Origin of the sequence: Lysinibacillus sp. NPDC093190, from assembly GCF_050280425.1 — a bacterium.
Classification (GTDB): Bacteria; Bacillota; Bacilli; order Bacillales_A; family Planococcaceae; genus Lysinibacillus.
On the sequence record NZ_JBNNVG010000008.1, the window covers coordinates 57,672 to 115,342 of the forward strand.

At 37.0% G+C, this 57,671-nt stretch carries 48 protein-coding genes and 1 pseudogene (2 of these 49 cut by a window edge); 7 read left to right on the plus strand and 42 right to left on the minus strand.

Features of this window, described 5'->3' with window-relative positions:
* The 8 genes from ACQKOF_RS08680 to ACQKOF_RS08715 form a co-directional block, all read right to left on the minus strand.
* On the minus strand, positions 1-1,019 hold the 5' portion of the coding sequence (locus tag ACQKOF_RS08680) for a Nif3-like dinuclear metal center hexameric protein (protein WP_427555540.1). It extends 103 nt beyond the left edge of the window; 1,019 of the gene's 1,122 nt are visible here — the first part of the coding sequence; its start codon is at positions 1,017-1,019; its stop codon lies off the left edge, out of view.
* Between the two features lies 1 nt (position 1,020).
* A complete protein-coding gene (locus ACQKOF_RS08685; RefSeq protein WP_427555542.1) occupies positions 1,021-1,713 on the minus strand; it encodes a tRNA (adenine(22)-N(1))-methyltransferase in 693 nt (230 codons plus the stop codon).
* 181 nt (positions 1,714-1,894) lie between these two features.
* A complete protein-coding gene (locus tag ACQKOF_RS08690) occupies positions 1,895-2,242 on the minus strand; it encodes a c-type cytochrome (RefSeq protein WP_427555545.1) in 348 nt (115 codons plus the stop codon).
* 461 nt (positions 2,243-2,703) lie between these two features.
* Entirely contained in the window at positions 2,704-3,267 is a 564-nt protein-coding gene (locus tag ACQKOF_RS08695; protein ID WP_427555547.1) for a hypothetical protein, read from the minus strand.
* 250 nt (positions 3,268-3,517) lie between these two features.
* Positions 3,518-4,645 (minus strand): RNA polymerase sigma factor RpoD, encoded by a 1,128-nt coding sequence (rpoD, locus tag ACQKOF_RS08700; protein ID WP_053484645.1) that lies wholly within the window; start codon positions 4,643-4,645, stop codon positions 3,518-3,520.
* A 32-nt stretch (positions 4,646-4,677) separates the two neighbouring features.
* Positions 4,678-6,510, minus strand: a complete 1,833-nt coding sequence (gene dnaG, locus ACQKOF_RS08705) for a DNA primase (protein WP_427555549.1) — start codon at positions 6,508-6,510, stop codon at positions 4,678-4,680.
* Between the two features lie 207 nt (positions 6,511-6,717).
* Positions 6,718-7,530 (minus strand): pyruvate, water dikinase regulatory protein, encoded by an 813-nt coding sequence (locus ACQKOF_RS08710; RefSeq protein WP_427555551.1) that lies wholly within the window; start codon positions 7,528-7,530, stop codon positions 6,718-6,720.
* 19 nt (positions 7,531-7,549) lie between these two features.
* Complete coding sequence (locus ACQKOF_RS08715) at positions 7,550-8,182, minus strand: helix-turn-helix transcriptional regulator (RefSeq protein WP_427555553.1); 633 nt, start codon at positions 8,180-8,182, stop codon at positions 7,550-7,552.
* Positions 8,183-8,641: 459 nt separating this feature from the next.
* Here ACQKOF_RS08715 and ACQKOF_RS08720 point away from each other — a divergent pair, with 459 nt between their 5' ends.
* Positions 8,642-10,027: a glycine--tRNA ligase gene (locus ACQKOF_RS08720; protein ID WP_427555556.1), complete on the plus strand. Its 1,386-nt coding sequence runs from the start codon at positions 8,642-8,644 to the stop codon at positions 10,025-10,027.
* Positions 10,028-10,076: 49 nt separating this feature from the next.
* Here ACQKOF_RS08720 and ACQKOF_RS08725 read toward each other — a convergent pair whose 3' ends face one another.
* Positions 10,077-11,822 (minus strand): HD-GYP domain-containing protein, encoded by a 1,746-nt coding sequence (locus ACQKOF_RS08725; RefSeq protein ID WP_427555559.1) that lies wholly within the window; start codon positions 11,820-11,822, stop codon positions 10,077-10,079.
* Positions 11,823-13,226: 1,404 nt separating this feature from the next.
* Here ACQKOF_RS08725 and ACQKOF_RS08730 point away from each other — a divergent pair.
* Positions 13,227-14,645 (plus strand): S-layer homology domain-containing protein, encoded by a 1,419-nt coding sequence (locus tag ACQKOF_RS08730; RefSeq protein ID WP_427555562.1) that lies wholly within the window; start codon positions 13,227-13,229, stop codon positions 14,643-14,645.
* Positions 14,646-14,672: 27 nt separating this feature from the next.
* Here the strand turns inward: ACQKOF_RS08730 and recO are convergent, their stop codons facing one another.
* From recO to rpsU, 13 genes are all read right to left on the minus strand, one after another.
* Entirely contained in the window at positions 14,673-15,467 is a 795-nt protein-coding gene (recO, locus tag ACQKOF_RS08735; RefSeq protein ID WP_427555565.1) for a DNA repair protein RecO, read from the minus strand.
* A gap of 489 nt (positions 15,468-15,956) precedes the next feature.
* Entirely contained in the window at positions 15,957-16,874 is a 918-nt protein-coding gene (era, locus tag ACQKOF_RS08740) for a GTPase Era (RefSeq protein ID WP_370042126.1), read from the minus strand.
* Complete coding sequence (locus ACQKOF_RS08745; protein ID WP_142509859.1) at positions 16,861-17,274, minus strand: cytidine deaminase; 414 nt, start codon at positions 17,272-17,274, stop codon at positions 16,861-16,863. The genes era and ACQKOF_RS08745 overlap by 14 nt, the downstream gene beginning before the upstream one ends.
* Before the next feature lie 102 nt (positions 17,275-17,376).
* Positions 17,377-17,727: a diacylglycerol kinase family protein gene (locus ACQKOF_RS08750; protein WP_132356822.1), complete on the minus strand. Its 351-nt coding sequence runs from the start codon at positions 17,725-17,727 to the stop codon at positions 17,377-17,379.
* The gene (gene ybeY, locus ACQKOF_RS08755; RefSeq protein ID WP_370042121.1) at positions 17,728-18,201 is read right to left on the minus strand and encodes an rRNA maturation RNase YbeY; all 474 of its coding nucleotides are present in this window, start codon (positions 18,199-18,201) and stop codon (positions 17,728-17,730) included.
* An 8-nt stretch (positions 18,202-18,209) separates the two neighbouring features.
* Positions 18,210-20,330, minus strand: coding sequence for an HD family phosphohydrolase (locus ACQKOF_RS08760; RefSeq protein ID WP_427555568.1), 2,121 nt, complete (start codon positions 20,328-20,330; stop codon positions 18,210-18,212).
* Positions 20,331-20,621: 291 nt separating this feature from the next.
* Positions 20,622-21,578, minus strand: coding sequence for a PhoH family protein (locus ACQKOF_RS08765; RefSeq protein WP_053484657.1), 957 nt, complete (start codon positions 21,576-21,578; stop codon positions 20,622-20,624).
* 2 nt (positions 21,579-21,580) lie between these two features.
* Positions 21,581-22,699, minus strand: a complete 1,119-nt coding sequence (locus ACQKOF_RS08770; protein WP_427555572.1) for a sporulation protein YqfD — start codon at positions 22,697-22,699, stop codon at positions 21,581-21,583.
* The gene (locus tag ACQKOF_RS08775) at positions 22,689-22,949 is read right to left on the minus strand and encodes a hypothetical protein (protein ID WP_285400199.1); all 261 of its coding nucleotides are present in this window, start codon (positions 22,947-22,949) and stop codon (positions 22,689-22,691) included. Before ACQKOF_RS08775 ends, ACQKOF_RS08770 begins: the two co-directional genes overlap by 11 nt.
* Positions 22,950-23,004: 55 nt before the next feature.
* Positions 23,005-23,493, minus strand: coding sequence for a hypothetical protein (locus ACQKOF_RS08780; protein WP_427555575.1), 489 nt, complete (start codon positions 23,491-23,493; stop codon positions 23,005-23,007).
* 27 nt (positions 23,494-23,520) lie between these two features.
* Positions 23,521-24,525, minus strand: a complete 1,005-nt coding sequence (gene floA, locus ACQKOF_RS08785) for a flotillin-like protein FloA (RefSeq protein WP_427555577.1) — start codon at positions 24,523-24,525, stop codon at positions 23,521-23,523.
* 3 nt (positions 24,526-24,528) lie between these two features.
* Positions 24,529-25,857: an NfeD family protein gene (locus tag ACQKOF_RS08790; protein WP_427555580.1), complete on the minus strand. Its 1,329-nt coding sequence runs from the start codon at positions 25,855-25,857 to the stop codon at positions 24,529-24,531.
* Between the two features lie 333 nt (positions 25,858-26,190).
* Positions 26,191-26,364 (minus strand): 30S ribosomal protein S21, encoded by a 174-nt coding sequence (rpsU, locus tag ACQKOF_RS08795; RefSeq protein WP_004227078.1) that lies wholly within the window; start codon positions 26,362-26,364, stop codon positions 26,191-26,193.
* Between the two features lie 221 nt (positions 26,365-26,585).
* Between rpsU and ACQKOF_RS08800 the strand changes: the two genes are divergently transcribed.
* On the plus strand, positions 26,586-27,923 hold the full coding sequence (locus tag ACQKOF_RS08800; protein ID WP_427555582.1) for a TrkH family potassium uptake protein: 1,338 nt from the start codon (positions 26,586-26,588) through the stop codon (positions 27,921-27,923).
* A gap of 240 nt (positions 27,924-28,163) precedes the next feature.
* The gene (locus ACQKOF_RS08805; RefSeq protein WP_427555585.1) at positions 28,164-28,820 is read left to right on the plus strand and encodes a potassium channel family protein; all 657 of its coding nucleotides are present in this window, start codon (positions 28,164-28,166) and stop codon (positions 28,818-28,820) included.
* Between the two features lie 640 nt (positions 28,821-29,460).
* On the opposite strand, the gene ACQKOF_RS08810 is transcribed toward ACQKOF_RS08805, so the two are convergent.
* From ACQKOF_RS08810 to ACQKOF_RS08900, 19 genes are all read right to left on the minus strand, one after another.
* The gene (locus ACQKOF_RS08810) at positions 29,461-30,030 is read right to left on the minus strand and encodes a manganese catalase family protein (RefSeq protein WP_370042103.1); all 570 of its coding nucleotides are present in this window, start codon (positions 30,028-30,030) and stop codon (positions 29,461-29,463) included.
* Positions 30,031-30,139: 109 nt separating this feature from the next.
* The gene (locus ACQKOF_RS08815; RefSeq protein WP_134018446.1) at positions 30,140-30,403 is read right to left on the minus strand and encodes a spore coat protein CotJB; all 264 of its coding nucleotides are present in this window, start codon (positions 30,401-30,403) and stop codon (positions 30,140-30,142) included.
* Positions 30,396-30,623: a spore coat associated protein CotJA gene (locus ACQKOF_RS08820; protein WP_427555589.1), complete on the minus strand. Its 228-nt coding sequence runs from the start codon at positions 30,621-30,623 to the stop codon at positions 30,396-30,398. Before ACQKOF_RS08820 ends, ACQKOF_RS08815 begins: the two co-directional genes overlap by 8 nt.
* Positions 30,624-30,897: 274 nt before the next feature.
* Positions 30,898-31,383: a DedA family protein gene (locus ACQKOF_RS08825; protein ID WP_370042099.1), complete on the minus strand. Its 486-nt coding sequence runs from the start codon at positions 31,381-31,383 to the stop codon at positions 30,898-30,900.
* A gap of 723 nt (positions 31,384-32,106) precedes the next feature.
* A complete protein-coding gene (gene deoC, locus ACQKOF_RS08830) occupies positions 32,107-32,778 on the minus strand; it encodes a deoxyribose-phosphate aldolase (protein ID WP_427555591.1) in 672 nt (223 codons plus the stop codon).
* Positions 32,779-33,120: 342 nt separating this feature from the next.
* A complete protein-coding gene (mtaB, locus tag ACQKOF_RS08835; protein WP_427555594.1) occupies positions 33,121-34,470 on the minus strand; it encodes a tRNA (N(6)-L-threonylcarbamoyladenosine(37)-C(2))-methylthiotransferase MtaB in 1,350 nt (449 codons plus the stop codon).
* Positions 34,471-34,942: 472 nt separating this feature from the next.
* Complete coding sequence (locus tag ACQKOF_RS08840) at positions 34,943-35,728, minus strand: CsxC family protein (RefSeq protein ID WP_427555597.1); 786 nt, start codon at positions 35,726-35,728, stop codon at positions 34,943-34,945.
* A 136-nt stretch (positions 35,729-35,864) separates the two neighbouring features.
* Positions 35,865-37,604 carry a BC_2427 family protein gene (locus tag ACQKOF_RS08845; protein WP_427555600.1) on the minus strand — a complete coding sequence of 580 codons (1,740 nt, stop codon included), beginning with the start codon at positions 37,602-37,604 and terminating at the stop codon, positions 35,865-35,867.
* Between the two features lie 522 nt (positions 37,605-38,126).
* Entirely contained in the window at positions 38,127-38,942 is an 816-nt protein-coding gene (locus tag ACQKOF_RS08850; protein ID WP_427555603.1) for a CsxC family protein, read from the minus strand.
* A gap of 804 nt (positions 38,943-39,746) precedes the next feature.
* Entirely contained in the window at positions 39,747-40,484 is a 738-nt protein-coding gene (locus tag ACQKOF_RS08855) for a 16S rRNA (uracil(1498)-N(3))-methyltransferase (RefSeq protein WP_427555605.1), read from the minus strand.
* Positions 40,485-40,566: 82 nt separating this feature from the next.
* A complete protein-coding gene (gene prmA, locus ACQKOF_RS08860; protein ID WP_427555607.1) occupies positions 40,567-41,508 on the minus strand; it encodes a 50S ribosomal protein L11 methyltransferase in 942 nt (313 codons plus the stop codon).
* A 21-nt stretch (positions 41,509-41,529) separates the two neighbouring features.
* The gene (gene dnaJ / locus ACQKOF_RS08865; protein WP_427555609.1) at positions 41,530-42,648 is read right to left on the minus strand and encodes a molecular chaperone DnaJ; all 1,119 of its coding nucleotides are present in this window, start codon (positions 42,646-42,648) and stop codon (positions 41,530-41,532) included.
* 229 nt (positions 42,649-42,877) lie between these two features.
* On the minus strand, positions 42,878-44,716 hold the full coding sequence (gene dnaK, locus ACQKOF_RS08870) for a molecular chaperone DnaK (RefSeq protein WP_427555611.1): 1,839 nt from the start codon (positions 44,714-44,716) through the stop codon (positions 42,878-42,880).
* A gap of 72 nt (positions 44,717-44,788) precedes the next feature.
* Positions 44,789-45,361, minus strand: coding sequence for a nucleotide exchange factor GrpE (grpE, locus tag ACQKOF_RS08875; RefSeq protein WP_427555613.1), 573 nt, complete (start codon positions 45,359-45,361; stop codon positions 44,789-44,791).
* 17 nt (positions 45,362-45,378) lie between these two features.
* Complete coding sequence (gene hrcA / locus ACQKOF_RS08880) at positions 45,379-46,407, minus strand: heat-inducible transcriptional repressor HrcA (RefSeq protein WP_427555616.1); 1,029 nt, start codon at positions 46,405-46,407, stop codon at positions 45,379-45,381.
* Between the two features lie 89 nt (positions 46,408-46,496).
* Positions 46,497-47,642: a radical SAM family heme chaperone HemW gene (hemW, locus tag ACQKOF_RS08885; RefSeq protein WP_427555618.1), complete on the minus strand. Its 1,146-nt coding sequence runs from the start codon at positions 47,640-47,642 to the stop codon at positions 46,497-46,499.
* Between the two features lie 248 nt (positions 47,643-47,890).
* On the minus strand, positions 47,891-49,051 hold the full coding sequence (chrA, locus tag ACQKOF_RS08890; RefSeq protein ID WP_427555620.1) for a chromate efflux transporter: 1,161 nt from the start codon (positions 49,049-49,051) through the stop codon (positions 47,891-47,893).
* A gap of 105 nt (positions 49,052-49,156) precedes the next feature.
* Positions 49,157-50,002 carry a DUF4179 domain-containing protein gene (locus ACQKOF_RS08895; RefSeq protein WP_427555623.1) on the minus strand — a complete coding sequence of 282 codons (846 nt, stop codon included), beginning with the start codon at positions 50,000-50,002 and terminating at the stop codon, positions 49,157-49,159.
* Between the two features lie 414 nt (positions 50,003-50,416).
* Positions 50,417-51,607, minus strand: a complete 1,191-nt coding sequence (locus ACQKOF_RS08900) for a DHH family phosphoesterase (protein WP_427555625.1) — start codon at positions 51,605-51,607, stop codon at positions 50,417-50,419.
* Between the two features lie 173 nt (positions 51,608-51,780).
* On the opposite strand from ACQKOF_RS08900, the pseudogene ACQKOF_RS08905 reads away from it, so the two are divergent.
* The 3 genes and pseudogenes from ACQKOF_RS08905 (at position 51,781) to ACQKOF_RS08915 (ending at position 56,520) form a co-directional block, all read left to right on the plus strand.
* Positions 51,781-52,065 (plus strand): annotated as a pseudogene (locus tag ACQKOF_RS08905) (polysaccharide deacetylase family protein).
* A gap of 1,130 nt (positions 52,066-53,195) precedes the next feature.
* Positions 53,196-54,845, plus strand: a complete 1,650-nt coding sequence (locus ACQKOF_RS08910) for a pyridoxal phosphate-dependent decarboxylase family protein (protein ID WP_427555627.1) — start codon at positions 53,196-53,198, stop codon at positions 54,843-54,845.
* Positions 54,823-56,520, plus strand: coding sequence for a methyl-accepting chemotaxis protein (locus ACQKOF_RS08915; RefSeq protein ID WP_427555630.1), 1,698 nt, complete (start codon positions 54,823-54,825; stop codon positions 56,518-56,520). Before ACQKOF_RS08910 ends, ACQKOF_RS08915 begins: the two co-directional genes overlap by 23 nt.
* A 461-nt stretch (positions 56,521-56,981) precedes the next feature.
* Here ACQKOF_RS08915 and ACQKOF_RS08920 read toward each other — a convergent pair whose 3' ends face one another.
* Positions 56,982-57,671, minus strand: partial view of an SDR family NAD(P)-dependent oxidoreductase gene (locus ACQKOF_RS08920; protein WP_427555632.1) — the 3' portion only. The gene runs 264 nt beyond the window's last position; only the last 690 of its 954 coding nucleotides appear in the window; the start codon falls outside the window, past its right edge — the gene reads right to left on this strand; its stop codon occupies positions 56,982-56,984.

Genomic DNA, 57,671 nt, shown 5'->3' on the forward strand with positions numbered 1-57,671 from the left:
ATCATCACTTTCTCCACATGATGACCTGGATCTACGATTTGTAGACCAATTGCTTGAGCGTCCTGGGCAGTATGGAAATACATATCTCCCGTTAAAAATACATCTGCCCCAGCACGTTTCGCAGAATAGATATATTTATTGCCGTCGCCACCGACAAGCGCAACTTTTTTCACCTTCGACTGTAAATCCCCAACAACGCGGACAGCAGGTACGTCTAGCTGCCCCTTTACAAATTGTGTAAATTCATGAAGAGTCATTTCTTGTGGTAAATAACCAATTCGGCCTAAGCCCATTACATTCGTTTGCTGGTCTAGGCGAATGATATCATAGGCAGGTTCTTCATATGGATGCGCGTTTAACATTGCCTTTAATACACGATTTTTTATGGATTCTGGAAATACTACTTCTACCTTCACTTCTTCTTCAACATGTAATTCACCAATAGAACCTACATGTGGATTTGCACCTTCTAGTGGACGGAAACGCCCTTCTCCCAATGTAGTATAGCTACACGCTTCATAATCTCCAATACGACCTGCTCCTGCCTTTGCTAATGCCTCACGTAAATCATTGGCATTTGCAGTCGGTATAAAAACTGCCAGCTTCAACATATTTTCAGCATATGTTTCTTCTAAAATAGAACGGTTTTCAAGCTGTAGAGCATCTGCTAGTAAATCGTTGACACCACCTTCAGCCACGTCTAGATTCGTATGTGCTGCATAAACGGCAATATCATTTTTTATAAGCTTTTCATATAAACGCCCAGCCGGATTGTCAGTACGAATATTCGAAAGTCGTCTGAAAATCGGTGGATGATGCGCTATTATTAGCTCGCATCCTTGAGCAATAGCCTCGTCTGCTACTGCTTCATTAACATCTAATGTGACTAATACTTTACTTACAGGTTTATTTAATGTGCCGATCGCAAGACCAATTGGGTCATTTTCCATACAGGCTAGTTTTTTAGGCGACCATGATTCGAACAATTGTATAATTTCCTGACCGTTAACTGTTTTCATCTCACAGAACCCCTTCCACTAAATTGAGTAGAGCTACTAACTCTGCACGTTTTCCTTCAATTTCAGGTGTTTGATCTGCCCCTTCAATGGACTTTAATACACGCTGCCAATTTTCTTTTTCACGTGACCATTTTTTTATAAATGATGGTGATTTTCGTTGCATTAATTTCGGACCAAATAAAATTTCCGGTTCCGTTAACGTCATTGTGCTTCTTTGCAATACAAGAATTTCATAAATTTTTTCGTCTTCCTCTAAAATCTCTTCGTCCTGGATTGCCCAATTATGTGCTAATGCCCATTCGCGAATCACTTTAGCATGAATATTTGGTTGCAAAATAAGCCTTGTTACCCCTTGCAATTTATCTGGATGCTTCTCCAAAATGGAGACAATAAGAGGTCCGCCCATCCCAGCAATAGTAACTGTATCTACGTGATCAGCTTCTTCCACTGCCGCTAAGCCATTCGCAAGTCGTACTGTAATTTTTTCTGTTAAGCCTTCTTTTTTCACTTGTCCAACTGCTGATTCAAATGGTCCTTTCACAACTTCCCCCGCTATCGCATAAGAAGCAATACCTTTATGAATTAAGTAGCATGGTAAATATGCATGGTCACTGCCAATATCAGCTATAACCGCACCAGAGGGTACATATTTTGCTACTGTTTCTAATCGTTTTGATAATTTTTGTGCATTCATTTTTTTTACCGCCTGTCTTAAATAGTGTCCATTCTTAGTATGGATGATGTCGTGAAAAAAAACAAATGGAGTTGACTCAAATTTTTGAGCAACTCCCTTTTTTATTAACTAAAATGAAGATAAATAAATTGTAGCTGTACCGATTACGATTAAACGCTTTCAGTACAGCTACTTTTTTAGACTATTTTAGAGTTGAAATGTACTTAGCGATCGCTTTTGCTTCCGCTTCGTTTTTCATACCAGGCGTCATTGGAGTTCCTGGGATTCCGTTTGTTAAAACATCTACGATACGAGCTTCATCTAAGCCGTGTAGATTTGGACCAACAGAACCAGTTAAGTCAGCAGCGTGACAGCCAATACAAGATTGTACTAATGCAGAGTCATCAGTAGCTTCTGTTTTTTCGCCACCACCCTCTTTTTCAGCAGCGATTTCTTTTTTGTTTTCTGAACCTGTTAAAGACAAAAAGAAAATAAGACCAATACCAAATGCTAAAATTAAGATGTAAGGAACGACTGGATTGTTTTTCATATGTTTCCCCTCCTCATTTTAAATCTACTTCTATGATAATATAGAATCAGTCAACATCTAACATTGTACTCCATTAACCATAAAACGAAAAGCCTATTCGCTAAGTTTTCCTTTGTTTGTAACAAATTCGACATTTCTGTAACTATTGGATAAAATATGTCTTGAAATCCCCATTACTTGGACTATCTATCACCTTTTAGCATTTAAACTTAACTTTCTTACATGCTGTTATCTTTCCTCTTTTACACATTCATATACCAAGAAAGTCAAAATATCTTTTTTAATAGGTATTATTGAAATAATTCATTCACGATTATAGTCTTCACCAATAGAGCATTTACAGGAAGTTAATGTGGGATAAATTACAGACACAATTTCGATACAAAAAAAGAATCCGTTAGCTATTTGAAAGCAAACAGATTCTTGTCTTTGTTAGCGAAACTAAAATACAAAGTGATTTCTTATAATAAGTTTATGATATAATAGCTGATCAGTGCTAGTAAACCTAGGACACCTGAGACCGTGAAATAAAGTAGCTTCATTTTTAAACCTGACCAAAGCCAAACCCCACAGTTTGCTGCAATCAAGCAAAACAATGCAATATTATTCCCATTAAAATATGTAGTGTAAATTCGAATAGACATACTAAACAATAGAATAGCACCTAACAGATGGAAAACGGGGGCTAATAAATCATTTTTTCGTGCCATTCGAAACGCCGTCCGAAATAATATCACAGCAGCTATTCCAACGACAACCGTTAAAATGATCATTAAGGATGATATTGTAAAATAAATAGATAACAGCGTAATCATAGCAATACATATACCTGCGATTACAAGTAGAAGCCTTCTCTTTTCTGAAGGCAATATAGCCTGTTTATGATGTACTGGTTCTAACTCCTCTACATCTATCCCCTCTGCATATAGAGCCGCTAAAAAGTCACAGTAATGCTCTGGTAATAGCTTATTCTGCTTCCAAAACAAAATCTCATTCAAGATTATTTTTTTTCGAGGATTTGTCATAGTTTTTGCTCCAAACATTGCTTTATAATGGTTGTTATTACAATTTTATCTCAAAATATTCAAAAACACATCTGTATAAAGTAGCAAAAATATGAACATCGCCTCATTCTAAAACACAATATAAACATTTCCGAAACAATATTTTCTTTTGATAGACTTTGCTTACACGAGTATTCTCCTGATTCAATAGTAGCATAACAAAGGGCTACCCAATTAGCATCACTAATTAGATAGCCCTAAACTGTTTATTTTATTCTAAGAAGTCTTTTAAACGTTTGCTACGAGAAGGGTGACGTAGCTTTCTAAGCGCCTTAGCTTCAATTTGGCGAATACGTTCACGTGTTACACCAAATACTTTCCCTACCTCTTCTAATGTACGTGTGCGACCATCATCTAAACCGAAACGTAAGCGAAGGACATTTTCTTCACGGTCAGTTAATGTGTCTAACACATCCTCTAATTGCTCTTTTAACAATTCATAAGCTGCATGGTCAGATGGAGATTGAGCTTCAGAATCCTCAATAAAGTCTCCTAAATGTGAATCATCTTCTTCTCCAATTGGTGTTTCAAGAGATACTGGTTCTTGTGCAATTTTTAAAATTTCACGTACTTTTTCAGGTGTTAAATCCATTTCTTCCCCAATTTCTTCAGGAGATGGCTCGCGACCTAAGTCTTGTAGTAATTGGCGTTGTACACGAATTAATTTATTAATTGTTTCTACCATATGCACTGGAATACGAATTGTACGTGCTTGGTCTGCAATTGCACGTGTAATCGCTTGGCGAATCCACCATGTTGCATAAGTGGAGAATTTAAAGCCTTTACGGTAGTCAAATTTCTCAACAGCCTTGATAAGCCCCATATTCCCCTCTTGAATTAAATCAAGGAATAGCATTCCACGGCCAACATATCGCTTTGCAATCGATACAACAAGACGTAAGTTCGCTTCTGCTAGGCGTTTACGAGCTTCTTCGTCACCTTGCTCAATACGTTCCGCTAATGCGATTTCTTGCTCGGCAGAAAGTAAATCAACTCGACCAATTTCTTTTAAATACATACGTACAGGGTCATTTATTTTAACACCCGGTGGTACACTCAAATCATTTAAATCAAAAGTCTCTTCGCTTGCTTCTTCTTTCATTAAGCTTTCTTCTTCAAACTCTTCTTTTCCAATGATTTGAATGTCTTTAGCCTTTTCAAGATCCTCAGCAAAGTGGAAAATCTCTTCGTTCTCCAATTCATAAGGCGCTAGTTTCTCTGAAATTTCTTTCATTGAAATTTCACCTTCTGTTTTTGCTTTTTCTTGTAGTATTTTTTTTGCTTCATCTAATGTAATTTCTACTTCTACCTCTTTTGAACGTTCTGACTTGTCCGCCATAAACCTTCCTCCTTCTAAACAACCGAATCGGATTAAATCGCCGATAACGATTTTCTTAAATGAATAATCTGTTGGGCGATTTCAAGTGCACGCGCATACTCATGCATCTTCTCCGCTTCCTTTGACTCATGCATCTTTTGTTGAATTTCTTGCTCAATTCTATATTTTTGCAGCTGACGTATTGAGTCTGTGACCTCTGCCTCTGCTTGGTCCGGATCCCGTTCCGCTAAAGCCGCTTCCATTACAATCTTACGTAATTCAGAGTCATCCAAAATCTCAACAAAACGCTGATAATCAGGATGACCATATTCTTCATAAAATCCTACTAAGCGAACAAAAACTGCCATATAGGCATCTCGTGCAAACGGATCTTTTTGCTCACTACGTAATACCTTGTCCACTACATCTATATTATGAAGCATATGAGCCAGTAATAAACGTTCGGCACGTTCAGCTGCGTCCATAGGCTTGTGTTGCTGAGTGACCGGCATCGAAGGCGTTGGAACAGGCATTTCTACTTTTGCAGAACGCACCTGATTTGCCTCTAGCTTTCGGAATTGAGCATAAATCGCTTCTTCCGAGATATTTGTTTCATTCGATAGCTGTCTTATATACAGATCTCGTTCGACAGGTGATGATCTACCTACCAGTTGTTCAAGAACTTCTTGTATATATTGAAGCGTATCATTTTCAAACTGAAAGTTCTTATTTCGTCTAGCATGCATCATCATAAAAGCAATATACGCATGAGGGTTTTCCAAAATTTGTTCTTTAAATGCTTGTCCACCTAAACTACGAATGTATTCATCGGGATCTAGCTTATCTGGTAACACCGCAATATTGACTTTCATACGTTCCGTTTGAAGTAACTGTGCTGCTCTTTTTGCCGCATCAAAACCAGCATTATCACCGTCATAGCAAATCGTAATCTGCTCTACTAAGCGCTTTAGCTTTGTGATATGCTGATTCGTAAGCGAGGTGCCCATTGTTGCTACAGCATTCGTTACGCCAACAGAGGTTGCTGCTAAAACATCCATAAATCCTTCCATCAATACTACTTGACGATTTTTTCTAATTGAGGTTCGTGCTTTATCTAGGTTATATAGCACTTCACTCTTTTGAAAAATTGGTGTTTCTGGACTATTTAAATATTTTGCCTCTTCACCAGTCGATGCAAGGATTCGTCCTGAAAATGCTATAATCTTACCGTTCTCATCACGAATAGGAAACATAATACGCCCTCTAAAACGATCAAAATAGCGTTCTTCCCCTTCACGCTTGATAACTAAACCACTTTCCGCGATTTCTTGTAAGTTATAACCTTTTCTTTCAAGCAATATCGTTAATGCATCAAAGCTAGGAAGAGACCATCCAATGCTATTAGATTCTATAAGTTCCCTTGTAAATCCTCTTTCTAGCAAATAATTTAAAGGTTCTTCACCATCTTCAGTATTTAACAGTAAATGATGAAAAAAATCTGCTGCAAAAGCGTGTGCTTCTTTCATCCTTTCTTCCGCTTTAGATACCTTTTTCGCTACTTCAGGTAAACTTGGCCCTACATCTAAATGTATGCCAACACGTTCACCAAGTTTCACGACTGCTTCAGGAAAAGAAATACCCTCTATATCCATCACAAAAGTAACGGCATTACCGCCTGCACCACAACCAAAGCAATGAAAAATTTGTTTGTCTGATGACACAGAAAAAGATGGCGTTTGTTCTCCATGAAAAGGACAGAGGCCAAACCAATTTCGCCCACGCTTTGTAAGCTGCATGTATTCGCTTATGACATCAACAATTTCCGATTGTGTGCGAATCTGTTCAATCACTTCTTCAGGAATCTTCCCTGCCAAATCCATCACCATCTTTAAATTACGTTATAAAACACAATTCGCTATCCGATTTAAAAATCCTTTATTTCTCGACAAAAAAATAGGATTTTTCTCTTAATAAATATTTTTACCACAATTTTATTATTATAAAACAAAAATTAGTTTTTATCTATACTATTTTCACAACCGACTCAAAAAAACCGCCTCTTACAACCGAGGTGGTTTATCATCGTTCGTTTCTTATTTACATTTCAAGATATGCTCAATAATGACGTTCGCTGTTTCCTCAACAGCTTTGTTTGTCACATCAATAACCTTACAACCGATTTTAGCGACAATTTTTTCAAAATGCTGGATTTCTTCGAATATTCGATTATGCTGCGCATAGATAGCATCATCATTCAATCCAAGAGATATTAATCTCTCTTTTCTAATTGAGTTTAATTTATCAGGAGAAATAATTAAACCAAAACATTTTTTCGGATCAATTTTTAATAGTTCTTCTGGTGGCTCCACTTCCGGCACTAAAGGTACATTCGCTACCTTATAGCGTTTATGTGCTAAATATTGTGATAACGGTGTTTTAGAGGTACGTGAAACACCGACTAGCACAATATCAGCCTGTAATAGACCACGTGGATCTCTACCATCATCATATTTTACTGCAAATTCAATAGCTTCAATTTTTTTAAAATAATCATCATCTAGCTGGTGAACAATCCCTGGTGCTTCTAAAGGAAACTCTTCCACAAAAGTTGCCATTGTTTTTAAAGCAGGCCCTAAAATATCGACAGCATATATCTTTTCTTGCTCACACAGTTCCTGTAAGATCGATCGCATTTCCTGGCGAACAAGCGTATACACAATAAATGCCTTTTGTTTCGCTGCAAGGCTTACAATTTTCCGAATGAGCTCCTCTGATTGTATATGAGGAAAACGACGAATTACCGTGTTTTCCAAACCAGGTCGAAACTGGCTAATAACTGCTTTCGCTACTTGATCACCAGTTTCACCAACTGAATCAGATACAACAAAAACCCGTAGTCTTTTCATGTTGCTCTCCTTCAAATATTTAGACATTCTGTGCTAGTGATAAGAAAGCTCGTGTAATCGTCGTTTTTGTAAGACGACCAACGATTTTTAATCCACCTTCTTGTGGCTCTACTACTGGTAGCGAATCAACTTCTCGTTCAATTAGTTTATTCGCTGCGACAACTAAAGAATCTGGTCTCTCACAGTACGAAATATTTGGCATACGTGTCATAATTATATGTACAGGAATTTTGTTTAAATCCTGCGTACCAATACTTGTACGTAGTAAATCCTTACGAGAAAGTACCCCTGTCAAAAATTCATTCTTATCTACGACAAAGAGTGTTCCAACATCCTCTGAAAACATGAAGCAAATTGCATCATAAACAGTCATTGTTTCCGGTACAACAACTGGTCCTGAATGAAAATCTTTCACCTTTAAATTGTTAATACTATCCATCAATGTAACGGATGCTTTTTTACCTGAATAGAAATAGCCAACACGAGGTCTAGCATCTAAAAAGCCCGCCATTGTGAGTATTGCTAAATCTGGTCTTAAAGTTGCCCTTGTCAGATTAAGACGTTCTGCAATATGTTCGCCTGTAATTGGGCCGTTTTCTTTCACAATTTGTAAAATCTCTTCCTGACGTTTATTGAGTTCGATTGGACTCACCGCCTCAAATCTAATAGTGTTATACTTATGCTCAATTATTATATACTATTTTAATAATTATTGCGAAGAAAAGAACTACATGCTACAATATTGACACATACGCTTGCTCTAGATGTATTTTCGAGCGATTTGCGTTATACAGGCGATGATGGGAAAAAAGTATCTGTTCCATATTAAAGCGAGTAGAAGATGGTGAAAGTCTACATAACAACAGAGAAAAGGCACTCCTTGAGCTAACTTTTTGAAAAGAGGTTTTAAACAACACGTTTAAAACAATCAGGGTGGAACCGCGGGTTATAGCACTCGTCCCTGGGCATTCATTGTGCCCGGAGACGGGTGCTATTTTTAATTTAGTCCTTACTAAATTAAAAAATATCTCTAGTGAATTTATCATTTGTATAAATTCGCTAAAACAAAATCAATGTTCACTCTGTGAAAACTATGAAGGAGGCTATTTTTATGGCTAACAAATCAATGGAAACAATTGTATCATTAGCGAAGCATCGCGGCTTTGTCTTCCCTGGATCTGAAATCTATGGAGGCTTAGCAAACACTTGGGATTACGGTCCACTAGGTGTTGAATTAAAAAACAATGTTAAAAAAGCATGGTGGCAAAAATTTGTCCAAGAATCAGAGCACAATGTTGGGATAGATGCTGCAATTTTAATGAACCCAAAAGCTTGGGTTGCTTCTGGTCACGTTGGTAACTTTAATGACCCAATGATTGATTGTAAGGCATGTAAAGCGCGCCATCGTGCAGATAAAATCATCGAGGACGCTGCGCTAGCAAAAGGCGATGAAATCATTGTCGATGGTATGACATTTGATCAAATGAAAGAAACGATGATTAAGTATGACGTAGTGTGCCCTGATTGTGGTAAAGCTGATTTTACAGATATTCGTCAATTTAATTTAATGTTTAAAACATTCCAAGGTGTAACAGAATCTTCTACTAACGAAATATATTTACGCCCAGAAACAGCACAAGGTATTTTCGTAAACTTTAAAAACGTACAACGTTCTATGCGTAAACGTACACCATTCGGTATTGCACAAATCGGTAAATCATTCCGTAACGAAATTACTCCAGGTAACTTCACTTTCCGTACACGTGAATTTGAACAAATGGAACTAGAATTTTTCTGTAAGCCAGGCGAGGACCTTGAATGGCATGCATACTGGAAAGAATTTTGTAAAAATTGGTTATTAAATTTAGGCATGAAAGAAGAGTCTATGCGTCTTCGTGATCATGAAGATGACGAATTGTCTCACTACTCAAATGCTACAACTGATATCGAGTTTAAATTCCCATTCGGTTGGGGCGAGCTATGGGGCGTAGCGGATCGCACAGATTTCGATTTAAAACAGCATATGGAGCATTCTGGTGAAGATTTCACTTACATCGATCCAGTATCAAACGAACGTTATATTCCATATTGTATCGAACCTTCTTTAGGTGCAGACCGTGTAACATTAGCATTCCTTTGCGATGCTTATGACGAGGAAGAGCTTGAAGGCGATGATAAGCGTACAGTTTTACGCTTCCACCCTGCTCTAGCGCCATTTAAAGCAGCAGTCCTACCACTTTCTAAAAAGCTTTCTGATGAAGCTACAAATGTTTGGGCAGAGCTTCGCAAAGCATTCCCAGTTGACTTTGACGAGTCTCAATCAATCGGTAAACGTTACCGTCGTCAAGATGAAATTGGTACACCATTCTGTATCACATACGACTTTGACTCAAAAGAGGATGGTCAGGTTACAGTGCGTCATCGCGATTCAATGTCTCAAGTTCGTATGCCAATTACAGATGTTAAAGCATACATTGAAAAACATCTTCAATTCTAACTTTATAAGTATATAAAGAGGGAGTCGCATATTAAGCGACTCCCTCTTGTCATGTCTTTAATGTTGAAAACAAGTGCTCTTGCATCTTCTCCTCAAATGAAAACCTTTTCATATTCATACCGACTAAGCTAATAAGTAATTCTTCAATATCTACAAGCGAATAAAAAAGGAACGTTCCTTCTCGCATTGGGCGAACTCTCTTATCGACAGTTAGGTCATCCTCAATAAAGTAAGCTATATTTACGTTACAATGTTCCATTAATTGTGTAATGCGCTGGTCATCATCTGGATTAATAAAAAACGGCACAATTTTGTCAATATACAAAATACTTTGCACAAGTTTTATGAAGAAATTTTCACGGAGTGAAGTTTCCACAACTAATATAGTCGTTTGTTCATGTTGATAATCCATATACAATACATTTAATTGCTCTTCTAATAATTTCTTTAGAATATTTATAGAGTTCCTATATTTTGTCATATCCGTTTGAATTTCTCTCGTTAATAAACGCAGAATTCGAAAGGCAGGTAAAAATATTTTTAAAACAATTTCTTTAGGATGTAAATGATCTATTAATTTATTAAAGTAGACTCTTAAGCTGTTTTCATCACAGCGAATTAATTGTTCTATAAATAAGTTAAAAATTTCTTCAAAGCTGTTAGCACGATAATCGATCATTTTCGAAATTTTCACACTATAATTCAAAGGTAAAATCATAGACTTTTGTTCATCCAACAGCTTAACTTTAGGTAACGTTGGGAATAAATCATAGACAAGTTCTACTTGTGCACTTTGATTATCAGATAATTGAACGACTGAGTTGACAGGATAAATCCCTAAGCACTCTACAAATTTGTGCATAAATTTCTCGTTATATAAATGTCGATCACGATATAAAACAGCTAATGCATCTGTTGCAGCATATCCCGAATGATATACTCGCTTTGATGTCATTGCTGAATAAACATCAATAATTTGCAGTAATTGAACTCCTTCACACATATCATCCTCACAAAGCTGATTCGGATAACCTTGACCGGCAAAGCGCTCATGATGATCACGTGCAAAATAGGCAATATCATCTTCCCCATTTTCTATGAGCAGTTCATAACCTTTAGTCGCGTGAGTTTTAACAATGTCAAACTCATCTTCCGATAATTTCCGTTTCAAATTTAAAATTTCTTGTGGAATAAATACCTTCCCAATATCGTGGAACAAATAGCCTCTTGCTAGCGTTTCAATATCCGTTAAACCTAAATAACGTGCAAAAATTGTACCTAAAACGAAAACATCAAATGAATGAACAAAAGAATACTCATCCCATTCTTTTAATCGCATGAGTAATTCATAGCGATGTTTTTTTTCTAAAATTTTTTCAAAAACACCTCGTACATAAGCAGTATCTTGGATGCTTTTTAAAATTTGACCATAGCGTAATTCATGCACAACATTCTCTAATGTAGTCATAAAAAGGTTACTTACTGTATCTTTATATTCATCTACCTCATCCTTTTTATCCATTAGTGGTGCAAATACATCCTCGAAATCCCTTGTACGCTGAACACTTAAATCATGCACAATTCGGACTGAATCAGTTGGTAAATAAACAGATAATTCGTCTACTTTTCTAAGTTTAAGTAAGGCAATAATTCGTTCCGTTAAAACTAGATCTTTTTTAGCTAGTAAACGATAATCAGAAAATATATCTTCAGCTAAAATATCATTTGCTTCAACTTCATCAATACTTAACGTCACTTTTCTTAGCATATTTTCTGCCACATACGCAATGTTCAAGCATTATGTGACTCCCTCCTTCTTCGATAAGACTGCGTTGTTCATCAATTATGCTTCGGCATAATTGCGTCCCGAATCGGCTTTAACTTCTTTCACATATGTAACTGACGTTTCACTTACGTTACATAAACATTTGTAGCTGACGCTTTGCTTTCGCTACAGAAAATAATTGTAGCTGACGCTTTGCTTTCGCTACAGAAAATAATTGCTGAAAGAAGTTAAAACCTTTTGCTGATAGAGGCTTGTTTTACATTTTATATGCATGTCAGATTTATATAGATTGGCCTAATTTCAATGGGTACGAAACGTATAAGTAATACAAGAATAGTATCAATTATGCCTCGGCATAATTGCGTCCAGAATCGGCTTTGTGCTTAGGCCTGCACGATGCAGGTCAGTTAGCCGTTATCGCGTGGATGCGATGATTTTAGGCTAACATCCTTTATTAACTCCTTTCCGATTCCGTGACATCCGCCGGAGGCTTTAGGCCAACAGATGTTTTTTGCGCGAAAGCGTAGTGCTAACGCAGCGGCAGCAGCACGACGTTGGTCACTCAGGCGTTTTCACAGGATGTGAAGCTTAGCCTGAATTCCTCTTTTCAGCGGATGTTTGGACACCCGCTGAAAGAAGTTAAATATCATCATCTATATCATTTACAATATCATAGATTAAAATGCCTTTTCAACTAGTTTATGGTACTTGAATGAACAGTTACTACTATGTTTATATTAAAAACTATTTCAAAATTAGTGATTTATATCTAATATATCCCTTTAACAACAGCTATTAATTTGAAATTAAAAAGATATAAGGTCCTATAAAAAGGACTTAAAAGCGTATATTTATAATTTATAGTTAAATTTATCTCATAAACAATATTTCTGTAAATTATAAGAGATTAATCAATTTGTCCTAATACTATTAGCAAAAATTCAATACTAATATACAAACATTACCATTTTAGAAAAATAACTACTCATTTTTACACTAGGAAACATTGAGAATTAATCATTTTTGTATATTTTACCCAACTTTTGTCTCACCGCCAAAAGCCGGAGATGACATTTGTTAATACGTATTTTATTGATTGGTACAGGATCAGAGATAAACCCCCTGTCCCTAAACAGATTATCGTTCGATCCTGAAAGCACCCTAGTTGGAACGGAAATAATATCTACTCCATGTTGATGAACAAGCCATTTTTCCATGTTAATTTTTAGCAGCATAAAATTCCCTCTATTCTCAGCTTCATCGTTTTGATATAAATAAAGTATTATAGTTAATCTTAAACGTTAAATAACAATAATTTAACAATTCATAGAGGTTCCAACCTATTACATTCAGCCCGATGGTAATAGGTTGGTCCTAGCTATAAAATTTTTTATGTACTTTGGAGGAAATAATTTGAAGACCAATCGTTTTTATCACATCGCAATGGCATCAGCACTAGCAACAAGTGCTATTGTAATTGCCCCACAAGCAAATGCTGCATCGGTGTTCCCCGACATAAATGCGTCAACTGAGGAAGGCAAAGCTGTTATTAACTTAGCCCAACGTGGAATTATATCAGGCTACCCAGATGGCACATTTAAACCCGCGAATTCAATTACTCGTACACAAGCTGCGAAAATTTTAGCTGGTATTTTAAAGCTAGATACGGTCCATGTAAAAAATCCTAATTTTAAGGATATAAAACCTGGCGATGCAAATTATGGTGCGATTGCTGCTTTAGCAAATGCGGGGATTATTAGCGGATCCAATGGCTATTTCTACCCAACTAAAAATATTACACGTGGACAAATGTCAAAAATGATTGTGAAAAGTTTTCATTTACCAATTACAAACGGTATTGACAGTCCTTTCGATGATGTCAATGAAGGCAGTGAATACGAACCATATATAAAAACGCTATTTGCCAACAGCATCACAAAAGGTACAACCCCTACTACCTTTGGACCACAAAACAATGTAAAACGCTCCCAGTTAGCACTTTTTGTTGTTCGTGCTGAAAAAGCTCAAGGCAACGCTACAGTTTTTGCTAGTCAATTTAAGCAAGACTATATCTTTGCTTCTTATGGCGGCATTAAGCCTGCAGAGGATATCTTTACATGGGGTGAAGATGAAGAAGATTATATGATGGAGTCCATTACAATTAAGCCGCTAAAAGAAGGCACAGGAAAATTAGTTATTACGGGCTTTAAGGAAGATTCCGAAGAATTTATGGATTTCTTTTACTTAGTACATGTGAAAAACGTAAATGGAAAGCTACAAACAACACTTGAAAAAGTGAAAGAAGAGGATTATGTAGAAGACTTATCGCTCAACCTAATGGAAAGTGATTTAAAATTTGTCCCTACAGGGGTAAGTATTCAAACTGCGGATGGTCAAGCCTTATCTCCTAATTTATATAGTTTTAAATCAACGAATAATTCAGCTACACTTTCTATCTTTAAAAATGGGCAATATATTCTGACTTTCACTAATGGTACTCAACAACAAACGATGGCTGCTGATGTTGATACGTATGATTTCGTGCGTAGTATTGATTTGTATCAAGTTACAGATGAGTTAACGTTTTCGAGTAGTGATCTATCGTTCGAGCCAACACAAGTTGCCTTGGAAAAATTTAATTCTGAACTAGCAGCTGTGAAAGCTTTAATAAAAGAAAAGAAAGTAAATGTTACACCATTAGCAGAAGGTCCCGCAATTTTACATATAACAGGTAAAAATGGTGAAACTGCTTACCTGTATATTGAATTTCTAAAAATCGCTAATACATGGGTTGCTCGTTACGATTTTATGGATGATCCAGAAGAATATTAAATAAGTAAAAATGCCAGAAGATCAATGTCAATGATCTTCTGGCATTTTTTCTTGATCAGCACTTGTTCTAAACTGAAATTCAGGCGTTCTCTCAAGCTGTTCGATAAATTTTTTAGTCTTAAAACGAATCCCTGTTTGCTCCTCATAAATTGTAGTAATTATTTTTTTTATAAAATATTTTGTTTCCTTTTTCAATTCTAATTTCCCAATCTGGTCAATCGGAACTGTAAAGAACATTCGGATAAGCTTAAGCTGGGTCGGTGTTAATCGAATGATATAAGGATCATGCTGATAACAACGATGACACAAAAAACCTCCCTGTGTAAAAGAAAACGCAAATTCACCGTCTACTGCACCACAAGCAGCACAAGCATGTAATATAGGTTGCACACCTGTATAGGGTAGCATTTTCCATTCTACGAACAATGTAATGGCCTCCGGGTCATAACCTTCCTCAATTGCTTGTAATGCTTGAAGGAGCACATCAAATGCAAGTGGCTCAGGTTTCCCCTCTTCTACTACACGCTCGACAAGTTCCATTATATAACTTGCATAGGCTGTTGCCATTATATCCTCGCGAATATGACGCATAGAATTGAGGTGCTCACCTTGTTGCAATGTCCCCATACCAGTATGATGCTGTACCATAAACATGCCATACGTGAATGGCTGTGTCACAGATGCTAATCTACTAGAAGGCTTCTTCGCTCCTCGAGCCATCGTGGCAACCTTTCCTGCTTCTCTCGTTAGTAATGTTACAATTTTATTTGATTCTCCGTAGGCACGCACCTTTAGGACAATTCCTTCCCATTTATGAAGCATCGATCCCCCTCCTTTCTACAAGCTTCGCAATCAATTATACCTCGGCATAATTGTGTGACATCCGCTGGAGGCTTTGGGCCAGCATGATGTTGGTCACTCAGCCGTGTGTTGTTGCTGTCGCTTCGCTTTCGCACAGATAAAACCGTGTTGCTGTCGCTTCGCTTTCGCACAGATAAAACCGTGTTGCTGTCGCTTCGCTTTCGCACAGATACATTGCCACAGGACGTGGCGATCTTAGACTGAGTTCCTCTATTTCAGCGGGTTTCCAAACACCTGTACCTACCGCTATGCTTTCGGTACAAAAAACACCTGTACCTGCCGCTACGCTTTCGGTACAAAAGACATCTGTACCTGCCGCTACGCTTTCGGTACAAAAGACATCTGCTGAAAGAAGTGAAAATAGAGCTCTCCAATAAATTATTGGACAGCTCCATTTAAAACTACAGCGACAAATAGGATGTTGTAAAGTTGCTTCGTCATTATATCCTATTAATATTCATCATCACGGAAACCGAAGTCACGTAAATGTGTTGATTTATTTCGCCAATCCTTTTGTACCTTTACCCAAAGCTCTAAATACACTTTTGAACCAAGAAGCATTTCAATATCTTTTCTTGCACGTATCCCTACTTCTTTCAATAGCGCTCCACGTTTACCAATGACAATCCCTTTTTGAGAATCTCTTTCCACGATAATCGTTGCTGCTACACGAATTTTACCTTCATTTTCTTCATCACGGCGAATTTTATCAATAACAACAGCAATGGAATGAGGTATTTCTTCACGCGTTAAATGTAATACTTTTTCACGAATTAACTCTGAAATAATAAAACGCTCAGGATGATCTGTTACTTGATCAGCTGGATAATATTGTGGACCCTCTGGTAAATACTTCGTTAATGTTGTTAATAAATTTTCTACATTATTCCCTTGCAACGCTGAAATCGGAACTATTTCCGCAAAGTCATAACGCTCTTTGTAGCTTTCAATAATTCCTATTAATTCATCAGGATGAATTTGATCGATTTTATTAATCACTAGGAAGACAGGCGTTGGATTACCCGCCAGCATTTCAAGGATGAATTCGTCACCCTTTCCAAGTTTCTGCTCTGCATTTACCATGAACATAATAACATCCACTTCACGCAATGTATTTTTAGAAACCTTTAGCATAAAATCCCCTAGCTTATGTTTCGGCTTGTGGATTCCTGGTGTATCAATAAAAATCATTTGGCTATCATTTGTTGTTAGTACACCTTGTACTTTATTTCGTGTTGTTTGTGGTTTATCACTCATAATCGCAATTTTTTGACCAATGACACGGTTTAAAAATGTTGATTTCCCTACATTTGGTCGACCGATTATGGAGATAAAACCTGACTTATAGCCATTGTTATTTTCCAGCATTCTCTAAATCCTCCGTTGTAAATGCAAACGGTAGTAATTCGCCTACAGACGTTACCGTGACATCACCTTTTAAGTTTGTTAAATATACAGGCATAGATGGTTTGCAAAATTCCATCATCACTTGACGGCAAGCTCCGCATGGCGCACATGGTCCATCCGTATCAGCTACAATAGCGATCGCCTCAAAATCATAAATACCTTCTGACACGGCTTTGAAAAAGGCTGTACGTTCAGCACAATTGGTCATACTATAGCCAGCATTTTCAATATTGCAGCCATGAATAACCTCTCCATTTTTCGTTAAAATCGCAGCGCCAACTTTAAATTTTGAATAAGGTACATAAGCCTTTTCACGCGCTTTTTTTGATTCCTCTAGTAATGCATGCATATCAATTGTCATCAATGTTCTCCTCTACATCATCAATTTCGCCTCGGATAATTGCCGGTGTTGCTTTCTCCAGCACAACTGCTACTATTTCATGACCGAATAATTTTAGTAATATCAAAACCACTTCGGTATAAATATGAGTAATCCGATTATAGCACTGAATATCGCAAATACAAGTACTGCGCCTGCTGCTAGATCTTTAGCCTGCTTAGCAAGTGGATGGATGTTAGGTGAAGCTAAATCCACTACTCGTTCAATTGCAGTATTAATCATTTCAAGTACTAACATTAGTGCTATTAATAGCAACACAATATACCATTCTATATGTGATAAATCCGTAAAATAGCCAGCAATCAAAACTATTCCTGCACTTAGCAAGTGAGACTTGAAATTTTGCTCAGTACAGGCTGTAATGATACCTTTAAAGGCATACCCAAAAGAGCGTACGAATTTGCGAACATTCATTTATTCTCGTCCTAAGCCGAAAGATTGTAAAATCTCATCCTGCTTACCGAACATCACCTTTTCATCTTCTGGCTCCATATGATCATAGCCAAGTAGATGTAAGAAACCATGAACCGCTAAAAAGCCTAATTCTCGCTCAAATGTATGCCCATATTCCTCAGCTTGTTCTTTTGTACGATCCGTTGAAATAATAATATCTCCTAAGACACGAGGCATCCCTTCAAATGTTACTTCCATTTCTCCCTCACCTAATTCCTCTAGGGCAAACGAGATAACATCTGTCGGTTGATCCTTGTCACGATATTCTCGGTTTATTTCTTGAATCGCTTCATTTGTAACAAACGTCACTGACACTTCTGTTTCCGGCTCAATATTCTCTTGTTTCGCAGCATGCTGTAAAAGCTTTTCAACAAGCTCCATATGCTCAGCAGCCACTTCATTTGTTTCATCTGTAAAATCAATTGTTAAAATCATAGATCCTCCTACTTATCTGCCTTTGGATATTCAATTCGTGAGTGGAAAATTCCATTCAACGTTTCACAAAGTACTCGCTCTATACATTTTAACTCTTTTATTGAAATATCGCATTCATCAAATTGATTGTCTTGTACTCGATCATCAATAATTGCTCGTACCAACTTTTGAATTTTCTCTGCATTCGGTTCCTTCATCGATCGAACCGCTGCCTCAACGCTATCTGCAACGCTAATAACTGCCGCTTCCTTCGTTTGTGGCTTCGGACCTGGATATCTGTACTTTGTATCATCTAAACATTTTCCTTCTTCCTTCGCTTTAAAGTAGAAGAATTTCAATAGACTGGATCCGTGATGCTGCAAGGCAATATCGATAATTTCCTGTGGCATCTTATAACGTTTTAGCATTTCAGCCCCGTCAGTTGTATGCGCGATTATAATTTCCGCGCTTTTTTCTGGGGACAATGAATCATGTGGGTTAATACCAGACATTTGATTCTCGATGAAAAAGGCAGGACGCTTCGTTTTGCCAATATCATGATAATAGCATCCTACACGAGCCAGTAATCCATCCGCTCCAATTTCCTCACATGCTGCCTCTGCTAAGTTCGCCACCATTACACTATGATGATATGTTCCCGGAGCCTCCATTAGTAATTTTTTCAGCAATGGATGGTTTGGGTTCGATAATTCAATTAAACGCAACGACGACAATAAACTAAAGGCAGATTCAAAGAATGGTAAAAGACCCATTGTAAGAGCACCTGATAATAGAGCCGATATCATTGCTGCTGTAAAGTAAAACACCAACTCTGACATGCCATAGGAAGATTGTGTCATCAATAAATAAAATGCGATAAACGACATATTTACTAGCCCTATGACACCTACAGCATGTAGAATATGTGAACGCTTTTCTACACTGCCCAAAAAGAATAAGCTCGCAAAGCCTCCAAAAATTATATACAGAGTAATTTCCATCTGCATAACAGATGAATAACCCTCTTGAAAAATAACACCCGCAGATGCCGCTGTCATAACCGTAATAAGAACCGCAGCACGATCATCCGCTAATAACCGTACAAGCATTGTTGCCAAAGCTGTTGGGAAAAGGAAAGCAACCGTAACATCGAAGCCACCTGAGACTAGGCTTATAAATTTCATCAGCAGGATGGATAAACTATAAACAATTACTGTAACCAACAAGGCATTACGTTTCTTGTGCTCATCTGTATTCCAACGTTCAAATAAAACAAACATAAACGTCATTTCTAGAAGGATTAGAATAATCAGCCCTGCAATCGGTTTCATCGATGCCTTATTACTCACCATACCTAGAAGCTCTAATTGACGAAACGCCTCATTATCAATAATTTGACCTTCCTGTACGATGATTTGACCTTGAAGAATTCGAGTTGGTTCAACCGATTCCTTCGCTTGTTCCTTTCGAATTTTCGTTTGTTCTTCGTTTATCGTCTCATTTTCGATAATACTCGTACGTCCAATTAAAACTACCGTATTAAATATTTTATCTGGATAGCCTCGTTGTCCACGAATTTTTGTCTCAAAATCATTTTGACCCGCAAACACATTTTCTGATCGAATGGATTTTTGCAAATATTCCTGCACAGATTTTGATAGTTGCGTACTCGTTCTTTTTAAATCTGCTTCACTTTGTACTAACAAACCCTCTAGCTGTGAATCAGTAAAAATAATTGGCATTTGATCTGAATCTATTGATTCAAACTTTTTGCGGAGCTGCGCCACTTGGTCAGCAACCGGAACAGGTTCTTTGCTACTCTCAACATCCGCCTTTACGTCAAGAACATAATCAAATAAAGAGGTTACAATCGCAGCTCGCTGTTTAGCAACATCCGCAGAAAATTGATAGACTGGTTCAACCGCATTTGTTGCTTTTTCTCGTTCCTGTTGTGTTTTATAAGTATCTTCTATCGTTTTAGTAGATCGTACTGTTTCAGGCGCTAGTTGTAATGGTTTAAAATCATATGTAACACCTTTAACATTGCCATACATAAAAGCAAATTGTAGGGCTCCTGTTAAGATGAGAACGACAATTAAAAAGTAGCGGAAGCCAATCAGTTCTGTAAATTTTTTTAATTGTTTCTCCATCTGGCACCTCCTCTATCTATCTACTATCATACCAATTCAAAAAACATTTTTCCCGAAAAATGTATAAGAAAGCAAAAAAACAGCTATACAATTTGTATAGCTGTCACAAATTTTCCCATTTTCCAACCATTTTCATGTTTGTTAAATTTTATATCAGGCACATTACTCTCGGTGCAGACTTCTAAAAACCGTTGCACCTGATGCTTCGCTTTCGGTGCAGACTTTTTAAACCCGTTGCACCTGACGCTTCGCTTTCGGTGCAGACTTTAATATGACCGCTAAGCGGTCATATTAAAGTTGCTGTTCTTCGTAGGCTTTGATGATTTTTGCTACGATTGGGTGGCGTACTACATCGCCTTGTTCTAAAATTTGGAAATGTATTGATTTCACATACTTTAGTGTACGTTCTGCTACGATTAATCCAGATTCCGTATTTTTGGGTAGGTCAATTTGTGTTTTATCGCCTGTAATGACCATTTTTGAGCCAAAGCCTAGTCGCGTTAAAAACATCTTCATTTGTTGATGTGACGTATTTTGAGCTTCATCTAAAATGACAAAGGCATCGTCTAATGTACGGCCACGCATATATGCTAAAGGTGCAATTTCGATTGTGCCTCGTTCAATAAGTCTTTGAGTTTGTTCTGACCCGTATATATCGTTTAAAGCGTCATAAAGAGGGCGTAAATATGGATCTACCTTTTCCTTCAAATCCCCCGGAAGAAAGCCTAGAGACTCGCCTGCCTCTACTGCAGGGCGTGTTAAAATAATACGCTTAACGTGCCCGTTTTTTAGAGCCTGTGTTGCCATGACTACCGCTAAATACGTTTTCCCAGTACCAGCTGGTCCGATACCAAAAACAACGTCTTTATGACGGATTGCTTGTATGTATTCTCGTTGACCAATTGTTTTTGCACGAATAGGCTTTCCTTTCGTCGTGCGAGCTATTTCTTCATCATAAAGTTCTGCAAAATATTCAATCGTTCCTTTTTGTGTCATTTCAATAGCTGTTGCAACATCACGCTGATCAATATTAATTCCTTTACGAATGACCTTTAAAAGAGCATGTAAAAGGAATGTCGCTTGTTCCTTTGCATCCTCTTCACCAGCAAGCTGAATTTGTTCACCACGTGTAATGATATGGACGTGTAGAGCCTCTTCGATTAATTTCATATTTGCATCGGAAATTCCGAGTAGCATAACCGCTTCGTTTGGATTATCCACTTGTAATACAGTTAAATGTTCTGACATAATCATTCTCCTTGTGGGCCTTGTATTGGACTGGCTATGTTTTCATTGACTAAAAATAGAACTTTCCCTTCAACTGTACCATTCCCCCACTTTACCTGTAAAAGGTTTTCTTTTTTTATAACCGTTTTCGCAGGTAATGAACGTAGTACCTTTTCATGAAGCAATGGTATAAGCAATGAATCTATTTTAGATTCATCAAGCTCTACTTGCATTTTTTTAGTGTACTGCTCCTCAACAATTGAAACATATGGATCGAGCCAATTAGGTAAATCTTTCTTTTGCACATAGTCAACTTTTTCTTTTTCTTGATGAATGCCTTTCACTAATACACGCCACTGCTTCTGTTGTAGCGTTTCCATCGTTAGCTTTCTCGGAATTTTAAATGAACATTCGAGCCAATAATCAGCGTATACCTCTCCCTTTGCCCCAACAAAGACTTGATCTTCACCACTTTCAATTACGCCACTTACGAGAACATCACCTTCATAAGCAGTATCGTTGACTGAAATTTTCCGTTCACCCTTTTGAATATTAAAGTGAGTAATAACACCACTTTTTGTTGCCACTAAATGTGTCGCTAATTTTTCATTCGTTTGTTTTGTTTGTTTCGGGGACTCCTGCGGTCGTAAAGTTACACGTCCACCATGCTTTTCAATATGCACCCATGAAAGATCTCGATGCCCTTCTAATAACTTCTGTCGAATGACAGCATCTGAGGGTAAAGTTTTTTTAGAAATGGGTGTTTCTAGTTGAAATGTATCTTGAAAGGTCTTTCCTAGACGTTCCTCTAACTCTGGCGTTGCCGCTTCAATATTAATACGCCAAATCACCTGTGCACATAGCAATGGTATTAATATCATCAACGATAGACCAAGCAACGTCCAAAGCTGTGCTCGAAAAACTTGAAGTTCATCAGCATAATAGACAGCCATTTTAAGTCGGTAACGTCTTCGTACACTGCGGATTTTCGGTAGATAGTGCATAGTCGTTTCAAAGGCAACCTCTTGCTCACGAAAGACAACACGCTTTAATGGCACATGTTGTGCATGCAATGCTTGAATAAAAGGATGAACATTTTCATGGCGCTTTATACGTATGATAATTGGCCGATTATTCCACATTATCGCTCACACCCATATCCTTTGTCATTTTCATATGAAGCTCCTGTAAATCCTCTACAGAAAGATGAAGCATTTCTTCTTTAAGAGCATTAATTTCCACTGATTTTCCACGCACAGTAATATGGTAATCTGCATAGATAAAAGAGCATGATGAAGCATCGGCATGTAGAAAACGATATGGCCCAATGATTTTTAATGTTTCATATTGTAATAATTCAAGTAGTGGCGTTAATTGAAATAGTTTTCTCATAAAAAAATGCCTCCTTCTTCGGCAATATATGCATCGAAAAAGGAGGACATGCTAGTTATTTTCTTTTTGCTTTTGGAGGACCTAAAACTTCTGCCATTACAACAGCCTGCATTAATGATTTTTTTGATCTTGGTACTTGAAAAGCCGATTGTGATTCAGCTACTCCCACAACTTTTTTCCCAGCTGCTAAACGACCGATACTTTCTCTATTCGTAGTACGACTCACTTTCTCAGTTGGGACTAACGGTGGTGCTACATAGCTTTGTACTTCTTTATTTACTGTATCTTCGACAATTTTTTTCGGTTCTTCAACTTTAGGCCGTTCATTTTTCCATTCGCCTATAAATTCACGTGCAAAATCCTCAAAGCTCTGAGGCTTAGAAGTAGGACGTTGCTGTGGAGTCATCTCTGCTTTTTCGTTAACAGGAGGCTCTACTTGTGAATCCTTATTAAAAGGTGGCATAGGTTTTTGTTCTTTCTTTTTTGATTTACCGAAAATAGAGCTGACTATGGCAATTATCGCTAATATAATTAATTGTTCCATTTATTAGTACCGCTCCTTTCAGTTTTTTTATTCATTAGGTTCATTTTTTTCTGATTTATCTGAGCTTACTTTGGAAATGGAGTCTCGCATAGCTGTATCTGCTTGAATGTTGCGGTAGTTCATGTAATCCATAATACCAAGATTACCCGAACGTAGCGCTTCTGCCATTGCCTGTGGTACTTCTGCTTCTGCTTCTACTACTTTTGCCTTCATCTCTTGTACGCGTGCAATCATTTCTTGCTCGTTCGCTACAGCCATTGCACGACGTTCTTCAGCTTTCGCTTGGGCAATGTTTTTATCAGCTTGCGCTTGTTCAATTTGTAATTCAGCACCGATATTTTTGCCGATATCAACGTCTGCAATATCAATCGATAAGATTTCAAATGCTGTCCCAGAATCTAAGCCCTTTGCTAATACAGTTTGAGAAATCATATCAGGATTTTCAAGAACTGTCGTATGACTAGTGGCGCTACCAATTGTAGAAACGATCCCCTCACCCACACGGGCAATAACCGTTTCTTCACCAGCACCACCGACTAAACGTTCGATGTTAGCGCGCACTGTAATACGTGCCTTCGCTTTTACTTCAATCCCGTTCATAGCAACACCTGCAATAAATGGTGTTTCAATGACTTTCGGGTTAACAGACATTTGTACAGCTTCTAATACGTCACGACCCGCTAAATCAATGGCCGCACAACGTTCAAATGTTAACTCGATATTTGCACGATGAGCTGCGATTAACGCATTGACAACTCGGTCAACATTACCACCTGCTAAATAGTGACTTTCAAGTTGATTAATCGTCACAGGTAACCCTGCTTTATGTGCTTTAATTAATGGGTTCACAATTCGTGATGGAATTACACGACGTAAACGCATACCGATTAATGTAAAAATACTAACGCGGACACCTGCAGCGAGTGCAGAAATCCACAGCGCCACTGGTACAAAGGTAAAGAATACCGCGACAACAATGAATAATAAGACTAGCCCTACAATTGGGCCTATTAAAGCTAAATCAAATCCCATTTGCTATTCCTCCAAATCTTTTTCTGTTTGTCTCACGACAATACGTGAGCCCTCTACTTTAATAACTTCTACATGTTTCCCAGCATCAACATAGCCACCTTCCGATACTACATCAATGCGTTCACTACCAAATAGCATTGTACCTGCCGGACGAAGTGGTGTAATCGCTGTACCCACTTTTCCAACCAACTCTGTGCGATTCACGTTAGATACATAGCCCTCTTCCGTCGTTGTCGCATCCATCAAGACTAGCTTGTTTAAAACATGCAATTTTTTACCGAAAAATTTCATAAGGATCACCATTCCTATTATCGCTACAACAAGCGCAATGAAAATCGCTATAATCATTTGCATCATGTTTGCACCTGCCAGTATTAGACTTAGTAATATTAGCACACCACCGAAAATACCAACAATACCTCCGGGGACAAAAAATTCCGCTACAACAAGCGCTAAACCTACAATAAATAAAAGTAATGCTTCATAACCTGCCAAGCCCGCCACCATATGACCGAAGAAAAATAATCCAAGTGCTGACAATCCCATTATACCTGGTACACCAAAACCTGGCGAATATAGCTCAACTACAAGTCCCAAGCTTGCAATCGACAATAAAATCGGAACGATAATCGGATTCGTAATAAAACGAGCAAGTTTTTCAGCAAAAGTAGGTTCAACTGGAACGATATCACTACCATTTAGTTGCGTAGCTTTTAAAAGATCCTGGAAATTCGAAACCGTTCCATTAGAATAACCAACTTTTTCTGCCTCAGAAGCAGATAAAGTTAATAAATTTCCTTTTCCTGCTCGAAATTTTGGTAAATCAACAGATGCATCAGCCATTGCTCGTGCATATATTGGCTTGCGGTTTTTCGATTCTGCAGCTGCCTCCATTTGAGCAACCCATGCACTATGAGCCTTTAAGTCTGCGGCATTTCCTGCTGAGTCAATAACTGCAGCAGCCCCGATCGTTCCATTTGGCACCATATAGATTTCTTTCGCATGTAAGGCTAAAAAGGCACCTGCAGAATGCGCGTCTTTGTTAATATACGCAATCGTACGGATATCTGTTGCATCCATAAGCATAGCAATATCACCTGCTGCATTCACGAAACCACCAGGCGTATGAATGTCTAAAATAATCGCCTCTGCATAGTTTTCTTCCGCCTCTTTAAAAGCTCGTTCTAAAAATGCGTGAAGTCCTCGTTCTACTTCATTATGAATAGGTATGTGGTAGACCTTACTACTTGCAAAAGCAGACGTTAATGGAAACGCTAACAATAATGTCATCCAAATAACTAATAAATAGCTGAGGATTCTTCGTCTCCGCACCTTTTTCCCTCCCTTCTAGCATGCTTCTCTCCTGTATATACGACTGACTATGCGAAAAGTTTCATAAATCCTAATAATTTTATTATACAGTGAATTTTTAATATGTGGTGCTTTAATAATCGTATATAGTTTATACAATCAGTATATAACATAAAAGCCGAATGAATCTCAGGGATCACATTCGGCTTTTCCAATATGTACGTAAAGTTGAGAGCTTAAAGTAAAATACCTGAAATTAATCGACATTCGATTAATTCCAGGTATATCTTTGTCTGCTCAGTGAATCATACAATTGCGTGTTATGAACGTAGGGATTTTTAATGGGAAATTAAATTACCACTTACGTTTACGTGCAGCTTCTGATTTCTTTTTACGTTTTACGCTAGGTTTTTCGTAGAACTCGCGCTTTCTAACTTCTTGAATTGTACCACTTTTTGATACAGTACGTTTGAAGCGGCGAAGAGCATCTTCAAGCGATTCGTTTTTGCGAACGACAGTTTTTGACATCTCTCTTTCCCTCCCTCCGAACACACGTCAATACACAAATAGGCAAATAACCAACTGCTGTGTACTAAAGAATTATAACGTATTGTCTAAAAATGGTCAATAGAAAGTGTACGAATAAATCTGATGAATTTTTGGTTTTATTACCTTAAGAATTTTCAACCTATTTTTGGACAACAATAAACAAACATAGTTTTTAACTTTAGATTCATGAGGAGAATAAAATGAAAACATTTAATAATAAATTAAATCCTCCAAAAATACTTGTATTGGGCTTTGCTGTCATCATTTTAGTCGGAGCATTTTTGTTAACACTCCCCATTGCAACCGCCGATGGTATTGGCCTTTCATTTTTAGATGCTTTATTTACTGCTACCTCTGCTACCTGTGTAACTGGACTGGTTGTTGTAGATACTGGTACTACATTTTCGATATTTGGAGAATTAGTTATTCTTTTTCTTATTCAAATTGGCGGATTAGGTTTTATGACATTCGCGACGTTATTATTTTTGCTTTTAGGAAAAAAGATTTCTTTAAAAGAAAGGCTTTTGTTAAAGGAGGCATTTAATAACGTTACAATTGCTGGTCTAGTTAAATTAGTTAAAAGAATACTGTTATTTACAGGACTAATCGAACTTATAGGTGGCTTAATTTTATCTATTCGATTTTCGTTCGATATGGCTGTAGGTAAAGCCTTTTATTTCGGCTTTTTCCATGCCATATCGAATTTTAATAATGCCGGATTTGATTTAATGGGGGACTTTAAGAGCTTAACAGTGTACGTGGACGATCCTTTCGTAGTATTAACTATTTGTGCACTTATTACGATTGGGGGCTTAGGGTTTATTGTTATCAATGAACTATATGAATACAGAGGAACGAAACGACTGTCAGTGCATACAAAAGTTGTATTAACTACAACGTTTATTTTAACAGTTGGCTCGACGCTTTTAATTTTCTTCTTTGAATACGGAAATAGTAAAACTATTGCATCGCTATCTGAATCGGGTAAAATTCTTGGTCCATTATACCAAGCTGTTACATCAAGAACTGCTGGTTCTAATACCCTTCCTATTGGTGATTTAACACATTCAACACTATTTTTAATAATTTGGCTAATGTTCATCGGAGCGGGTTCTGGATCAACTGCTGGAGGTATTAAAATAACAACTTTCGCAATTTTAATTGCTACGATGTGGTCTCAACTAAAAGGGAAAGAAGATGTTGTGCTTTTTAGACGTAGAATTGTACATGAAACGATTTTAAAAGCTTTAACTGTCACAATGTGTGGAATGATGATTGTCGTACTTGTTACCATTATCTTAAGTATTATTGAACAACGTCATAGTTTTATGATGTATTTATTTGAGGCTACCTCTGCATTCAGCACCACTGGGCTTTCAATGGGGCTAACACCTGAGCTATCAAGTGGTGGCCGTCTTCTTATCATATTAACAATGTTCGTAGGGAGATTGGGCCCCTTAACAATTGCTTTTGCCATCACAAAACGTCGGAAAACAGAAGCTTTCCGTCATCCAAAAGGAAATATTATGATTGGTTGAGACTCCTCCCCTAAGTTACTAATGTCAGTAGGATTCCTGAGTAACTAAGCGTTCGCAGTCCATTTCTAAAGACTTTTACTTGTCTATACATGGAGTATAACACCCTTTCAGACAATTGAGATAGCAAAAGCTACCTCTTGTCTGACCCACTTTCATCCCATGTCTAAAGACAGGTTACACCCTGCATGGGCTTTCTCGTTCGGAAAATCTGTAACCATGATAAAGGAGCAAAGAGTACAAATGACTATCAAACAATATGCTGTCATCGGTCTAGGTAGGTTTGGAGTAAGCGTAGCCCGCAAATTGTATGAAGCTGGGCATGAAGTTTTAGGAATTGATATAAATGAGGAAAGAGTCGAAGATGCCGAACCTTATGTTACACACGCTGTAGTTGCTGATACGACAGAAGAAAAAGCACTTAACTCCATAGGGATAAGAAATTTCGATAGTGTCATTGTCGCTATCGGTATAGATATGCAATCAAGTATTTTAACTGTCTCATTATTAAAGGAGCTAGGTATCAAAAAAATAATTGCAAAGGCCCTTGGAAAAAGACATGGACAAGTTTTAGACAAAGTTGGTGCCGATTGGATTATTTACCCTGAGCGCGATATGGGGGAGCGAGTAGCCAATCAGCTACTTTCACCTAATATGCTAAATTATATTGAATTGTCAAAAGAATACAGTATAGAAGAAATTATGATTCCTTCTAAAATGGCTGGCCAAAATTTACGGGATTTAGACATTCGAGCGAAATATAATGTCAGTGTTATTGCCATAGTTCGAGATGGTAATATAACCATCTTACCCTCTCCAGATCAGATTATTGAAGAAAGAAATATATTAGTTATGATTGGCCATAGAAAGGATCTTACTGTATTTTCAAATGTTGAATAGAAAAAGGATTAAAATCAATTATGCCTCGGCATAATTGCGTCCGGAATCGGCTTTGTGCTTAGGCCTGCAGATGTTTTTTGTGCGAAAGCGCAGTGCGGCAGCAACAGATGCTTTTTGTGCGAAAGCGCAGTGCGGCAGCAACAGATGCTTTTTGTGCGAAAGCGCAGTGCGGCAGCAACAGATGTTTTTTGCGCGAAAGCGTAGCGGCAGCAACAGATGTTTTTTGTGCGAAAGCGTAGCGGCAGCGGCACAGATGCAGGTCAGTTAGCCGTTATCGCACGGATGCGATGATTTTAGGCTAACATCCTTTATTGAACTCCTTTCCGATTTCCGTGACATCCTCCGAAGGCATTACCTTCTTTCAGCGGATGTCTTTTGTACCGAAAGCGTAGCGACAGGTACAGATGTTTGTATACCCGCTGAAAGAAGGTAAAATAGGCTGCATCAAAAGGTATTTTCCCTTGAAACAGCCTGCTACTTTTTTATCAATTACACCTGGGCATAATTTCGTCTGGAATCGGCTTTGTGCTTGCCAAAGTACTCAGTCGTGTGTTGTTGTTGCTGACGCTTCGCTTTCGCACAGATAAAACCCTATTGCTGCCGCTTCACTTTCGCTACAGAAAATAATTGCTGAAAGAAGTTAAAAGATTTTCTGACTATCCCTATCGTCTTTTAAAATCTCTACAGCCTCTCTGAAACGTAAAGAATGAACGATTTCTCGTTCGCGTAAAAATTTCAAGCTATCATTCAAATCAGTGTCATCTGATAAATCAATAATCCACTGATACGTCGCTCGTGCTTTTTCTTCGGCTGCAATATCCTCATACAAATCAGCAATCGGATCCCCTTTAGCCTGAATATAAGTTGCCGTAAACGGTGATCCAGCTGCATTCTGATAAAATAATGCCCTGTCATGATTGGCATAATGTTCTCCAAGACCTGCTTCTTTAAGCATCTCTGGAGTGGCATCCTTCGTAAGTTTATAAACCATCGTGGCAATCATTTCTAAGTGAGAAAATTCCTCTGTAGCTATATCTGTTAACAAACCAACCACTTTATCAGGAATAGTATAGCGCTGATTCATATATCGAAGAGCTGCTGCTAATTCTCCATCTGCACCACCATACTGCTCAATTAAATACTTTGCTAGCATTGGGTTACACGTACTCACCCTTACTGGATACTGGAGCTTCTTTTCGTAATACCACAAACAAATTCCTCCTAGTTACTCATAATCAATTATGCCGAGACATAATTGCTTCCAGAACGCTACATAAACATTTGTAGCTGTCGCTACCAAAAACATTCGCTGAAAGAAGTTAGACTTGCCATGGCCAAGGTGTATCTACCCAATTAAAAGGATAATTTGAATAACTTCTCCCAAAATTCATAAGCGGACCAAATTTTTGCTCAAATTCAACCTTAAGTCGCATACTTATTTCAGTGTTTTCATTAAATTGCTGAATAGCATCATAATCGTGAGGATGAGTATCTAAATAAAGATTTAATTCCACTATTACAAAATCAATGGCTTGTATTTCTTCAAGTAGCTTATAAAATTCGGGTGGCATCTCTTTACTCATTCTTTCCCCCTCCTTTTTGAGGATTTGGATAGGGGCTAAATAATTGAGGCCATAATGTGCCAGATCTGAGAGCTTCTCTAGGGGTTTGATATTGTGGTAGCCCAGGCGGTTGAAAACCTATATATAATTGAGGCGGTGTAGAAAAACTTTTAACCCTTATAGGTGGACATGGATCATATGGGCTAATAAAAGGCTTCCAATATTTATATTGCGTAAACATTGTATCCTCCCTTCTGTAATAATTACATCAGTGGAGTATATGAGGTAGATTAAATTATTATTCAAACTAGTGTTATGATCTGGGAAGTCACTAACTAGTTGGAAGCTGTTAATGTCTTGCTCAAACTAAAAGCAAACGATCGCACGTCGTATGTAATAACTCCCTTAACAAGATCGGTGCGAAAACAAAATACAGCTCGCATTTTGAAAAACGCGAGCTGTATTTTGTACCTATTATGCATTTTAGTTCTTAAAGAAAAATTTATCCGAAATATTCATATAGTTACACCTACAAAATATCCTATAGAAATAAAAATAATTACCCACGTCAAAGCTCCAAAACAAGCGAAAGCAAGATAAGTCCTAAACTTCATCTGGGTTATTCCAGACATGTAACTTGTTACATGTCTAATACCTGGAACATAATATCCTATAATTATTGTCCATGGTCCAAATCGATGAAACCAGCGTTCAACTTTAGTAAACCGTTTATCATTTAGACCAATCCATTTTCCATATTTTAATATTATGGGTTTCCCTAATTTATTTCCAATTAAATAGCTAATGATCATACCAGTAGTTGAGCCAAGAAAGCTTAAAAGTACACTCAATAGAAAACTTAAATGCCCCTCTTGGCACATAAATCCCACAAACGTCATCAAGATCTCATCGGGAACGGGTAAGCCAATTATCCCTAAAGATAATAGTAAAAATATAGCAAGATATCCATATTGACTTATAAAACTGCTTATGAATTCCACGGATAATTTCTCCTTTTTTAGTACAATTCGTTACCTTTATCATCAAACATCATATATTTCTCCATTTTTTGCTAAAGAATTAAAACCCTTGAATGATTATTAATAACGGAGAGGCAATTTAGATTTAATAATAGTAATAACGGATGATCGACCCATTAATTCTACGCATTCAATCTTTCTATGTTATCGATGTTACTAGGTTATGTAAGAATTTGGTTCGTATCTATACAATGTTCTTATAAAGAAAAAATTAATCAGTCCAATAATCAATTTAGCACTTTTTAAATAGTATAGATATTATATTTATAAAACCATAAAGATTATAAAATTCCTCCCTATCATTTTTGCAATTACTCTCCATAATACATCAACTACTATGAGTTAAAAAGAGGGATATTTGTGGATGAAACAATTACTAAATCAATTGGTTATAATTTTTGATATAAATCATCACTAATTAAGGGAATTTATCAACTTGCTCAAATTTTAACTTCTTTCAGTAGATGCCACGGAAATCGGATAGGAATTCTTTGTGCATGCACAAGGACCGATTCCGAACGCAATTATGCCGAGGCATAATGGATTGTTGAGGGATTTCAATTGTGGGAATTAAAGAAGTAACGACACACGTATTGTACAATAAAAAATTGTAAACATGTACATGGGGCTAGTCCATATTGAACAGCCCCGCATAATATTTACTTTAAGTATTTTTTATTACTATTAATAATTAGAATCAGCAATTAATCCATTCATAATAGCAACACCAGAGCTTGCTCCAATACGAGTGGCTCCAGCCTCAACCATCTTTTTCATATCCTCTAAGCTTCGTACACCGCCAGAAGCTTTTACACCTAAGTCTGGGCCTACTGTTTTACGCATTAAGGCAATATCTTCTGCTGTCGCGCCTCCTGTAGAAAAACCTGTTGATGTTTTCACATAGTCAGTACCTGCTGCCACAGCTAGCTCACATGCTTTTACTTTTTCTTCATCAGTTAGAAGGCAAGATTCAATAATTACTTTTACAAGCGCGCTGCCTTTTGCTGCTTCAACAACTGCAGCAATATCTGCTTGCACTAGGTCATAGTTTTTATCCTTTAATGCACCGATATTGATAACCATGTCTACCTCTTTTGCACCGTTAGCAATCGCATCTTTCGCTTCAAACGCTTTAACAGCTGGCGTGTTAGCACCTAAAGGGAAACCGATTACAGTACAAACTAAAACATCTGAGCCTTGTAAAAGCTCACTGCTATATTTCACCCAAGTTGGATTTACACAAACAGAAGCAAAGTTAAATTGTTTTGCCTCTGCACACAGTTTTTCGATTTGCTCTTTTGTAGCTTCAGCCTTTAATAACGTGTGATCAATCATACGTGCGAAATTTTGTCCCATTTTTATTAGACTCTCCTTCTATCAACAAGTTGTACGTACCTCTTAGGCATCATAACATTTTTTCACGTTGCCGTCTAATTTCTTTCTAAAGGTAGTTGAATTCTAAAACCATTAGCTGATTGTAGAAAACCAGCTGGAAGTACAAGTTTTATCATTAAAATTGATCTATGTTTCTCAATGGGAACTTTATGTTTTTTATCTGCACCTAATTTTCTTTTGGCAGTTCATATAGGTGTGGGCCGAAAAAAACAAGTGTACTCGTAGGAAAAATACATACTATAAAAATATAGTAAAACACCGTCCAAAGTTTGAACGGTGTTTCTATTCATAGTTATTCTATTTTTATTTTACAGTTTCTAAAACACGAACAAATTGTCCTTTAGAATGAGGATATCCAGCTTGAGAAATTTTCACCTTCACAAGCTGACCGATTAGGCTTTCAGGACCTTCAAAGACTACTTTTAAGTAATTATCAGTATAACCCGTTAAAAGCCCTTCCTCATCGCTTCCATCATGCACGAATTCTTCAGGAATTACCTCTAGTACTTGATCTTCAAAGCGAGAAGCATATTCCTTTGCCAATTGGTCATTTAATGCGATTAACCGGTGAACACGTTCGTTTTTAATGTCCTCGACAATTTGATCCTCCATGCGCGCAGCTGGTGTGCCTGTACGTGGAGAGAACGGGAATACGTGTAATTCAGAAAACTTATGATCACGAATAAAGTTATATGTTTCCATGAACTCTTCCTCGGTTTCTCCTGGGAAACCAACGATTACGTCAGAAGTGACAGCCAAGTCTGGTAAAGCTTCATGTAGTTTAGTTAAGCGTTCACCGAAGAACTCCATTGTATACTTACGACGCATACGTTTTAAAACTGTGTCAGAGCCAGATTGGATTGGAATGTGTAAGTGGTTGACAACGATATTTGATTCACGTAAAACTTCAATCACTTCATCTGTTAATTGACTTGCCTCAATTGAAGAAATACGAAGACGTTTTAAGCCTTTCACATTCACCTCTAAATCACGTAGTAGCTGAGCTAAGTTGTAATCTTTTAAGTCTTGTCCATAGCCACCTGTATGAATACCAGTTAGAACAATTTCAAGATACCCCGCATCCACTAGTTGTTGTGCTTGGCTCAATACTTCTTGAGGATCACGAGAGCGCATTAACCCACGTGCCCATGGAATAATACAAAACGTACAGAAGTTATTACAGCCTTCTTGTATTTTTAAAGATGCGCGTGTACGGTCTGTAAATGCAGGCACATCTAATTCTTCATAAACACGATTTTTCATAATGTTGCGTACAGCATTAATTGGTTGGCGTTCAGTAAGATATTGGTCTATGTAGCCAAGTAATTTTGTACGATCCTGTGTTCCTACAACAATGTCAACACCAGGAATCGCCATAATTTCAGCTGGAGATGTTTGAGCGTAACATCCTGTTACACAAATGACAGCGTCTGGGTTTTGACGAATAGCTCGACGGATAACTTGACGTGATTTTTTATCCCCTGTATTTGTTACAGTACATGTATTAATGACATAAACGTCTGCTTGACGATCAAACTCCGTACGATCATAGCCTTCTTCTTTAAATAGCTGCCAAATTGCTTCTGTTTCATAATGATTTACTTTACAACCTAGAGTATGGAAACTCACGATTTTCGGTCGCTCGTTACTCATAATATATATCATCCTTTCAAGAGTACACTACAATAAATAAAATTATTAACGTGTCTTATAATAGCACAAATAAAGATAATGAGCCTAGCTTTTTGGCTAAGCTTATTTTTTGAATAAAAAAACAGGCACCATAGTATTGAGTACCTGCTTGTTAATAGGCTGTTCCACTAAAACCAAAAACAGCTATTTTATCCTTCTTGCTCCATTTATTTTAATTAACACCTGCTATTCCCCTCATCATTTTACAACCCTCTAGCTCCTCCCAAAAACCCTCGAAAGAAATCAATTCCTTTGGTTATAAAATTGTAAAAAGGCAGTCGAAAATTAGATTCAACCTAACTTTCAACTGCCTACTCAAATATCGGATTTTTATCAGTGCCTAATTAATATTACGTGGTTAATTTTTCGATTACATTTTTTTGCAGTAAACTGCCTTTTTTCTTTGTTCTGCTCCTCTAAAAACTAGAGATTATCAAGGACTAGTAGGAGGAGTAAGTCCGAAAAGATTAGGAGTTATTACATTAGTGCCAGCTCCAAGGCGGACTTGTTGAACTTGCAGTACTTTTACAGTAAGCTCTAGCACGATTTTTTCACGTAATGTGCTGAAAGTGCCTTCTGGTGCTGCCATTTTTGGTGAGAAATCAAGTTCAAAGAAGTTTGCAGCTACTAACTCGCCAAATGGTTGTTCATTGTATTTAACGAGATTTTGGAAGAAAGCCTTATCCAATCGAGCATCCATTTGCGTTTTATCATTAAGGAAGTTCGCTTCGGCAAACTCGGAAATTCCTAAGATTGGAGTAGGGCCTCCAGGTGTTTGTGGGAAAGTTAGGTCTGTAAAACCAGAAAACGGAACATCGGCAATTCTATCACGAAGCGCCCCATTACATGCTGATGAAGCATATTCTATATTTTTGCGAATATGTCCCGCTACAAATAACTTAGCTCTTGTTACCGCAAAAAAGTCAGTGTTGTCAACACGTGTAAAAGCAACCGGTACTAATTTAACTTGATTTAAGAATACATTTTTTTTCACTCTTTTGATTTCAGTCGCTGCAGGAGTGAGCGTAATATCCGACTCCACAACGATTTGAAGTGTTGGTTCTGAAAGTACAACTGGAACTTTAATAGTTGGAGCCGTAACCGGTGTAGCGACTACTGGGGTAGTAGCACTAGTTAATGGCATTTGTTCAGTTGATGCCACTGGACAAGGTTCGACTTTACTAACGTGATTAACTTGATTATCTAATTGATCACTCAAAATGTTCCCTCTTTTCATTTTTTTTATGAGAATACTCATATCGCTAGAATATGTAGGGAATTAATCCATACATGGACATATACACTAGTTTTTTTAAAAAGAGTTTTTTGAGCAGAGATAAAAGTTCAAGTATCCTTTAGATTTTTGGCACTCGAATTTTCTGTGCTTGTAGCAAATGAATGATTATTTCTAATACTATGTTTTGACACATTTGATTTGAATGAATTAATGACTCATTTTGTGCAGGTACTGCATTCCCAATGTGAGAGGCTGTATATTCAATACTCTGATGAATATAACCTTCAATAAATAAATTCCCCCTCAATGTTGAACATGTCCCATTACCTAATGATTGAGAAAACTGCGTAGGAGCGAAACTACAATTGGTTAATACTACCTCATTCGAGATATCTTTAACTCCCACAATTCCTTTTTCAAATACGATATTCTCTTCAAGGCATATTTCTATTTTATATTCCCCTACTACAACTGGAGCTCTAATGTGCATAAAGTCATCGAAACTGTAAGAGTGATAATTGGTTTCTCCTTTTTTAAGTGATTGTGTGTTATGTAAGGGAACTACAACTGATTTAGACGGACTACTCTTCTGATTATTTTTATCATAAGTATCAGTTTTCATTAAAAATATAATTTCATTAATTTTTGAATGAACCAACCGACAATCAGGTTGTTCAGGATAATCCGTTGTAGTACTAAATAGCTTGGTTTTAAATTGCGGAGAAAGATGATTGTCTGGATCAAGAAAATCAAATGTATTTTTAACAACCTCACCACAGATAGGAGCATGAAGAAAATCAGCAATTTCCACGTGAGTAGAAATTAGAATTTTTTGGGTTCTAGAATATATTTCTCCTTGAACTGATTTAGTAGATGCACTATCATGACCTGCGGGATTGGTTTTCTCCATCTCTTCTGTATCAATAGTACTCCTAATTTTATCCTCCTTGTCGGATTCAGAAGGACTTAAAAATTCACGATTAGAGTCTAGCTGAGATATAAAATCTTGTTCTTCCACAGGAATGATTTTGTCTGCCTCTTCTATATCAAGCGGATCATTTATTTCATCCTCAACATCGATTTCAGAAGGAATAAATAACTCACAATTGGAATCTAGACGCGCTACAAATTCCCGTTCCTCTACAGGATTGGTTTTATCCGACTCTTCTATATCAAGAAGATCATTCATTTCATCCTCAACATCAATTTCAGGAGGAATGAGTAACTCATAATCGGAATCTAAATGCTCTGTGAGTTCCTGTTCCGCTATAGGATTGATTTCCTCCGCTTCTTCTATATCAAAGAGAATATTCATTTCATCCTCAGCATCAATTTCAGAAGAAGTGAGTAACTCATGATCAGAATCTAAATGCTCTGTAAGTTCCCGTTCCTCTACAGGATTGGTTTTATCCGACTCTTCTATATCAAGAAGTTCATTCATTTCATCCTCAACATCAATTTCAGGAGGAATGAGTAACTCATAATCGGAACCTAAATGCTCTATGAGTTCCTGTTCCGCTATAGGATTGATTTCCTCCGCTTCTTCTATATCATGGAGAACATTCATTACATCCTCAACATCAATTTCAGGAGGAATGAGTAACTCGTGATTAGAATCTAGATGCGTTGCAAGTTCCTGTTCCTCTACAAGGCTGTTGGTTTCATCTTCTTTTTCTATATCAAGGGGATTATTTACAAAATCAGAATGTGGAGAATTTAAAATTTCAAATGTAGATTTTTTTTGAGACGCATGATCTATTTTTTTTCTGGATTTAGTTTGATAATTAATATTGATGAAAACTTTTTGCTTGGAACTTATTTCCTTCATCTCTCTATAGTTAATCCATGGAGTTTTCATTAGTTCACTCCCAAATAATGTTTTAACAAAAAAAGTGCAACAGTTAATCCGCAAAACTCCTACGAATTTTTCTAGCCAAGACGTCTTTTTGGGCGATTTATTTTTTTATGATAAGATTTTATGAGTTCTTCTTTCTTTCAGAGGGTGTTTAGGAAACTGCTAAAAGTAGTTAAACGACATCATTATATTTTGATCTAAGTGTTGCACTTATAATTACAATCCATTTTATGCTTTACTTTTACTTTTGTCACAGAGTACTTTCAAAAATCTCAGTAGCAACTGAGAACTAATGCGTTTGAGAGTCGATTGCTTAATAAAATCTAAAGTTTTATCTTTACATTATTTTTTCAACTCGATTATTTTGATAGCAGTTATTAGTACATTCTACGATCGATATTATATAGCAAAAAGGCAGTTGAAAAATCAATTTAATCGAACTTTCAACTGCCAACTTAAATATTGGATTTTTTTAGTACCCTCGAATATCCTTTTAAATCTAATTTGCTCCTCTAAACTTAGAGATTAACAAGAATTAGAAGGATTAGTAGGACGAATAACAGGAGGGACTACAGCAGGAGGAGTAAGCCCTGTAAGAACAGGAGTTATTACAGTACTACCAGCTCCAAGGCGGACTTGTTGAACTTGCAATACTTTTACAGTAAGTTCAAGTACAATTTTTTCACGCAATGTACTGAAAGTTTCTTCTGGTGCTACCATAACCGGTGAAAAATCAAGTTCAAAGAAGTTTGCAGCTACTAACTCGCCAAATGGTTGCTCATTGTATTTAACTAGATTTTGGAAGAAAGCTTTATCCAATCGAGCATCCATTTGCGTAGTTTCATTAAGGAAGTTCGCTTCGGCAAACTCGGAAATTCCTAAGATCGGAGTAGGACCTCCAACTGTTTGTGGGAAAGTTAGGTCTGTAAAACCAGAAAACTGAACATCAGCAATTCTATCTTGAAGCGCTCCATTACAATCTGCTGAGGCATATTCTATATTTTTGCGAATATGTCCTGCTACAAATAATTTAGCTCTTGTTACCGCAAAAAAGTCAGTGTTGTCAATACGTGCAAAGCTAACCGGTACTAGTTTAACTTGATTTAAGAATACATTTTTTTTCACTCTTTTGATTTCAGTTGCTGCAGGAGTGAGCGTAATATCCGCCTCCACAGCAATTTGAAGTGTTGGTTCTGCAAGTACAACTGGAACTTTAATAGTTGGAGTTGTAAGCGGTGTAGCGACTACTGGAGTAATTTCACTAGTTAATGGGATTTGTTCAGTTGATGTTACTGGACAAGGATCGCTTTGTCTAACTTGATTATTTGATTGTTCACTCAAAAAATTCTCCTCGTTTCATTTTGTAGTTTTAGAGAGCTCTCCATATCAGAATATGTAGCTATTAAATCTATGAATGGACGTGTATACTAGTTTTTTACTCATTTTAAAAAAGGATTTTTGAGCTGAGGATAAGAATGAACACAAATGCCAGGTATTCACCGTTTTGAGCACCTGGTCTAATTGTTATTTATCACTAGAAAATAATTTTTTACTTGTGTTTTAAAGCTTTCAAATACTTGGTTCTTGCCTGAAAGATGGGACAGTTAGATATCTGAATTAAGTGTAAAATACCAAATCTAGCGCCAATACAAAAACTAATATTAAAATTGTAATTGGTATTTTACCTATTTCAAGTAATCGAATATTAAAAATTCAGGAAATGAAATGGTATATAAACCTGTAGCAATTAAGGTAGGAGAATAGATCAAAGAAGCAATAACAAAAAAAGTTAATGAGATAATTAATTTATTCACTTGCTTTCACCCTCCGAGGTTGAGATCCCCTATAAATAAAGGTTGCTATGTAAAACATGGAATATAATAACATATTTTCGTCGTCATTTAAATTACGCTTATTATTAATTTACCTATCTAACTAGTTTTTTGAATTACAATATAATAAAGCCGATTCAAAGTTTTTTGAATCGGCTTTTATTGTTAGGATTACTAATATAAGCAGTCATTAAGGTGGATTTCTACCTCTTCAAACCTTGTCTTGACTGCATTTATACTCAATTATAATGACGTTTACTCTTACATAGCTAAGTGTGTGAAAAGCCTCTTTTGACAAGTTTAAACGCCTATCTCATTCAAATTCATAAGATATTGCAGAAAGCGCATAGAGAGGCGCTGTTTCTGCTCGTAAAATTCGGGGTCCTAATGACATCGTTTGGGCACCGGCTTGAAGCAGGGCATCTGCTTCTTTTCTAGCAATGCCACCTTCCGGACCAAAGATCATAAGAATGGATTTCGACTTCTTGTCATTCACGTTTTTTAGCTTCTCCGCAAATCTTGTGCGTTTTTCTGCTTTTGCATCCTCTTCATCTGCTATAAAAACGGCGTCGAAATTGCCAACTTGTTCTAATAGCTGTTTAAAAGAGATTGGTTCATAAATTTCCGGGATATGTGTACGATGGGATTGCTCAGCTGCTTCTTTTGCAATTTTTTGTAGACGCTCTTGCTTTTTGGCACCTTTCTTTTTATCCCATTTAACGATGGAACGCTCTGCTTCAAAAGGCAAGAAGGCAAACATTCCAAGCTCTGTTGCCTTTTGTGTAATAAGTTCTAGTTTATCGCCCTTTGGCAAACCACATGCCACTGTTACATGTACAGGTAACTCCGGAGAAGGAACAATTTCACCTGTAGTTTGAACGTGTACCTCATCTGCCTCGAAGGCTACAATTTCACATATATGGGCGGTATTTTGTGTAACTACAACGATTTTGTCGCCCTCTTTCATACGCATTACTCGTTCAATATGTCGCGCATCCTCTCCGCTAATACGTGCTTCCTCAATGGTCGTCTCAATAAAATAACGTTGCATATTACCCTACTCCTTTATAGCAAGAAGAGAAAACGCCAAATCGACAGCACTCGGCTCACGATTTGGCGCTTCCTCAATCAATTTATTGTGGTCGACGGGCAATGATTGCTACCCAATCTTCCATTAGTAATACTTCTTCGATTACAAACCCTGAAGCTTCTAGTGCTACTTTTACATCATCACGTTTCGCGCCAATGATGCCTGAAGTGACATATAATCCACCCGGTTTAACAACTGAAAATGCATCGTCAGTAAAGGACATAATAATTTCTGCTAAAATATTAGCCACAACGACATCAGCTGGTTCCTTAACTGTATCCAATAGATTTCCATGGAATACAGATACTTTAGCAGCTACTTTGTTTAACGTAACATTTTCTTGTGCTGAACGTACAGCTACTTCGTCTAAATCAAGTGCATGTACGCTCTTAGCTCCTAGTAAGGCTGCACCAATTGATAGAACGCCTGAACCCGTACCGATATCGATAACCGTATCGCCCTCTTTTACAACCTTCTCAAGCCCTTGTAAGCACATAACAGTTGTAGGGTGTGTTCCTGTACCAAAAGCCATACCAGGATCTAATTCAATAATTAATTCATCTGTTGATACTGGTACATATTCTTCCCATGTTGGTACAATTGTAAAGCGTTCAGAAATTTTTACAGGATGATAGTATTGCTTCCATGCTGTTGCCCAGTCTTCCTCATTCACTTCCACAATCGATACAACATTTTCACCAATATCGATGTTGAAGTTCGTTAGATTTGTTATAGCCGCCTTAATTTCTTCGACTGTTTCATTTAAAAAACTAGACTCCGATAAGTAAGCCTTAACAATCACACCATCTTTCGGAAAATCCGCTTCATTTAGTGCATAAATTTCACCATACTGATCCTCACGTGGCTTCGCAAATTCTGCAGAATCTTCAATAACCACACCACTTGCCCCTGCTTCATGCAAAATATTCGAAATTGCTTCAACCGCTTCATTTTTTGTATGAATGGATAATTCTGACCACTTCACGTAGCACTTCAGCTCCTCTAATTATTCACCTTGGAATTTTTTCTTAATTTTATCGAATAGCGAGCTTCCTTGCTCTTCAGGAATATCACCACTGATTTCAGCAAATTCACGTAGTAATTGTTTTTGTTTTTCTGTTAATTTTTCTGGCGTTATAACTTTTACTGTTACATATTGATTCCCTGTGCCATAGCCATGTACATTTTTGACACCTTTGTCTTTTAGACGGAATTGCGCACCTGACTGTGTGCCCGCTGGAATACGGAGTTTTACTTTTCCATGAACAGTCGGAACTTCAATTTCATCACCAAGAGCTGCTTGTGGGAATGTCAGTTTTAGTTCGAAATAAATATCATCGCCATCACGTTCAAACTCATTATGTCCCTGAACGCGGAACATAATATATAAATCCCCCGCTGGTCCTCCATTTATACCTGGCTCACCTTGCCCAGACACACGAATTTGCTGACCATCATCAACACCTGCTGGAATGTTTACTTTGATTTTCTTACGTTGTTGAACTTTTCCTTCGCCACGACAAGTTGAACATTTTTCTTTAATGATTTTACCTGTACCATGACATGTAGAACAAGCACGACGATTCATCACACGGCCAAAAGGTGTATCTACAGCTTGATTTACTTGACCTGCACCTTGACATGTTGAACATATTTCGGGATTAGTACCTGGTTTTGCACCTGAACCGTGGCAAGTATCACATAATTCATCTTTTGGAATTTCGATTTCTGTTTCTTTCCCGAAAATCGCTTCCTCAAATGAAATATTCATACGATATTGAAGGTCATCACCTTTGCGTGGTGCATTCGGATCCTGACGGCGACCGCCACCACCAAAGAATGAGCTGAAAATATCCTCGAAGCCGCCAAAGCCGCCGCCTCCGAAGCCACCACCAAAGCCTGCATTTGGATCCTCGTGGCCAAATTGATCATAGCGTGCTTTTTTCTGATCGTCACTTAATACTTCATAAGCTTCAGCGATTTCTTTGAATTTTTCATCTGCACCTTGCTCTTTATTAAGGTCAGGATGGTATTGCTTTGATAATTTACGGTATGCTTTTTTAATTTCATCTTTAGAAGCCGATTTCGTTAAACCAAGCACCTCGTAATAATCGCGTTTCTCCATGATTCACACTCCGCTCTTTTTGCATAAAATCTATTGTATCATGCAGTTAAAAAAACTGCCTCTATTTTATTATTAATTATTCATTAAAAATGTTATACCACATGCTTTTTTACTTTTCTCGCATATAACCTATGCTAGACGAATGTTCGTAGGATATAGCTAACAATAAAGAGAAAAGCCAAAGCCGCAAGCGGTCTTTGGCTTCTTCACTTAACTGTGTTACTTGCTATTATTTATCTTCTTTTACTTCTTCAAAGTCAGCGTCTACGATATCATCTTTTTTACCAGCGCCAGCATCTGCACCAGCATCGCCACCTTGAGCTGCTTGAGCAGCCGCGGCAGCTTGTTCATATACTTTCATTACTAATGGCTGTAATACGCCTTCTAGTTTTTCTTTAGCAGATTTAATGCCTTCTAATTCGCCAGCTTCAAGCGCTTTTTTCAGTTCATCACGAGCATCTTCAACAGATTTTTTCTCGTCTTCTGTAATTTGTTCGCCTAAGTCAGCAATTGTTTTGTCAACTTGGAACACTAATTGGTCAGCTTCGTTGCGAAGATCTGCTTCTTCTTTACGTTTAGTATCTGCATCAGCATTTGCCTCAGCATCTTTTACCATACGTTCGATTTCTTCCTCTGATAAACCAGAATCAGATTGGATAACAATTGTTTGTTCTTTGTTTGTACCAAGGTCTTTCGCTTTAACAGATACGATACCATTTTTATCAATATCGAATGTTACTTCGATTTGTGGTACACCACGTGGTGCTGGTGGAATATCCGATAGTTGGAAGCGACCTAATGTTTTGTTGTCTGCTGCCATTGAGCGTTCACCTTGTAGGACGTGAATATCTACTGCTGGTTGGTTGTCAGCTGCAGTTGAGAATACTTGTGATTTAGATGTTGGAATCGTAGTGTTACGGTCAATTAATTTTGTGAATACGCCACCCATAGTTTCGATACCTAATGAAAGTGGAGTTACGTCAAGTAGCACTACGTCTTTTACATCACCAGTTAATACGCCACCTTGAACAGCAGCACCCATTGCTACAACTTCGTCAGGGTTTACACCACGGTGTGGCTCTTTAGCAGTTTCTTTACGTACAGCTTCTTGTACAGCAGGAATACGAGTAGAACCACCTACTAAGATTACTTGGTCAATTTCAGATGTAGAAAGACCTGCATCAGATAATGCTTGACGTACTGGACCTACTGTACGGTTTACTAATGGTAATGTAATTTCGTCAAATTTTGCACGAGTTAAAGAAATTTCTAAGTGCAATGGACCCGCTTCACCAGCAGTGATGAATGGTAAAGAAATTTGAGTAGATGTTACACCTGATAAGTCTTTTTTCGCCTTTTCAGCTGCATCTTTTAGACGTTGCATAGCCATTTTATCTTTAGAAAGGTCAATGCCGTTTTCTTTTTTGAATTCTGCTACAAGATACTCGATGACAGCGTCGTCGAAATCGTCCCCACCTAGTTTATTATCACCAGCTGTTGCTAATACTTCAAATACACCGTCACCTAATTCAAGAATAGATACGTCAAATGTACCGCCACCAAGGTCAAATACTAATACTTTTTGATCTGTATCTTGTTTGTCTAAACCATAAGCAAGTGCTGCGGCAGTTGGTTCGTTGATAATACGCTCTACTTCTAAACCTGCGATTTTACCAGCATCTTTAGTAGCTTGACGTTGAGCGTCATTGAAGTAAGCAGGTACAGTTATAACTGCTTTTGTTACTTTTTCACCTAAGTAGTCTTCAGCATAGCCTTTTAAGTATTGAAGAATCATTGCAGAAACTTCTTGCGGAGTATATTCTTTATCTTCCACTTTAACTTTTTCAGATGTACCCATTTTAGATTTAATAGAAATAATTGTGTTAGGGTTTGTTACTGATTGACGTTTAGCTACTTCACCAACTTGACGTTCGCCATTTTTAAACGCAACAACAGATGGTGTTGTACGGTTTCCTTCTGGATTTGGAATTACTTTTGGTTCTCCGCCTTCAAGTACAGAAACACAAGAGTTTGTTGTTCCTAAGTCAATACCGATAATTTTGCTCATAAAAATTTCCTCCTATTATTTAAACGCTGATGCGTTTTCTAACTAAATGTAATTAACTAAATAGTACTAAGTCTATTCGTTCACAGATACCATTGTTGGGCGCAATACGCGATCCTTTAACATATAGCCTTTTTGAAGCTCGCGTAAGACAACACCCGTCTCTTTTTCACTATCTTGCTCCTGCATGACAGCTTGGTGAACATTCGGATCAAATTGCTCACCTTCAGCTTTAATAATCTGTAAGCCTTCCTTCTCAGTAGCTTCCATCAGAGAACGGTACACCATTTCAATACCTTTTACGATTGAAGCAGTTTCTTCTGAAGTCGCTTCAACTTGTAAGGCACGCTCAAAATTATCGATTACTGGCAGTAAATCTGACAGTAAGCTCTGAGCGCGATACTTTTCAGCAGCCTCACGATCAAGTTGATTGCGGCGGCGGATATTATCGAAGTCAGCACGTAAGCGTAGATGACGATTTTCCTCGTCGTCTAGCTTTGCTTGTAACTCAGCTAACTTTGCTTCATACTGTTCTTCGATTGTTAATTCTGCTTCTTGTCCTTCTTTAACTTCTGCTTCTACTACATTTTCAGCTTGTACATCCTTTTCTTCTTGTACAAGGTCTTTGTTTTCAGTTGTTTCCGTCACTTGAATCCTCCTCATTATCAATCACTACGATTCTTTGTAAATGCTTGTGTTAAATCCATGCGAATTACGTCTAGTAAAGCAACAACACGCTTATAATCCATACGTGTTGGACCAATAATTGCTATTGCTCCTTGCTGATCTTCACCAATAGAATAAGTGGTCGTAATGACACTACAGTTTTCCATTTCTAGTTGTTTATTTTCCGAGCCAATACGAATATGAATGCCCGATTCATTAGGTTGGAAGAGCGACTGCACTTGGCTAGTCGTTTCCATTAAGTCCAAAATCATACGGACTTTATTTAAATCGTGGAATTCCGGTTGGTTGAACATATTTGTTTTACCACCATAGAAAATTTTACTTTCCGAATTATTCATCGTCGCTGTAACGAGAGCGTGAATAAAATCATCCGCTGATCGAACATGCTGCTGTAATACTGTGAGCACTTCAGCTTCGAGTTTTTTATGAATATCCTCTAATGACACACCAACTAGACGTTCATTTAAGATATTAACCATTTTCTCTAAATCAGAAGCGGTAAAATTAGGAGGTAAACTAAACATGCGATTTTCAACATGTCCGTTATTCGTTACGATAATCGCTACTGCTGTATCGCTAGAAAGTGGCACAATAGAAAATCGTTTAACACGATGTCTTTGAACGTCTGGTCCTAAAAGAATCGATGTATACGATGTCAGCTCTGATAAAATATTGGCTGACTTTCGGATAATATGCTCTACTTCTACTAAACGATCATTGAAAATTGATTGGATTTGCTGAATATCCCTTGAATTAATGCCTTGTGGGTTCAACAAATGGTCTACATAAAATCTATAACCCTTTTCCGAAGGCACTCGACCAGAGGAAGTGTGCGTTTTTTCTAAGAAGCCTAATTCCTCTAAATCCGCCATTTCATTTCGAATTGTGGCTGGACTAAATGTAATCTCTTGCTTTTTGGATATTTGGCGAGAACCTACCGGCTGTGCAAACATAATAAAGTCGTCTACAATAGCTTGCAATATTTGTAATTGCCGATTTGTTAGCATGATCATCACCTCTGTTAGCACTCAACTAAGAGGAGTGCTAATACTATTATTAAGTTATCAAATCCTACATTTTATGTCAATGATATCGCTCAATCTTCTAGTAAAAATTGTTGAAATACTTCATTCCCTACAAAACGACCTTTTCGCGTAAGACGAATTCCTATAGCATCCTGTTCCAATAGACCTTCTGAAACTAACTTTTCAACGACATGTGAGTAATGCCTATGCATCGATTCATTAAATTTTTCTTCATATATAGTGTGTGTAATTCCTTCTGTTTTACGCAAACCTAAAAACATTTGCTCTTCTCGTTTCTCATTCTCTGTTACAACATGTTCATATACAATTGGTAGTTCCCCTGCATTTACTGCATCCATATACTTTTTCAAGGGTCCATGATTTGAATAACGCACACCAGCTAAATACCCATGAGCACCAGCACCAAAACCTGCATATTCATCGTTTTCCCAATATATTTTATTATGTCTAGAACTGAAACCTGATTGAGCAAAGTTGCTTATTTCGTATTGTTGATGTGCATGTGCCTCCATCTGGTTCATTAACACATCGTACATATCCGCTTCAAGATCTTCAGTTGGTAAATTGAGCTTACCTTTTGTATATTGATTATAAAAAATCGTTTTTGGCTCCACTATTAGTGAATAAGCAGAATAATGTGGTAAATCAAGCGCGAATGCTTTTTCTAAAGTATCCTTCCATTGTGCCATCGTCTGACCCGGTAAACCATACATTAAATCCAGACTAATATTTCTGAAACCTACCTTTTTCGCCAAGGCAATTGTTTCATAGACGTGATTGTTGCTATGTGTACGGCCAATTTTCTTTAACAACTCTTGATCAAAGGATTGTACACCCATACTTAAGCGATTTACACCACCATCAAATAATGCCTGCATTTTTGCTTCTGATAGCTCGTCCGGATTGGCCTCTGATGTAAATTCTGTCACACTGTCCATTGGAACATACGTACGAATAAGCTCAAGAAGTCTCTCTATTTGTTGAGGCGTTAAGGCTGTTGGTGTACCGCCGCCTAGAAATATCGTTTCGATTTGCTTAAAACTCTCGGGATATTTTTTTGTAGCAAGCTCCATCTCTTTGCCAAGCATTTCTATATATTCATCTACTGGTTGATTTTTAAAATAAAATTTATTGAAATCGCAATAGTTGCAAATTTGATGACAAAAAGGAATATGAATGTAAACACCCCGTGCCATAGCTATCCCTTCTTTCTCATTAGTCTTTTTCCATTTCCTCATTATAAACAATCGAGGCAGGGAACGCCATGAATCGAGCTAATAAAAAAGACTGAATGGTAAATATATTGATAGAGTGAACCTGTTGGACATGTTTTTTATAAAGAGGATTGTTGCAAAAAGCAGTACACACTTTATCTACATAGCTAATTTATTACACAAAAAAATCAAAACCACAGCAATAATGGTTTTGATTTTTTTATGTATCCTTAATAACATACAATCCCTACGCAAATGCCAACTAACGCAAGTAAATAAGGTTGCATTCTCCAACGCATCAAGCACCATAAAAAAACGGCTGCAATTACTATGTCTAGACCATTTTGTATTGTCTGTGTAACAATCGGATGAATAAAAGCTGCAGCTAATATTCCAACAACTGCTGTATTTGCACCAGCCATCGCCCCTCTTAATCCAGCGAAACGACTAAGAACTAGCCAAAAAGGCATTGCCCCTACTATTAGCAAAAATGCCGGTAAAAAAATGGCTAGCGTAGCGATTATAGCCCCAGGTACCCCAGCAATGACCATACCTATATAGGAAGCAAACGTAAATAATGGACCTGGGACTGCTTGCGTCATTCCGTATCCTGCTAAAAAATCTGAAGAACTCATTAATCCACTTTGGACAAACCGCGCCTCTAGTAAAGGCAATACGACATGACCTCCACCAAACACTAATGCACCTGATAGATAAAATTTTTCAATGATCGTAAACCATTCATATTGAATAAGTGGACTAATAATGGGTAATCCAACGAGAAGTATAACAAACAGCGCTAAAAAACATACACCCGTCGTTTTTGAAATAGGTACAACTGTTTCTTTTGGGTCATCTTTTTGATTAGTCTTCTTAAATAAATGATAGCCTATAAAAGAAGCAACGATAATAGTAATTACTTGAGCAAGTGGATGGACCCAAAAAAGCACTACTATAAGAGCCAATAAAGCGATTATAAAATGACGAATGCTAGGGATTAATTTTTTGGACATATCAAAAATAGCTTGCGCAACAATCGCAACAGCCACCAATTTTAAGCCATGAATCCAACCTATACTCATCCCTGTATGTGCAGAAAAATACGCAAATGCCATAAGTAGCAAAACTGACGGTAATGTAAAACCAACAAATGACACAATACTCCCAAATAAACCGCCTCTTAATAAGCCAATACCCATCCCTACCTGGCTCGATGCTGGCCCAGGTAAAAATTGACTGAGTGCAACAAGCTGACTGTAGTCATTATCAGATAACCATTTACGCTTCTGAACATATTCATTTTGAAAATACCCTAAATGTGCAGTTGGGCCCCCAAAGGATGTACAACCTAATTTAAGCGAAACTAAAAAAATCTCCCATAACCTTCGCAATATCTTCAACTACTTTCCATGTCATCTATATTCATATTACATGGGGAAATCATCCTTTTGGTTTAAGATATTGTAAAGTTTTTACAATACGGTAATCAGGGTTCGTTATTTATTTCCAATTTTAATAGCAGAACCAAGCTCACTTCCATTTGCAGCTATCGAAATTAGCTCATAGCTCTTCCCCGTTAAATATAATGCATCGAGGCGGACACCCCACTTCGTATACTCTTCATTTAAAGGATATGCTACGTTAAAGGGCCAAGATTCCCCTGTCGCTGATTGGATTTTAAAATGTAATGCTTCATTTAATAAGCTATTCTCGGAATGAAAGTATATCGTTGTTGATATTGGTGTAGAAATTACCTCCTCTATTGTTATTTCCTGCCCATCTAACAGCTTTACTTTTTTCTCAACAGGGAAGACCTTTCTATCTTCTTGTAAGTGCTCTTGTGAAGCTTCCACTTGAAATTCCCACGGTTCGTCAATCTTTTTTTCCCCGTTCCAGTCGTTATAACGAATATCTAAGTTTAATATTTTATCCTCTGGTAGTTCACTTAATTTCACACTACTATAGATTGTATAGGTTTTATCAGATTGTTGGATTGTCTGTCCTCCATTTCTAACCGTGAACTCTTTTCCATTCACAAAAACCTGTGGAAAGAAAAAGATTTGGTAGTTGAAATTTAGGTCTTTTACTGGCTTAAAGGTAGCATTCAAAAGTATTTGGTTATCGTCAATTATTATTTCATTTAACGTTAAACGTCCGAGACCATTTTCAGTAGTTTTATCGACCACTGTTTTGTAGGCTTCAAAATTCAAATCCTTCTTAAACAAAAAATAATAAACAATTACACAAGTAACTACCAATAAAAGCAATACTACAATAAACCATATTTTCCGCCCTCGATTTTCCTTAGGCTGACTCTCGACAAGAAGCATATCATTGGACATCCTGTACACCTCATTTTAAGAAAGTATGTCTAAACAAATGCTTTTTATTTATTGTAGTTTTCAGTTGACCATTATATAACCTCTAACGATGTCAAGGTTTGGCTGATTTCACTATGTATCTAAAGGAATAATTTATATTCCTTTAATGTTGTATGAATGAAAGGAAGTTGTCATATAAAGTATTGCTCTTCGGCAAAACGGGGGTGATTTCTCTAATTAATAGTGATAAAACGAAACTTCAGCAATGTTTTAACTTTGCGAAAGCGTAGCGGCAGCAACAACGGTAGCGAAGAAAGCGGCTCGACCCTTGCCCATAGGTAATCTGGAACGGAAACACCTTTTATAACACCACAACATTCACAAAATCCCCTTGACTGTTTTGTTTTTCTACTCTGAGAGAGATAATCTATCCCCTTACTCTTGATGACGAACCTTTTTGGCCTCTTCCATTAAATAATCTACAAATAACTCATCTTTCACTAACCATGCTTGATAATTTCTTTTTAAAAACCATTCCGCTTCATAAAAACTTGTAAAGATTTGGTCTAATGGAAGTTTATTTTTTTCAATTATCCAATCAAAATCACTTATTGAATATAGGAGGAAAAATTCTTCCTTAAGGTTTTTATACATTGTCCCAAAAGAAGAGAACCTTAAATTATAGCGATTTCGTTTCGCATCCTCTGGTATTGGTGCTATATGAAATGTTTGAGCCACATACTGCTCATAAGCTTCGCCTGTTAAAGAGCAACCAGCTGCTTTTTGGTGCCCTCCCCCTCCGAATTCAGCTGCAATTGCCGAAACATCTATGTGATCATGAATCGTACGAAAGGAAATTCTTTTGCCACCCATATTTAAAATAGCTATAAAATCAAGGTGTACATTTTCTTTTCCTAATTCATTCCCAAGCTCTGAATGATAAGATTCTGCATAAACCACACCTGTAAAGTATTCTCCTATCGATGTTTGCACTAGCTCCCTTTTTTTTCGTCGGATGTACCGTTCTATTTTCTCTTCTTCCATAGTCAAAATTTTCTTTTCAAATTCATCAAAGTCAAAATGCTCGCTTGTCATTAGACGTTCAAGCATTTTTTCTTCAAATTCTTCGATAGATACTAAAAAAAAGAGAGCATTTAACCGACGTGCTTTGTGATTATCATTCTTCTCCCATTCCCACGTATCGTACTGTCTCACTAACTCTACAAATTCGGTGGTGGAGTTTGTTTGTTCTAAAAACCCATGTGTAACAAGATACTGATAATATAAAGACGTTGCTGATGTTAAATAGCCATTTTCATCTTCTATTAAAACTTTACCCCATTCATAATCGTTCAAATGATAAGCCGTTTTATGATGATCAAGCAGTTGAACATTGCCAGTGGCAGTATAATAATCATTTAATCTCTTTTCATTTTCCTCGTTTGGAGATAAGTCGGTAATAAATAAAAATGTATCTTGTTCGTTTTTATCTAAAAAATACTCAATTTCCCGATCCAGCGATGAAATTGAATTGTATCTTACCTTCACCTGGTCTTGAAAGGCAAGCTTGGCTAAAATCCCGCAGCCTACTCCATCTAAATCATTATGCGATAGCAATTTATACATTTTTTCACCTCTATATTAGTATGGTTTATCATTAAAAAATTATTAGTATTGTAAGGATTGTCTATACTAACAAAGAAAATTTCTTATTTAGGACTTGGTCTATTATTCATTGTTGCTTTAGGTTTTGGTACATATAAGTTAATGAACGCTAGATCCTACCAACTATTTGCAGTATTAGCTCACATGTCGAAACACATAAGAAGGTTGTTGCATTAACATTCGATGGCCCTACTAAAAATGTCAGCGCCATTTTATTTTTATTAGATAACTACAACACTAAAGCAACCTTTTTTTCTAATTGGGAAGGAAATTGAGGAACATCCAGAGGAATCTAAAAAATTGTCAAGCCAGGTCACCAAATTGGAAATCACACTTATTCACATAAGCGAATTGTGTTTAAAATCCCTGCTTTTTACAAAAAAGAAATCGAAATAACCGATAAGCTAATAGAAGTATAGGCTATACAGAAACTCCAACTGTCCGACCGCCATATGGCAAAAAACTAATTGGTTTACCTTATTTTATTTAAGTAAAATAATCGCGATACGATTACGTGGGATTTGGAGCCTGATTCATATTACTCAACGCTCAAGGAAAAAAATCAATTATGTTAAAGAAAATATTCAACCAGGCTCTATTATCTTGATGCATCTTATGTATGAAGATACGGGAAATGAATTGCAAGCGTTTGAAGGTATCTTATGGGCACTTATTGAAGAAGGTTATACATTTGTCACTATTGAAAAGCTTAAGAAATTAGAAAGGGACGCCAGATCATCTTGTCTAACGTTCCTTTCTAACTCAACGAAACAACCGGGTAATTTTTATGGAGACGGTGATTAATAGCCATTCAATAATCGATTACTATCTTAAAATCTTATTTTTGTAAAGTACGCAACAACCACCATTAAATAAAAAAAGAAATTCACCAGTAGCAAATAAAACAAAAAATCATACTCTAAAGTAGCAGCTTTCGCTGCTACTTTATAAAATCCTATGACTCTTCTAAAGAGTTGTTTTATACTATGTAATCTAATAATACTGACCACTTGAAAAAACCAAAATAATTTACTACATTCTCAAAATACAGTAACACCCATACACAACAACATCTATATCATGTTTTAATAGAATAGTTAAGATCACTAACATTCACATGCATCCGTAATCAAAAAATTTGCATTTATGCAGATTCCTTTTTGACTTTAAGTAGATTAATATTTATATATTTCCCCTCTTAATAGTCATAAAGCATTAAATTACTCTCCATAATTATTTTTTGAATAGTATTTGCTATAAAAGGATTTACCTACTACCAACGCTTCCCCGTCATTAACTTTGCAATAATTCATTAAAAAAAGTTATAAAAACCCTTTAAATTCAACATTTACGAACATAATCTATTACAATATTTCTTACATATATTTCGCTTTAAATTAAATCAGATTATTTAGAAATGACTGAAATTAATTATCCGACAAAATATAAATTCTTTTTTTGTTATAATATGTTATTATAATTTTAGTAAAACGTCCTATTTTTGTTAAATAAAAAATAGAGGAAAAACGAACTACAAAGGAAGATGAATATGAAAAAAATCCAACAATTATTTCAAAGTGAAGATGGAAATATCGAACAAAGAGAGAATTTTTTATACCTATTGGAGAAAATCGTTTCATCATTAGATGATTTAAAAAACCCAAAAACAACAACTCTTGGACCAATGAAAGAGCGCTCTGACAATTTCTATAAAGAGTTAATGCAAGAAAATCAAGTACCAGCTTCAGGTGTCGGACTTGATGAGGTTGTGAATGAATTAACAAAATTGATGCAAGGACATCCTTACCATACACGCAACTTTGTAACAAATGTTTTACCAATGGCTAGCATTCCCGGTATATTAGGTCAATTTACGAATGCTCTGCTTAATGGTAACAATCTATGGGATGTATACGGACCAGCTGCAGCAGAATGTGAGGTAAAGGTAGTAGCAATGATGTCGAAGTTAGTTGGCTACGACTATACTCAAAGCTTTGGTTACACAACTTGGGGTGGACAAGGGGCTGTTTTCAGTGGGCTTCGTCTTGCGATCGCTAAACAATTCCCTAATGCAAAAGAAGATGGCGTACCAAATAATTTATATTGCTTCGCTTCAGAAAATGCTCATTATAGCTTATTAAAATCAATTGAAGCAGTCGGCATCGGTAGCAAGCATTTAATTCGTATTAAAGCTGGAAAAGACCATTCAATGGATATTGAAGACTTACGTATGCGTATGACTGAGGTTATCGAAAAAGGTGGTATTCCAGTGTATGTAGTTGCTACTACAGGAGCTACAGATCAATTTGCTATTGATGATGTACAAGCAATAAAAAAAGTTACAACTGACCTTGAACAAAAACATTCCTTAAAACCTATACATATTCACGCTGATTCAGCGTTAGGTGGTTTTTACGCATTTTTCAACGATTATGATTTTAAGGCAAATCCACTTCAGTTAGAGAATGATGTTTTACAAGCACTAGAACAAATTAAAGAACGTATGCAATATCTACCTATTGCAGATAGCCTTTGCTTCGACTTCCAAAAGCTTGGTCAAACACCGTATTTAACAAGCTTATTCCTAATAAAAGAAGGAAAACACCTACAGTTATTAGACATTGAGGACTTCGACACACCTTATGTTGGCAATCGAGGCTATGGTTCTTATCATACAGGCTATACATTAGAGTGCTCTCGTATGGGTAGTTCAATTGCTATTTATGCTGCATTACAGGCGTTTGGTAAAGAAGGTTACCAACAAATATTAGCAAATTATGTGCGTGTAAACTTAGCGTTCCGTGCGCAATTAGCTGAGAAAACTCCAATGTTACAAGTAGTCAATGAGTCTAATATTGGACCAGTTACAGCCTTTCGTTTGTATCCTGAAGGCTTTAATTGGAAATCTGAACAGTCAGGTAGCTATACACAAGATCAGATTGAATATATTAATGGCCTTAACGCTTCTTTATTTGAAATTATAGGAGAAGGTCGAGATGAAGTATTTTTCGGTGATACGACACGTGTTTGCACTGTCAGCACTAGCGATACAACACAACAAATTCCAGTCGCAGCTGCAAAATTCTTCTCAATTTCTCCTTATACAGAGACAGAACATATTAGTGATATGGTTCATTTCTTACAAAAAAAGGTAAAAGTATTGGAGGCTGCTAAAGTTGAGTATAGTCAAAAAATTTAAGAGCTCTTTACTCTATAAATATATTGCGAGTTTTACTATTCCAATTGCTATTATTTCAGTAATATTTAGTATCGTATTATTTGTTACATCTTATCGGATTATCGATAATAATGTTATTACACAATTTGAGTCATCATTAGAGGTTATATCTCATACAATTTTTGGTGATATAGACAAAAATGACGTCAAAGCTGCAGATGATGGCGATAAGGATAAATATGATGAAATATTAAATGAATTAAATGAAACACTTAAAGAGTATAACATTGAAAATGCTTACGTTCTTTCACGTGCAAATGGCAAAGAACATATTGTGGCATTAAGTAATAAAGACGATTATCAAGAGGACTATGCTTTTAGTGAAGACATGAATGAAGCGCTAAATACTGGAACCATTCAATCTAGTGATATTTATAAAGATGAATACGGTATTCATAAATCGATTTTTATACCATTTAAAGATACTGATATTCTTTTTGGTTTAGATATGGACGCTTCCTTTATTTCTAAACTTCAAACAGAGACTCTTTGGATTTGTATCATCATGACTGTGATGTTTTTGATATTCGGTATTATTGTGGCTTATATCATTAGCAAAGGCATTATAAAACCAATTAAAAATATGACTAGCTATGTTGGTAAGGTGGCACAAGGAGAATTAGCTGTTGAACCACTTCAAATAAAGGGTTCTAATGAAATTGCACAGCTCTCTTCAGGCATTGAAAATATGACAGCAGATTTACGCTCTCTTATTCAGCAAATTGCTGAGAATGCGGAGCAAGTAGCTGCTATGTCTGAAGAGTTATCGGCAGGCTCTGAGCAAACAAGTGCATCTATTCAACAAATTACATCTTCAATGCAAGAAGTAGCTTCAGGATCAGAAAAACAAACTTCCTCTATTGAAGAAGTAGAAAATCATATTACGACAATCTCCACAAAAATGTCAGAAGTTGTATCGAGTGTTAATGATGTCACTGCTAAAGCATCTAGTGCATCTTCTATTTCAGAAAAAGGCAATACAACGATTCAAAGTGCTACAGAAAAGATGGCCTTAACATCTAATGCTATTCAAGAGACTTCGGAAGTTGTGAAACGTTTAAGCACATACTCAAATGAGATTGGCGACATTGTAACCTTAATTAATGAGATTACGGATCAAACAAATTTACTCGCTTTAAATGCATCTATTGAAGCAGCACGTGCTGGTGAGCATGGTAAAGGCTTTGCAGTTGTAGCTGAAGAAGTGCGTAAACTTGCAGACCAATCTTTAGCAGCGACGAATAGTATTCGAACACGTATTGAAACAATTAAAGAAGAGTCTGTGCAAGCTGTAAAATCTATGGAAATTAGTAGTAGTAATCTTGCAGAAAGCTCTACTACCTTTAATGAATCAGGTGAAGCCTTTAAAGAAATATATTCGCATATTACTTCACTAACTCAAGAAATGGATTATGTCAATAATATCATTTCAAATATTAACGATGGGGTTAGCAGCATTGCCATTTCTGTTGAGACAGTTGGTGTAGTAGCCGTTCAATCATCTGGAAACATTCAAAATGTGGCTGCTGCTTCTGAAGAACAATCAGCTAGTATTGAGGAAATTACTGCGTCTTCAAATAATTTAGCTGAGATGGCACAGCAACTTCGTAATATCATACAAAAATTCCAGCTATAAGAAAAACTAATAACAAAAATCCGCTATACTTTTTGTAGGTAAGTTTCTACCAACAGAAGTTTATGCGGATTTTTTTATTGACTCATCAATTATGCCTCGGCATAATTGCGTCCGGAATCGGCTTTGTGCTTAGGCCTGCAGATGTTTTTTGTGCGAAAGCGTAGTGGTAACGTAGCGGCAGCAACAGATGTTTTTTGTGCGAAAGCGTAGTGGTAACGTAGCGGCAGCAACAGATGTTTTTGCGCGAAAGCGTAGCGGCAGCGGCACCGATGCAGGTCAGTTAGCCGTTATCGCATAGATGCGATGATTTTAGGCTAACATCCTTTATTAACTCCTTTCCAATTTCCGTGACATCCGCCGGAGGCTTTAGGCCAACGTGATGTTGGTCACTCAGTCATTACCACAGGACGTGGTGTTCTTAGACTGAGTTCCTCTATTCAGCGGATGTCTGCTGAAATAAGTTAAAGATTCTCCAATTTTTGTGCCCTCTTGTTCATCCATGCAATTGTTTCTTCTAGCCCTACTCTATATGAAGTACGTGGTAAAGCGCCTATTTCCTTTTCGTATTTTTCCCCACTTAAAATGACCGGTTCTTCTGTTAAATACAACATTTCAACTACTTCTTTCATAGAAGGCGTAAATATTCCGATAAGTCGGATCATCCCTTTAGAAACTGTACGAATGCCTTTTTTGTAGCCTGTAATTTCACGTAAAATTTTTACTAGTTCTTCCCCTGCAATTGGATGTACGGCTGGCACGTTCCAATTCTGATTATATGTGTCGTCTCGTAAAGCAAGCTCAACCATAGCCTTTGCACCATCAACTGTATAAAGGAATTCCCTTCTCACCTGCATATTTCCTACAAAATTAGCTTTTTTACCTTGTATTACATTTTTTAACGTTTCATAGAATATTGTATTCTCTGCATTCGGTCCGTACAAATCAGGGAAATGTACAATTAACGAGGGTACATTACTGTTTTTCAATTTATTTTCCATCGTTAAACGAATTTTCCCTTTTTTTGTATGTGGTTCCTTTCTAGCTTGCTCTATTACAGGGTTTTTTGATTGTCTTCCATATGCATAAATATTATCTACAAGTGCAATTTTCGCTCCATGCCTTTCGGCTATGTTAATCACCATATCTATGCA

Excerpts from the sequence above, each read along its gene's own strand:
- ACQKOF_RS08685 (WP_427555542.1), bottom strand. The coding sequence starts at position 1,713 with ATGAATGCACAAAAATTATCAAAACGATTAGAAACAGTAGCAAAATAT.
- ACQKOF_RS08690 (WP_427555545.1), bottom strand. The coding sequence starts at position 2,242 with ATGAAAAACAATCCAGTCGTTCCTTACATCTTAATTTTAGCATTTGGT.
- ACQKOF_RS08695 (WP_427555547.1), bottom strand. The coding sequence starts at position 3,267 with ATGACAAATCCTCGAAAAAAAATAATCTTGAATGAGATTTTGTTTTGG.
- rpoD (WP_053484645.1), bottom strand. The coding sequence starts at position 4,645 with ATGGCGGACAAGTCAGAACGTTCAAAAGAGGTAGAAGTAGAAATTACA.
- dnaG (WP_427555549.1), bottom strand. The coding sequence starts at position 6,510 with ATGGTGATGGATTTGGCAGGGAAGATTCCTGAAGAAGTGATTGAACAG.
- ACQKOF_RS08710 (WP_427555551.1), bottom strand. The coding sequence starts at position 7,530 with ATGAAAAGACTACGGGTTTTTGTTGTATCTGATTCAGTTGGTGAAACT.
- ACQKOF_RS08720 (WP_427555556.1), top strand. The coding sequence starts at position 8,642 with ATGGCTAACAAATCAATGGAAACAATTGTATCATTAGCGAAGCATCGC.
- recO (WP_427555565.1), bottom strand. The coding sequence starts at position 15,467 with ATGCTTCATAAATGGGAAGGAATTGTCCTAAAGGTGCGTGCCTACGGA.
- era (WP_370042126.1), bottom strand. The coding sequence starts at position 16,874 with ATGCTGGAAAATAACAATGGCTATAAGTCAGGTTTTATCTCCATAATC.
- ACQKOF_RS08745 (WP_142509859.1), bottom strand. The coding sequence starts at position 17,274 with ATGACAATTGATATGCATGCATTACTAGAGGAATCAAAAAAAGCGCGT.
- ACQKOF_RS08750 (WP_132356822.1), bottom strand. The coding sequence starts at position 17,727 with ATGAATGTTCGCAAATTCGTACGCTCTTTTGGGTATGCCTTTAAAGGT.
- ybeY (WP_370042121.1), bottom strand. The coding sequence starts at position 18,201 with ATGATTTTAACAATTGATTTTACAGATGAAACAAATGAAGTGGCTGCT.
- ACQKOF_RS08760 (WP_427555568.1), bottom strand. The coding sequence starts at position 20,330 with ATGGAGAAACAATTAAAAAAATTTACAGAACTGATTGGCTTCCGCTAC.
- ACQKOF_RS08765 (WP_053484657.1), bottom strand. The coding sequence starts at position 21,578 with ATGTCAGAACATTTAACTGTATTACAAGTGGATAATCCAAACGAAGCG.
- ACQKOF_RS08770 (WP_427555572.1), bottom strand. The coding sequence starts at position 22,699 with ATGTGGAATAATCGGCCAATTATCATACGTATAAAGCGCCATGAAAAT.
- ACQKOF_RS08775 (WP_285400199.1), bottom strand. The coding sequence starts at position 22,949 with ATGAGAAAACTATTTCAATTAACGCCACTACTTGAATTATTACAATAT.
- ACQKOF_RS08780 (WP_427555575.1), bottom strand. The coding sequence starts at position 23,493 with ATGGAACAATTAATTATATTAGCGATAATTGCCATAGTCAGCTCTATT.
- floA (WP_427555577.1), bottom strand. The coding sequence starts at position 24,525 with ATGGGATTTGATTTAGCTTTAATAGGCCCAATTGTAGGGCTAGTCTTA.
- rpsU (WP_004227078.1), bottom strand. The coding sequence starts at position 26,364 with ATGTCAAAAACTGTCGTTCGCAAAAACGAATCGCTTGAAGATGCTCTT.
- ACQKOF_RS08800 (WP_427555582.1), top strand. The coding sequence starts at position 26,586 with ATGAAAACATTTAATAATAAATTAAATCCTCCAAAAATACTTGTATTG.
- ACQKOF_RS08805 (WP_427555585.1), top strand. The coding sequence starts at position 28,164 with ATGACTATCAAACAATATGCTGTCATCGGTCTAGGTAGGTTTGGAGTA.
- ACQKOF_RS08815 (WP_134018446.1), bottom strand. The coding sequence starts at position 30,403 with ATGAGTAAAGAGATGCCACCCGAATTTTATAAGCTACTTGAAGAAATA.
- ACQKOF_RS08820 (WP_427555589.1), bottom strand. The coding sequence starts at position 30,623 with ATGTTTACGCAATATAAATATTGGAAGCCTTTTATTAGCCCATATGAT.
- deoC (WP_427555591.1), bottom strand. The coding sequence starts at position 32,778 with ATGGGACAAAATTTCGCACGTATGATTGATCACACGTTATTAAAGGCT.
- mtaB (WP_427555594.1), bottom strand. The coding sequence starts at position 34,470 with ATGAGTAACGAGCGACCGAAAATCGTGAGTTTCCATACTCTAGGTTGT.
- ACQKOF_RS08845 (WP_427555600.1), bottom strand. The coding sequence starts at position 37,604 with ATGAAAACTCCATGGATTAACTATAGAGAGATGAAGGAAATAAGTTCC.
- ACQKOF_RS08855 (WP_427555605.1), bottom strand. The coding sequence starts at position 40,484 with ATGCAACGTTATTTTATTGAGACGACCATTGAGGAAGCACGTATTAGC.
- dnaJ (WP_427555609.1), bottom strand. The coding sequence starts at position 42,648 with ATGGAGAAACGCGATTATTACGAGGTGCTTGGTTTAACGAAATCGGCT.
- dnaK (WP_427555611.1), bottom strand. The coding sequence starts at position 44,716 with ATGAGCAAAATTATCGGTATTGACTTAGGAACAACAAACTCTTGTGTT.
- hrcA (WP_427555616.1), bottom strand. The coding sequence starts at position 46,407 with ATGCTAACAAATCGGCAATTACAAATATTGCAAGCTATTGTAGACGAC.
- hemW (WP_427555618.1), bottom strand. The coding sequence starts at position 47,642 with ATGGCACGGGGTGTTTACATTCATATTCCTTTTTGTCATCAAATTTGC.
- ACQKOF_RS08895 (WP_427555623.1), bottom strand. The coding sequence starts at position 50,002 with ATGTCCAATGATATGCTTCTTGTCGAGAGTCAGCCTAAGGAAAATCGA.
- ACQKOF_RS08900 (WP_427555625.1), bottom strand. The coding sequence starts at position 51,607 with ATGTATAAATTGCTATCGCATAATGATTTAGATGGAGTAGGCTGCGGG.
- ACQKOF_RS08910 (WP_427555627.1), top strand. The coding sequence starts at position 53,196 with ATGAAAAAAATCCAACAATTATTTCAAAGTGAAGATGGAAATATCGAA.